Raw genomic sequence first — 57,671 nt, 5'->3', positions numbered from 1 at the left:
CGTGGGTCTTAGCCAGGATGTAGCGGTCGAGCACGTGCGTGGAACTCGTATCGAACTTGGCGTCCTGCTCGGCGTAGAGCTGCAGGAAGGTGTACGCATTCCAGATGGGGAGCAGCGCCTGGCGCACGCCTTCGCGGATGCCCTGCTCGGTGACGATGAGGTTGCCGCCGCGCAGAATGGGCGAGGACATCAGGAACCAGCGCATGGCATCGGAACCGTCGCGGTCAAAGACCTCGTTGACGTCCGGGTAGTTACCCTTGGACTTGGACATCTTAAGCCCGTCGTTGCCCAAGACGATACCGTGGGCCACGACCTTCTTGAACGCTGGGCGGTCAAAGAGCGCGGTGGACAGCACGTGCAGCAGGTAGAACCAGCCGCGGGTTTGCCCGGAGTACTCCACGATGAAGTCCGCCGGCGAGTGAGTTTCAAACCACTCCTTGTTTTCAAACGGGTAGTGCTTTTGCGCAAACGGCATGGAACCGGATTCGAACCAGCAGTCCAGCACGTCCGGCACGCGGCGCATGGTGGATTTACCGGTGGGATCGTCCGGGTTGGGGCGGGTCAGCTCATCAATGTGCGGGCGGTGCAGCGACTCCGGGCGCTTGCCGAAGTCCCTCTCCAGCTCATCCAAAGAGCCGTAGACGTCCATGCGCGGGTACTCGTCATTATCGGACATCCACACCGGGATGGGCGCGCCCCAGTAGCGGGTGCGCGAGATATTCCAGTCGCGGGCACCTTCCAGCCACTTGCCAAATTGGCCATCGCGGATGTGCCCTGGCAACCACTCGATCTCGTTGTGGTTGAGCTCCACCATGCGATCACGGAATTCGGTGACCTTCACAAACCAAGCGGGCAGCGCCATGTAGATAAGCGGCTCGCCCGAGCGCCAAGAGTGTGGGTAGGAGTGCTCGATGGTCACGTGGCGCACCACTCGCCCAGCGGCCTTGAGATCCTTGATGATGGATTTATTCGCATCGAAGACCAGCTGGCCCTCGTACGGCGGGACCTGGGAGGTGAACTTACCGTCCTCATCCACCGGGACCACCAACTCGATGTCATACTCGTTGGTGGTATTCATATCGTCTTCACCAAAGGCAGGTGACTGGTGGACAACACCCGTACCGTCTTCGGTGGTGACGTAGTCTGCCAATAGCACCTGGTAGGCATTACGCAAGTCTGGGAAGAAGCCGAAGATCGGCTCATACTTAAAGCCCTCGAGCTGCGCGCCAGTGAAGGTGTCTAGCACCTCGGCCTCACCTAGTTCCTTTTCCAGGGTGCCCAGCAGGTTTTCGGCCATGATGAACGTGCGGCCGGCGAACTCGCCGTCGGTGGCCTTAAACAGTGCGTAAGAGACCTCCGGGTGAACCGCCAGCGCCTCGTTGGACGGCAAGGTCCAGGGGGTGGTGGTCCAGGCGAGGAAGGAGGCATCGGCAAGCGCGGGGTAATCCGCCAACGTCTTTTCCGCCGCGGTGCCCTCGCGAGCGCCTGCGACCGGGAAGGTCACCGTCAATGTAGGGTCCTGGCGCATCTTATAGGAATCATCCAAGCGCGTTTCCTGGTTGGACAAGGAGGTGTGCTCCGCCCAGGAATACGGCAAAACGCGGAAACCCTTGTAGATCAGGCCCTTGTCATACAGCTCCTTGAAGGCCCACATGACCGATTCCATGAAGTTGATATCCATGGTCTTGTAGCCATTATCAAAGTCCACCCAGCGCGCCTGGCGGTTGACGTAATCTTCCCACTCATCGGTGTATTCCAGCACCGACTTAGCGCAGTACTCGTTGAACTTGTCCAGGCCCATGTCCTCGATCTGGGCTTTATCGGTGATCCCGAGCTGCTTTTCCGCTTCCAGCTCCGCGGGCAAGCCGTGGGTATCCCAGCCAAAGACGCGGGGGACGTAATTTCCGGCCATCGTGCGGTAACGCGGCACGATGTCCTTAACGTAACCGGTCAGCAGGTGGCCGTAGTGCGGCAGGCCATTGGCAAAGGGAGGGCCGTCATAAAAGATGTATTCGGGGCAGTCCTTGGTCTTTTCCAAAGAAGCCTGGAACGTATCGTCCTGCTTCCAGTACTTCTGGACTTCTTCTTCCATATCCGGGAAACGGCTCGAGCCGCCGGTCATATCGACCTTGGGGTAAATCTTTTTCACCATTATCTTCCTTCACGCTATAACTTGATGCAGGGACGGGCCAATGGCTCGCGGTACCACCCTGCTTGAGCTAAAAGCTCCGCTTCGTTTCGGTGAAGGAGATAACGGTCCCACCCGTTCAGTTCTACTGAGCCTTATGGCCGTTCTTCTGAATTGCTCCCCCGGTGATGGCCGGATCATCGCTTGTGCCCGCCAGTATAGCGCCACACGAACGCTGTGCACAAAAGTTATCCACAGGTAGAAATTTTCCTGTTGTACGCGGTTGCGCGCGGCCATAGATTATGAAGCATGACCGCGCTCGAGAATTACTTAGCAGCTATGACCCCGGGGATGGATATCGTCGCCGGGTGCGCTGGCCTGTCTGAGGACGATCTGCGGGCGCATGGTGCGCCGGAGCACACGGCACGGGAGCTTATCCTGCTCAAAGAGGCTTATTGCGGAAACACCAAATTCACCGGCCGGCGCCGGCGCGCCATGGACGGTGCCCGGCGCAATGGCCATTCCATTGTGGCGTTGTCCATCATCGAAAAGTATGCCCGCAAGATGCCCACGCTTTTCGATGCCTGGCTTCTCCGCGAGCAGCTCTGCACCACCAACGCAAGCACCGGGGACCTAGAAAAACTGGCAAAATCTAAGCTACCTGCGAAAAAGAAGAAGGTTAAGCCTGGGGTGCGCATCATTCGCCGCAAGAACGCGCCGTGGACCCTGGCCATCGATGCGCGTTCCTCGCTTATTGCGGATCTTCATGCCGCGCTAAAAGAGAGCGACAAGAAACCGCTAGAGGCGGTGGAACAGACCTTTTTCGGCGGCGGCTCCGCCGTAAAGACCACGGTGATGACCAACGTCCTGGTCAACCTGGATGACTACGTGCGCATCATCAACGGCGATGGCGAGGAAATCCAGCTCCAAATGACCAATGGCGCTACTCTTACCGGCGCCGAGTACCTCGAGCGCGCGCTGAAGGAACGCGGGCTGATTACCCTCATTAGTCCCTATGAGGGAGCGGTGAACCTGTACCGCACGGAGCGCTTCGCCAATGCGAAACAACGCCTGATGGCCGCGGCAGAAAACCCAATCTGCCCGTGGCCGCGGTGCAATAAGCCCGCTGACGAATGTCAGATTCATCATATGGAGCCGTGGTTGCACGGTGGATTGACCAACATAGGTAACTTATCCACAGCCTGCGCCTACCACAACGGGGTCAACGACGATGACCCCAATGCCCCACCACTGCGCGGACACCTCGTCCGCAGGAATGGGACCATCCGGTGGGAACCCCCGGATTAGACAGAAGTTATCCGGGACCTCGTGACGGCTTCCCGCCTGGAATTCCGGCTGGGGACCCGCCAGGGAAACCAAAGAGGAGTCCGAGGCCGGATCCGAGGAAACCGCGATCTTTTAATCCTCAGATGTTGCGAATGATCACGCGTGGTGCGTTTAGGGCGCCTGGAAACGGCGCTTGGCCCCCAGCCAGTTGAGGCGCAGGCGTGCGCCTACTTTGGCATGCCGTAAATGCATGGAGATTCTTTCTGGCCGCTCACTTCGACCGAATCAACCAAACCACACCGAAACTAAGCGGCCCTAGACAGATTTGAGCAATGAGGAGCCCTAGTTCTGCTTCCAGCCTTGGGACAAGTCTTCTTCAAGGGCATTATTATCCGCACGGTACTTGCGCGCCCAATCGATAATAAACAACACGATGCCGGAGCCCGCTGCGATAAAGACGAGGTACAACGCCCAATCGGCGGTATTTAAGACATACGTCACCAAAGCCACGAAGGCCACAAGGGCAAGGACAAGGGCAGCGACGAGCATGTCAGTTCCTCTCAGAGGGGTTAAAAGTAGCTATGGGAACAATCATAGCGAGGTGGATAAAACCACAATAGCGCCCACTCCCCTAGAGGCGTGGGCGCTATGGGTAACTATTTTGGCTTAGTTACTGCCAACCGGCTACTTAGTTCTTGCCGGCATCGCCGTTTGGTGCGGCGGTTCCGCGGGTCTCGAGCTCTTCCAGCTGGGACTCGAGGAGGGTCTTCAAGCGGGTGCGGTACTCGCGCTCGAAGGTGCGCAGCTCGGAGATGCGTGCCTCCAAAGCAGTCTGCTGCTGCTTGACCGTGTTCATCACTTCGGTGTGCTTCTTCTCGGCATCGGCCTGCAGCGATGCGGCCTTCTCCTCTGCCTGGCGAATCTGGGCCTCGGCACGGGAGGAAGCATCGGACTCGGTCTGCTGAGCCTTGGACTCTGCCTCAGAAACCAGCTTCTTGGAGCGGGTTTCTGCGTCCTGCACCTGAGTGTCGTACTTCTTCTGCGCCTCGGCAAGCTGTGCCTTGGAACGAGAGTCAGCATCGGAAAGCTGCTTTTCTGCAGCCGTGCGGGCCTCAGACAGCATGGACTCAGACTCGGCGCGAGCCTCAGAGGTCAGGCGGTCCGCCATCTCCTGGGCCAAGCCCAGCACGCGGGCTGCCTGCATGTGCGTATCAGGGGTAGCCAGGCCGTCTGCGCCCTGTGCTACACCAGTACCTGCAGCGGCCGCTGCGGCGTTGGAGGCAGCCGAGTTCGAGGAGCCAGCGGCGGAAGCGGACTTCTTCAGGCTCTCGTTCTCGCGCTGGGAAGACTCCAGCTCCTTCTTGGCCTGCTTGGCCTCGGTGCGAGCCTCCTCGGCTTCCTTCTTAGCCTTAGCAGCCTCATCGCGAGCCGCCTTGAGCTCGGCGGTATTAGCGGCGGCGGTGACGCCAGCTGCCGGGGCATCGGCACCGCTCTCCTTGGCCTTTGCGGCCTCGGCCTGGGCGGCCTTGACCTGCTCCTGGGCCTTCTTGGTTTCTTCCTTGGCGCGAGAGACCTCGGACTTGGAATCTGCCAACTTGGTTTCATACTCAGCGCGCAGCTTGGCCTCAATCTCCTTACGCAGAGCTTCTTCATCTGCGCCAGAGGTTGCGGCGGCTGCGGCACCAGCCCCTGCTCCGCCGGCCTTGGACCCGGAGCTAAGATCGCTCACCTGCGCCTGCAGGTCTTCATTTTCATCCTGCAATTGGGCAAGGGCATCCTCAACGAGGTCGAGGAACTGATCTACCTCATCCTCGTTGTAGCCACGCTTGCCAATCGGCGGCTTGCTGAACGCGACGTTGTGTACATCAGCTGGTGACAGTGGCATGACTTGTCTTCCCCTTCGAGTTGATACAACCCCGGAGGTTCCAGGGCCTTAGGAGCTGCGGTTCCAGTTTATCTAAACCTTCCCCACAAAGTTATATGTGGTTCATAATACGGGTTATCGCATTTTATTGTAACCGAAAGTCCACAATAATGGACGTAACGCTGACTCTCAATGTCTACCACCTCTCAATGTCTACCACAGGTTACGGGGTGATGCGGGGTTGTCCTACAAGAAAATGGCCCGCAGGAAAATTGTCAGGAACGAGAGGATAAAAAATAGCACCAAGACGGAAACGTCCAGCGCGATTCCACCCATCTGCAGCGGAGGAATAACCCGGCGCAGCGCTTTGACCGGTGGGTCCGTGATGGCGAAAAGGGGTTCAGCGATGATCATGAACCAGCGCGGGGGATTGAATTGCCGCGAGAAGGATTGGATCATCTCGATAATAATCCGGGCGATCAGTACCCATGTATAAACCTTCACCAGAAAGATGAGGATAATTCCAATGTCAGTCACGATTACTCAGCCTATCGAATAGTCCCCCGCACATGCGCATTGCGCGCCGTACGGGGGTTAATGGGATGTGCGTCGTTGTAGCTAGCCCGCGCTCCTAGCGCAGACCGGCGGCGCGCTCCAGTTCAGGTTTAGCGATATCGGCGGATTTCGGCACGACGGCGAATACCTTGCGCTGGGTGTCCATGCCCTTCGACAGGTTGAGCATGCGGCCTTCCAGGCCGAAGCAGAGGCCGGCTGCGAAGTCGATGAAGCGCTTAGCGGTGCCGCGCTCGGCATCGGTAAGTTCAAAGACCACTGCATCGCCATCGCGGAAGGGCTCGCCCACCTTGGCGGCATCGTTGAACGAGGTCAGGGAAATTGCCACGATAGTCGGGACGAACTTTTCCTCGACGGGCGCCGGCGCCGGATTCGACTCATAGGCCTGCGGGGCGCGGCGCGGGGCGTAGGCCGCAGAAGTGGCCGCTCCGTTGCCCGCGTAACGCGGCTCGTCGTTGTAGTAGGCGTCGTCTTCTTCGAAATCCATCGGACCAAGCCCGAAGAAATTCTTCGTCCTATCAATGAATGACATTTTTGGGTCTCCCTCTGACCTAAATTTGTTCAAGTTCAAGCGCGTAAATGTGAATGATGTGACTCATGTGATTTACGCTGTGAAATGCGCTTTTGCGATATTTTTAACCTACTGGGCGCTTTCCCATGATGCTGGTTCCGACACGCACAATATCGGTGCCCGCAGCAATCGCCGCATCCATATCCGCGCTCATCCCGGCCGAGAGTTTGAGCTGCCGGCCAAGGCGTTCGGAGCGGCGATCCACGTCTGCGCGCACTGTAGTAAATACCTCCTGCGCATCGGCATCAAGGGGAGGAACCACCATGAGCCCGGCGAATTCTAGGTGATCCGCCCCCTCGACCGCCTCGATCACCTCATCCAGTTCCTCGCGGATTACTCCCCCGCGCGAGGTATCGCCATCGGCGGAGACCTGAATAAATACCGGAAGGTTAGTGTCTCGCTCACCGCGCTCGTGCGCGAGGCCCACGCCGCGGTCCAGTGCCTTGGCCAGCTTCACCGAATCCACAGAATGCACGCTGGCGGCCCACCGCGCGACGTGGTTGGCCTTCTTGGTTTGAATCTGGCCAATCATGTGAAAACGCAGCTGGTCTAGCTCCTGCACCTTTGCCCGGGCTTCTTGCTCGCGGTTTTCCGCCACGTCCTCTACCCCGAGCTCCGCTAGAAGGGCAATATCCTCTGCGGGATGGAACTTGGTCACGACCAATAGCTGCGGTGCCGGTCGGTCATGCTCAGCTGCAATGGCGCTGATGTGTTCCCTCGTTGCGGCGAGATTATCTGCCAGTTCTTGTTTCCGGTTACTCATGATTAGCCTCCAACCAAATCACACCGGCCTGGCGGCCAGTGGTTCCTTCGCGGCGATAAGAAAAGAAATCCGTGTCCTCAATGGTGCAGCGCGGATCCGAATCGATATTAGTAATACCCAGGCCCATCAATTGACGGATAAGCCCCGCGCGCACGTCGATGCCCCACGTCCCCTTTTCGGTCCTACATTTCGAACCGGGAAGGCGCCGTTCGACATCGTTGGCCATATCTTCTGGCACCTCGTAGTTTTTCCCGGATGCGGCAGGGCCCATGACCACTTGGATTCGCTCCGGCTGAGCGCCGAGTTTCTGCATCTCGCGCACGGTATTGACCACGATGCCGTTGCGGGCGCCGAGCCGGCCGGCGTGGACGGCGGCGATGACGCCGGCGGGGACATCGACAAGCAGCACAGGCGTGCAATCCGCGACGAGGACGCCAAGGCCAAGCCGGCGTTGCGTGGTCACAATCGCATCCGTTGCCGGCACTGGGGACTCGTGCGGGCCATCGATGACGGTGACCGCATTGGTGTGAAGCTGTTCCATCCACACGATATTCTCGAGCCCGGTCACGCGCAGGAGGCGCTCGCGGTTGGCCGTGACGTTGGCTGGTTCGTCGCCGACGTGCCCGCCAAGATTGAAAGACTCATATGGATATGCAGACGCCCCGCCTGCACGGCTGGTAAAAACCATGCGGACGGGGCGGCTGGTGCGATGTTCCTCGTTTACTGGCATGCACACCAGCGTAGCGGTTTGCGCTTAGCGCATGAAGGACGGCACATCGAGATCGTCGTCGCCATCATCATCGCGGCGCTGACTTGGCCGAGACAGGCGGTAGTCTTCGCGACGCTCCTCGCGGAAGCGATCGGAGTTGGTGAACAGGCCGCCAGACTCGCTGCGGCGCTCCTCGGGGCGGCGTTCTTCCACGCGGCGGTCGTCGTAGCGGCGATCGTCTACGCGGCGCTCATCAGCGCGGCGATCCTCCACGCCACCCTGGCCGGCGCGCGGCTCATAGGAGTGGCGCGGTGCGTAGTCATCGGCGGCGGGCTGCGCGGGCGCCGGGGTGGCGGAGTTTCCGGACTCGCGGTCGCGGTTATCAAAGAGCGAGCCGGGCTTGCGCTGCTCGGAGGCGCGCTTACCCGATGCTGCCTGGGCGGCATTGGCCTCGGCGTCGAAACCGGTGGCGATGATGGTGATGCGGATTTCATCGCCCAAGGTGTCATCAATGATGGTGCCGAAGATGAGGTTGACGTCTTCATCGGCGCGTTCTTCGACCATGGAGGCCGCGGAATTGACCTCGTGCAGGCCCAGGTCGGAGCCGCCGGCGATGGAAAGCAGCACGCCCTTGGCGCCTTCCATCGTGGATTCCAATAGCGGCGAGTTGATGGCCTGCTCGGCGGCGGTCATGGCGCGGTTATCGCCCCGTGCGGAGCCGATGCCCATCAGCGCGGAACCGGCGTCAGACATGACGGAGCGAACGTCAGCAAAGTCGACGTTGATCATGCCCGGGATGGTGATCAGGTTGGTAATACCCTGGACACCATTGTGGAGGACCTCATCGGCCGCGCGGAAGGCTTCCACGATGGAAAGCTCTTCCCCACCGAGCTGCATCAGGCGGTCATTGGGGATAACGATGAGGGTATCGCAGACCTCGCGCAGCTCCTCGATGCCGGCCATGGCCTGGCGGGTACGGCGCGCACCCTCGAACTTGAAGGGGCGGGTGACAACACCCACGGTCAACGCGCCCATCTTCTTCGCGATGGAAGCCACAACAGGAGCGGCACCCGTACCGGTGCCGCCGCCCTCGCCGGCGGTAACGAAGACCATATCGGAGCCCTGCAGGGCGTCCTCGATTTCGGACTTGTGGTCTTCCGCAGAGGTCTTGCCCACCTCAGGGTTGGCGCCTGCGCCCAACCCGCGGGTGGCCTCGCGGCCGATGTCGAGCTTGGTATCGGCATCGGAGAAAATCAGCGCCTGGGAGTCGGTGTTGATGGCGACGAATTGGACGCCCTTCAGGCCTTCTTCGATCATGCGGTTCACGGCGTTGACGCCGCCACCGCCGACGCCGACGACCTTGATATCCGCGAGATTGTTGTTGGAAGAGATCATGTGAGCAGGTCTCACCTTTCGCTACTTTAAGTCTGCACGTGCATTAAACGAGGATTGTATGCGCTTCACGAGCGTGAATCGCGTTCCCCTCCATCTTTAACGACACACCTGTAATTTTCATGCTCATTTTACGCGTGTCGGGACTCTCAAGTACCACTTTAGGGTTGCTGGCCTGCGGTTTTGTCCGCCACTTCCGCACCACTGACACCACCCGAAAGAGAAATTAAAAGACCCTGCAGCGCATACGCTTGGGGCGCGGCGCGGCAGGGAATTTTTCGGGTCTATCTCAGCTTCCACCGAGGTATCTACCCTATCCGCGGGTAGTGACCAGTTCAGGGTTAGAGATATTCCATTCTTGGCCCTCCATCTTCAGCACGGTGGCGAAGGCGCGGGCCTTATCATCGTTATTTTTATCGCTGGCTCCCCAGAAAATGCGGCGATCATCTTTGGTGGTGAACTGCAAGGAATAGGAATCGGTGACTTCGAGGGTGGCGACTTGGTGGCGGACGTCATCAGGAAGCGCAGCAATGGCAGCCACCGCGCCTTGGGCCTCGGAGGAGCCACTGTCGATGTCCCCGGTAAGCTCCACCGCACCTTCAGGAGGCTCTGCGGAGGTAAACTCCTCCCCCTTGTCATCGATGAGGAAAGTGGTGTCGTCTCGCTTTACGAAGGCGACGGGCTTGTGTTCCTGCACGGATATCGTCAATGTCGATGGCAGGTCGCGCGAGACCGTCACCGAATCCGCCCAGTCCAGGCTCGCAACGCTACTGGCGGCCGCGTGCGCGTCCACCCGCAAAAGGTTTTCTCCCTCGGGGACTCCGGCGGCCTCCTGCACCTGGGCGGCATCGAGTTGGTGCACGCCTTCTACCTCAAAGTTTTTCACCTTAAAGATGGGCAGCGCCCACACCGCGATGCCCACCAGCAGCACGAGGGCGAGCAGGCCACCGACGATGCCGAAAATAAGCTTCTTCGACACCCGCACTAGTGGGCCCGCAATTCATCGAGAATTTCCGCGGCCACGAGGGTGATGGAACCGGCGCCGATGGTCAAGATGATATCGCCCGGCTGTGCGATGGAGACCACGTCCTTGGCTGCGGCGGAAAAGTCTGGCTCAAAGATAACCTCCATCTCTTCCGGCATCTTATTGGTGATAATGCGCGAGGTAATGCCTTCCACGGGTTGCTCGCGGGCGCCGTAGATATCGAGTACAACGGCGGCATCGGCAAGCGCAAGCGCCTGCGCAAACTCGGCGTCGAATTCCATGGTGCGCGAGTACAGGTGCGGCTGGAAACAGGCGATGACGCGCCCGCCATTGCCCTCGGCCGCAACCTTGGCGCGCGCGGCCCGCAGCACCGCGGCAACCTCGGTGGGATGGTGGGCATAATCATCGAAGACGCGGACGCTACCGCCCTGCCAGTCCACGCTGCCCCGGTACTCAAAGCGGCGGCGCACGCCGCTGAAATCCGCGAGCCCCTCCGCAATGGTGCTGGGATCGCCGCCCGATAACACGCCGGCGATAAGCGCAGCCATGGAGTTGAGCACCATGTGGTGGCCGGGGATCTGCAGCTGGTAGCTCACGGATTCCTCCACGCCGAGCAGGGAAAGCTGCACGGTACACGCCATGCCGGCGGCAGTGGTCTCTTCTGCGGTCAGCGTTGCGGCAAGCGGCACGGAGGTGGTACGCGCTTTCTCCGCGCCGCCATAGCCGATGACGTTGATGCCGCGGCTAAGTGCCTGCTCACCGATCTCGGCGGCATGCTCGTCCTCCGCGCACACGACGAGGTAACCGGTATCCGGGGTGACCAAGTCCGCGAAGTCCGCAAAGACCTTGAAATAGGCGTCCGCAGAGTGGAAATAGTCAAGGTGGTCCGGCTCTGCGTTTGTGATAACGGCGATATCGGGGCTATAGCGCAAGAGCGAGGCATCGGACTCATCGGCCTCGGCAACAAAGACCTCGCCGGTGCCACCGTGTGCATTGGTACCAGCGCGGTTGAGCTGGCCACCGATGGCAAAGGAGGGATCCAGCCCCGCGTGCTGTATGGCGCTCACGGCCATTGAGGTCGTCGAGGTCTTGCCGTGCGTGCCCGCCAGCAGCACCTGAGTATGTCCCTCCATCAGCGCGGCGAGCAGATCCGAGCGCCGTATGAGCGGAATATTATTCTCCCGCGCGGCGACGAGCTCCGGGTTATCCTGCGGAATCGCCGCGAAGGAGGTCACGACGGTGGTAGGCAGCTCGCCGGAAAGCTTGAGGTTTTCCGCAGCGTGGCCGATGGCTACCTTGGCGCCCATGGAGCGCAATACCTCCACCGGGGTGGAGTCCTTCACGTCGGAGCCAGTAACGACGGCGCCGCGAGCGGCCAAGATGCGGGCAAGCCCCGACATTCCGGAGCCGCCGATGCCGATGAGGTGGACGCGGCTAAGATCGTACTGTGCGGGATCGGTCATTTACTTGTCCTTCTTTCCTACCTGCAGTTCTGCGTCCTGCACGCGGGTGGCGATGCGGTCAGCGATGATATGCGCCGCATCCCCCGCCGTGGACTGGTCTGCGGCCCGCGACATGGATTCCAGGCGCTCTGGGGTATCGAGGATGGCGCGGACCTCTTCGATAAGGCGCTCGGACCCCAACTCGGCATCGGGAATCTGCACCGCAGCGCCGGCCTCTACCATTTCGCGCGAATTCAAGGCTTGCTCTCCATTGCCGTGCGGCAGCGGGATGTAGATGGCGGGAAGGCCCGCGGCGGTAACCTCAGCCACCGTCATCGCACCCGAACGGCACACCACAAGGTCCGCTGCGGCCAGCGCGCCGGCCATGTCATCGATATACGGCAGAGCGGCGTAGTTCGGGTACGGTTTAGGCGGATCGTTTTTCTTTCCATAGGCGTGCAGGAGCTGGAAGTCCTTGGTGAGGTCCTCCGCAGCGCCCGCCACAGCCCCGTTGATGCTGGCCGCGCCCTGAGAACCGCCAGTAATCAAGATGGTGGGCAGCTCCGCCAAATCCCACTTCGTGCGGGCATCCGCGGCGGTATTCCCGTCCTTATCCGCAGCAGCCGCGGCTAGGCTTGGGCGCACAGGGATGCCGATGACCTCGCCCTCCATGCCCGAATTGGCGTGGGCGTTCAGGCCGATGCCGCCGAGCTTGACTCCCAGCTTATTGGCCATGCCTGCTAGAGCATTGGTCTCGAGGACGTAGAAAGGAATGCCCAAAGTCTTCGCCGCGATATAGGCGGGCCCGGAAACGTAACCTCCGGTGCCGAAGACGACATCGGCCTCGACGTCCTTTAAGACCTTCCTCGCTTGGCGCACAGAGCGTGCAAGCTTGACTGGCAGCTTGGCTAGGTTGGTGCTCACCTTGCGGGGAATCGGCACGGGGGTAATCAGGCGCAGGTCCACGCCGCGGGCGGGAATAATATCGCTTTCCAGCCCCTTTTCTGTCCCTAATGCAGTAATCCGAGCGCCGTAGCGCTCGCGCAAAGCTTCACCGACGGCAAGGGCGGGCTCAATATGTCCTGCAGTGCCGCCACCTGCAAGGACGACGGAAAATGGCGTGGAATTCATAGCCTAAAGGCTACCAGCGCCTACCGCCTCGGGCGGTGCTCGGCGCGCGGATACCTCCGCCCACTTCCGGTCACCGGCCGGCCGTAGCGCTCATCGCGCACCCGCGGACGTGCCTCCTGCGGCTGGGCGTGTCGGCCCCGCGATTTCTGTTTCCGGGCTGCGGGCGGCTGCGGCTCACCGATGAAAAAGAGGCGATCAAACAGTGGCCGCCCAAAGTTCTGCATCGCAGAGATCTGCATCGGCTCGTGGCGTGCGACGTTGCACAAAATGCCCATTGAGCCAATCGTGATAATCGCGGCCGTGCCACCCGCAGAAATCATCGGCAGCTGGATACCGGTCACCGGCAGCAGGCCCACGACATAGGCGATATTGATAAACGCCTGGGTCACCACGCCGATAGTCAGCGTCGCAGCCAGCAGGGATTGATACTGATTCTGCGCGCGGGTCGCCGTGCGCAGCCCCACATAACCCAAGGCAGCGAAGAGGAAGATCACCAGCGCGCCGCCCCACAGGCCGAGCTCCTCGCCCACGATGGCGAAGATGAAGTCGTTCTTGGCTTCTGGCAGGTAGAACCACTTGGCGCGCGATTGGCCGAGGCCGACGCCCCAGAAGCCGCCATCGGCAAGCGAAAGAAAGCCCTGGTAAGACTGAAAGCCCGTACCCTGGGTATCGGAAATATTGCCAAAGAGGGCATCGAAATAGGTGTGGAAACGGTGGGAGCGGAAGCCGCCGATGAGGAAGACGGCGACCAAGCCCAGCGCACACAGGATGCCGATGATGATGGGCACGCGCCGGTTCACGCCGGCGAAAAAGAGCGTGAAGACCACAACCAGGGCAAAGGACAAGGCCATGCCCAAGTCGCCCTGCCCCACGATGAGCAGGAACATTAAACCAGCGATGAGCGAGTACATCATGAACGGGTCCGAGAGCTTGAGGGAATGATGTTCCTTATCCGCCAAGACCGAGGCACCGAACATGCCTACCGTGATGCGCGCGAGCTCGGACGGCTGCAGGGAAATCGGACCGACGTAGATCCACGACTGGGAACCCACCTCCTCGCGGCCGGTACCAACGCCCGGGATGAGCACCGCGATCAGCAACAAGATGGAAAGGGCCAAAAGCCACGGGATGAATTTGCGCAGCGTCTGCGGGGACACCTTCAGGCCGAGCCAGAACGCGCCCAAGCCGATGATGACCATGGCAGTTTGCCGCAGCGCTTGGTTCCACACGCCGCCATCTTCTGTCAGCGACGTGGCCATGGACGAGGAAAAGACCATGACCACGCCAATGCCGATGAGCGAGAAGATAATCAGGCGCAGCAGCTGATAATCCAGCCCGGCCTGCTGGCGGGCTTGTTCGCGCACGTCATTAATGCGTTCGCGCATGCTCTTTGCGCGGGGGCGCTGCGGGGAGGTGGCTGTCATGAAGTCTCCTAATTTTTAAAAAGGTCTAATCAGCGCGGGCGATATTCCGCGACGCTGCGGCAAAAAGGTCGCCGCGTTGGGCCATTCCGGTGTACATATCCAACGATGCCGCAGCCGGCGCCAAGAGGACGGTATCGCCGGCCTCGGCGTGTTGCGCGGCGGTCCGCACGGCCGCGTTCATCGCCGCCTGTGGGTCGGTGACCTCGATGAGCTCAACCGGGGTTTGCGGGGCGCGGCGCGCCAGTGCTTCCGCGATGATGCTCTTATCGATGCCCACCAGTACCGCCGCCTTCAACCGTGCGGCGTGGGTGGCGATGAGCTCATCCACGTCCGCGCCCTTGAGCTGCCCGCCGGCGACCCAGACAACGGAGTCGAATCCCTCTAGGGCGGCATCGGCCGCGTGTGGGTTGGTGGCCTTGGAATTATCGATATAAGAAATCCCGTCGTGCTCGTGCACCACGGCGCCGCGGTGGCCGGCCACCGCATAGGCGGCCAGGCCTTCCTGTATGGCGGCGGAGCTGGCGCCCGCCAACCGCGCCACGCTCGCGGCCGCCGCCGCGTCGAGGACTCCCGCAAGGCCGGCCGGCTCGATTCCCTCGGCGGAGGCGAGATCAATGGCGTCCTCGCCGTCCAGCCTGGAGACCAAGCGCCCGGCGCTCACCCCTACCTCGCCTGCGGCCGGTTCGCCGGCGGTAAAGCCGTATACGCCGTCGATTCCTTTGGCGTAGCGGCCCGCCGCGGCATCGTCCTTGCCCACCACGGCGCGGGTGCCGTGCAGGGCCTTGGCCTTGGCACAGGCATAAGCCTCGAAGGAACCGTGCCAATCCAGGTGGTCTTCGGCCACGTTGAGTAAGACACCAACATCGGGGCGTAGCTCGCTGGACCAGTGCAATTGGAAGGACGAAAGCTCGGCGCACAGCACGTCAACCCGCGGGGTGGCGGTCAGGGCATCAAAAAGGGAGACCCCAATATTGCCCACGGCTTGGGCGCGCAGCCCGCTGCGGGCGGTATCGGCCTGCATAATCTTGGTCAGCATCCCCGTGGTGGTGGTCTTTCCATTCGTGCCAGTGACGACAAGCCAGGTGCGCTTCGGGCCGAAAACCTCGGCGCGGTCGAGGCGGTAGGCCAACTCGACATCGCCAATGACCTCCACGCCGGCGGCCTGGAAGGAGTCTAAGAGGGCGGAATCGGGCCGCCACCCCGGCGAGGTCACCACCAGGTCATACTCACCCGGTGCTGGAGCGTCGGTTGATACCGTCGCTACGCCGAACTCTTCCTCCAAGGTCGATAGGGCCGCTGCGTTGGAATCGGCGACGGTGGTGTCTACGCCGAGGCTCGCGAGCATCGCCACGCACCCGCGGCCAGAAACGCCGGCTCCTGCTACAAGGACGCGCCCGCGCAGAAAAGGTGGTAGCTCAGCCATGATGAGTGCCTCAATCCTTAAATATCTAGTGCCAAAGATTTATTGCAGGTTTCCGAAGCTCACTGCAGAGAGCCAATCGCCGTAGAAGATGCAGATGCCCGCCATGGCGGCCATCGCGCTAAGCAGCCAGAAACGGGTGACAACCGCGGTTTCGGCCCAGCCGCCGTTTTCAAAGTGGTGGTGAATGGGAGCCATGCGGAAAAAGCGCTTGCCCGTCGTGCGGAAGACCACGATCTGGATGACTACGGAGACCGTCTCGATAACAAAGATGGCGCCGATGACGATCATCAGCAGCTCGGTGCGGGTGGTCACAGACAGGCCGGCGACGAGGCCACCGAGCGCGAGCGAACCGGTATCGCCCATGAAGATCTTCGCCGGTGCGGCATTCCACCACAGGAAGCCGAGGCAGCCGCCCAGGCCCGCGGCAGCGAGAACCGCAAGGTCCAAGGGATCGCGGACCTCGTAGCAGCCGGCGGCCGGGGAAATCGAGCACGAGTTGCGGAACTGCCAGAAGCTAATGAGCGTATAGGCGCCCATCACCATTGCCGTGGTACCTGCCGCCAGACCGTCGAGGCCATCGGTCAGGTTGACCGCATTCGACCACGCGGCGATGAGCAGGTACAAAAAGACCAAGAAGATGATCGTGCCAATAACGGCGCCGCCGACGGCGATATCGAAGGTGTCGAAATCGCGGACGAAGGAAAGGTTCGTCGAGGCGGGGGTCAGCCCATTGGCATCCGGGAATTGTAGGGCGAGGATGCCGAAGATGAGCGCGATGGCCAGCTGGCCTACCAGCTTGGCTGTTTTATTAAGTCCGAGGTTGCGCTTTTTAAACAGCTTGATGAAGTCATCGGCAAAACCCAGTCCGCCGAGTCCCATGGTCAAGAAGTAGACCAATAGCCCAGAGGGGCTAAATCCACCGTTGCCTGTCGCGCGGGCATAGATTCCCACGATGAGGTAGGCCACGGTGATGGCCAGCAGGATCGCCAGTCCGCCCATCGTCGGGGTTCCCCGCTTGCGCAGGTGGAGCTGCGGGCCGTCTTCGCGGATTTCTTGGCCTTTTCCGACGCCAGAAAAATACCGAACCAAAACTGGGGTGGTAAAAATCGCGACGAGGAAACTAACGACGCCCGCGATAATGATCTGAGTCATTGCTAGAGATCTTTCTCCTTGAGATAGGGACTAACGGCGATTGAGCTGTTCTGCCACGCGCCACAGGCGCTGGGCATTCGAGGATTTCACGAGGACGACGTCCTTGGCCGCGCGCGCGGACCAGTCCTCCACCCCAGCAGGGGCTACCCGCAAGATATTTTCCACGGCCGCGGTCGCGGCCTCGATATCGGGGCAAAGTTCAGTCTGGATGCCGTGCGCGTGCGCGGCATCCACCATGGCGACGGTATGGGCACCTTCTCCTACCGCGACGAGATGATCCACGTGGTACTTCGAGAGCACTGATCCTAGGATGCGGTGGGCTTCGACGGCCTCGCCGCCAAGCTCGCCCATCTCACCGAGCACCGCGATGGAGCGGGCATCGGGCCGGGCCGCGGAGGTATAGGCCAAGGCGGCAATCGCCGCGTGCATCGAATCCGGGTTGGCATTATAGGAATCATCGATGACGGTGACGCCATCGTGGCGGGTGCGCACGTCCATACGGTGCGCCGAGCTCGTCTGGTGGCCACTTAGCGCTCGGGCGACGAGCGCAGGTTCCACGCCCGATTCGATGGCCGCTGCGGCCGCGGCCAGGGCGTTGGAGACCTGGTGCTTGCCAAAGACCTGCAGTTTGATCTCCATCGGCGCAACGTCGGGGGCGTGGAAGGTAAAGGACGGGCGGGCGACATCGTCAAGCTCGATGTCTGTTGCGTAGTACTGCGCATCCGCGGCTTGTGGGCGATTGGCGGAATAAAATACCACCTTGGCCTGCGTGCGCGGTGCCATAGAAGCCACGAAGGGATCGTCCGCATTCAGCACCGCTACCCCGCCGTCTGCTGCGGAGGGCAGGGCTTCAATGAGCTCGCCCTTTGCTTGAGCGATATTTTCGCGCGAGCCAAACTCACCCAGGTGGGCGGTGCCTACGTTGAGCACCACGCCCACCGTAGGGGCCGTAATTTCGGTCAAGTGGCGAATATGGCCAATCCCGCGTGCGGACATCTCCGCCACGAGGAAGCGCGTATGCTCATCGCAGCGCAGGGCGGTATAGGGAAGGCCCACCTCGTTATTGAAGGAGCCGGGCGGGGCGACGGTTTCGCCCTCGGCGCGGAAGATGGTGGCCAGCAAATCCTTGGTAGAGGTCTTGCCCGCGGAGCCGGTAACGCCGACGATATCCAAGCCCTGCTCCGCGGCGAGGCGGGAGGTCACCTCGCGCGCGAGATCGGATAATGCGCCAATCACGGCAGCGGCGGAACCATCCTCGTCGTTGGCATAAATATCCGCATTCGCGGAATCACCGGTCACGCGGCCCTGCGGCTTGACGATGACCGCCGGTACCCCCACCGGCCGAGCGGCCAGCACGGCCACGGCGCCTTGTTCTATGGCTTTTTCTGCAAAATCATGGCCATCGACGCGGGCACCGGGCAGGGCTACGAACAAGCTGCCGCTGGTGACCTTGCGCGAGTCAAACTCCACGAAACCGGTCACGCGCTCATCGGGATCATCGACGCTATCCAGGCTACCGCCGGTTATCGCGGCGATATCTCCAATAGAAAGTGGAATCATTACTACTCCTTCGTATCCCTAAGAGTATCGCGATGCGCTGTTCCTGCCAGCTTTTCCTCAATGGCGCGCGCCATTTCCTCTCGGTCATCAAAGTGCAGCGTGCGCTCGCCGACGAGTTGGCCTACCTCGTGGCCCTTGCCGACGACGATGATGGCATCGCCCGGCTGCGCCCAATTCACCACTTCATCGATGGCGCGTGCCCGCGAGCCCTGCTCCCGAATATCGGCATCCGGCGCGGCCTGGCGAGCGCCTTCAATGACCGCCGCGCGGATAGCGGCTGGGTCCTCGGTGCGCGGGTTATCATCGGTCACCACCGTAAGATCCGCCCGGGTGGCCGCAGCCTCTCCCATAATCGGCCGCTTGGTGCTATCGCGATCACCGCCGGCGCCCACGACGACGCCCACGCGCCCGGAGGTGCCCTCCAATTGCAGGCGCAGGGTATCGAGCACCGCGGCAATGGCCGCGGGCTTGTGGGCATAATCCACCACGGCCACAAAGTCCTGCCCGCGGTCGATCCTTTCCATACGCCCCGGAACGGCGACGTTTTCCACGCCGGTCAAAAAGACCTGCGGGTCTTCGCCCACCGCAGTAGCCATCCCTAGGGCGAGCGCGGCATTGGCGATATTGAATTCGCCGGGCAGCGGTAGCCGGAAGGAATAGTCGGTGCCGTCTAGGTTGAGGTCAACCTCCTGTGCACCAGTCGCCTCGGTAGCCGTCTGCCGGGCGGAGATCGTGGCATCGCCTGTACGCGTTGCCACCGTCGTAACCGGAGAACCGGCGTCTTCTATCTTTCCGCGGAGGCGCTCGCCCCATTCATCGTCAACGCAGATGACCGCGCGCTGGGCGGCCTGCTCACCTAGGAACAGCCGGGACTTGGCCGAAAAGTATTCCTCCATCGTGGGATGGAAATCCAGGTGGTCCTGGCTTAGGTTGCTGAATCCAGCCACGGCAAAGTTGGTGCCGCGCACACGGCCGAGCTCCAAAGCGTGGGAGGAGACCTCCATGACCACGTGGGTGACCCCCTCGTCTTTCATGCGGGCGAAAAGCTCTTGCAGACGTGGGGCTTCCGGCGTGGTCAAGGAGGTGGGCACCGGCGTGCGATTGATGCGGGTGCCGGTGGTGCCGATAAGTCCGACGGAGTGGCCAGCCTGCAAGAGGCCAGCTTCCAGCAAGTAACTAGTCGTGGTCTTGCCGGAGGTGCCGGTAATACCGAAGACCGTGAGATCGCGGGTGGGGTGCCCATAAATTTCTGCCGCGATGGGACCTAGGACGGCGCGGATATCGTCCACGACGATAATCGGGCGGGCCTCGTTAGCCTGACGGAGGTGGTCGAGCCCGGCGGCATCGGTAAGCACCGCGCCTGCCTTGGTATCCCCGACGAACTGCGCACCGTGCACGCGCGTGCCGGGAAGGGCCGCAAATAACGCGCCCTCGGGAAGGCTAGCGGAATCCAAGCCGCACGCGCTGATCTCAACGGTGCCATCACCGATGACGCGTCCGTGCGAAAGCTGCGCAAGTTTTTCTAAGGAAACAGACATTTCAAGCTCCTATTGTTCCCGCAGGGTCATCCGCGGCGCTGGTGTCGAGGTGGGAATATTGTCGCGATTGAGCAGCCAGGAAGAGATATCCCGGAAGATGGGGGCTGCGGACTGGCCGCCGCCGCCATTGTCTTCCACGCCGGACTTGGGCTCATCGAGCATGACTGCGACGACGAAACGTGGGTCATCGGCAGGCGCAATGCCCGCGAAGGTAATCCAGTACGCGGAATTAGAATACGCCCCTGAATTCGGGTCCACCTTCTGCGCGGTACCGGTCTTGCCGGAGAGCTGGTAGCCATCCAATTGCGCATTCGCGGCCGTGCCGTTTTGCACGCCGGCATCGTCGTCTTGGAAGACGGCGCGGAACATATCCACCGCGGTCTTAGCGGTTTCCTTGTCCACTACCTGGGTCTTCTTCGGCTCGGGCAGCTTTTCCGTCTCGCCATCGGGATCTTTGATCTCGTCGATGATGCGCGGTTCGATGCGCTCGCCGCCGTTGGCCAATGCTTGGTACACGCTCGCCATCTGCAACGTCGTCCACGCCTGGCCCTGGCCAATAGGCAGATTGGCAAAGGTGCCGCCCGACCACTGCTCTTGATCTGGCACTGTGCCGGCGGATTCATTCGGCAGCTCAATGCCCGTGTTACCGCCCAAGCCAAACTTCTTCAGGTACTCCGCATATTTCTCCGGTCCGAGTTTATCCGCGATCATCAAGGTACCCACGTTGGAGGACTTACCAAAGATGCCGGTGGTGGTATACGGCTCGGTGCCGTGATTCCAGGCATCATTGACGGTCACGCCAGCCATATCGATGGAGCCCGGCACTTGGTGCACTTCATCCGGAGTGGTGATGCCCTCCTGCAACGCCGCTGCCGCCGTCACTATCTTGGCAACGGAACCGGGCTCATAGGGGTGGGAAATGCTGCGGTTCTCGAAGTCCTTGCCCTCTTTGAGCTGGTCTTCGATATTCTTATTCGGATCCACCGTATCGGTATTGGCCATGGCGAGCACCTGGCCCGTCGCGGCATCAAGCACTACTGCCTCGGCACCTTCCGCCTGCGAATTGGCCTTGGCCTTTTCCAGCTTTTGCTGGACGTACGTCTGCAAATCCAAATCCAGGGTGAGGGTGACATCACGGCCGTCAACGGCATCCACGACGTCGCGCAGCGTGCCGGGGATGACCTGCCCATCGGCCGAGACATCCTCCGTTGACTGCCCATCGATACCGGTCAGCTCGGTATCGCGGGCCGCCTCAAAGCCAAACTGGCCGTGGCCATCCATCGAGACCTTGCCCACGACGTTTTCTGCAATCGCTCCATTCGGGTACTGGCGGATATCCTGCCGGTCAGCCGCCACACCGTGGTACTTATTGGAAATCTCTACTGCAACATCCGGATCCACATTGCGAACCAAGACCTCGTACTGCGTATCGGCCTTGAGCTTGTTTTTAATATCGCCCGCATCCACCTTGGAGGCAGAGGCACCCGAATCCTCAATCATCTTCGGGATGCCCTCAGCCATCTCCTTCAGCTTGTCCTCCATTTGTTTGGTGAGGTACTCATCTTTTTTGCTGTCATCCATGTCCTCGAGTTTCCCCTCGGACGTGGCTTCCATTTTCGCCTGCTCTTTGAGCTCATCGCGCAGGCGCGTGGGAGAGACAGTCAAGGAACGAGACTTCATTGTATAGGCCAATCGCTGGCCATCCCGGTCTAGGACCTCTCCCCTGCGGGCCGGATCGATGTAGACGCGTTCGCGCTGGGTAACAGCCTTCGCCGCAAGGTCTGGGCCCCAGACCAATTGTACCCACGCAAGGCGGCCGCCCAAAGCGACGGTGGCGACGACAACGCAGGTCAAAATGATGCGCAGGCGCTGGCGCATGATCGCTTTTTGGGGCACAACAGAGCTAGCAGCGCGGCGCGGCCGCGGACGGTATCCACGGTTGCCACCATTATTCGGTGCAGTCACGGTGCTCAGTCACCTTCCCTTCGCCGCCACAGGTTGTTGCGTGTATCGATTGTGCCCTACAAGATGGGCAGTGCCCGCGCTACCACGCGCGAGCACAGAGAATTTCACCACTTATTCTGTCCGTTTAATCGTCCTGGCTGGTGTACGGCGCGCGGGCGGGAAGGTTGGGGCGAGTATCGCTAGCGTTATCGTTGTTATCGTCGTCATCGCTGCCGCGGTGCTCATCCCGCTCCTCGTCCGTGTCGTTGCCGCGGGCATTTTGCTGCTGCCCGCGCGGCACGGCGTTGAGGGAATCAGACATTCCCTCCGTATCCTTCGGGTCACTTGAGGCTTGGCCCGGGCGGATGGGTTCACCGTTGACATCGATAAGCTTTTCCGTATCCGGAGTGCCTTCGCGCTTGGCGACGATCTCGCCATCCCCGCCTACCTCAGTCACGCCGGGTTGCTTGGGCACGGCCATGCCCAATTCATCCGCGCGGCGGGCAATATCCGCAGAGGAGCTCAAGTTTTCTGCATCACGGTTCAGCGATTCAATCTGGTTATCCAACTGCGATTCCTGCACCGTCAGCTGCTGGATTTTAAACGTCTGTGAGGTGGACAAACCAGAAAGCCACATGGCCAGCACGACCCCGCCAATGAGCAAGGTAACGGCCAAGACGGCAACGCGGGCAAAAGCATTATTCTGCTTCGTCTGCTGTTGCAGCCGCCGTCCGCGGAAACTGACGACCTGCTTCGAACCAAGCCGGTTTGCTCCACGGTGTGGAACCCGGGTACGGCTAGGGGCCGTGCGGCGCGCCGTTTTACCGGCGGCCCTAGTGGAGGTGCGCTCGCGCACTGCGGTCGGCGCTCCCGTGTCGATTCCGGTGGTGAAGTCTCGGCTGGCGCCCATGCTGCGAGTGGCCTCTCTGTCGCGGCTATCCGTTAAGTGCTGGTTTCGGCGTGGGATGGTGCTCATTTCTTGCCTCCCGGGGGTAAAAATTCTGGCGTGCCTTCGAGCCGTTCTAGGGCGCGCACGCGCACCGACGCGGCGCGGGAATTTTCTTCTACTTCCGCCTGCGATGCCTTTTCGGCCCCACGGGTAACCGTGGCGAATTCCGGTGCGGTGCCCGGCAGGTCCATCGGCAAGCCGGCTGGCGTGGTGGACGTAGAAAGATCCTTGAATGCTGCCTTCACAAGGCGGTCTTCTAAGGACTGGTAGCTCATAAAGACCGCGCGCGCCCCAATAGAAAGCGCACTGGTAATCACGGGGAGCACATTTTCAATGGCCTCCAGCTCGCGGTTTACCTCTACCCGCAGCGCTTGGAACGTGCGCTTTGCCGGATGCCCGCCCGTGCGGCGCGTTGCCGCCGGAATGGTCGAGTAAAGAAGCTCAACCAAGCGGCCTGAGGTGCTAAATGGTTCCTTCTCGCGCTCCTTGAGTACTGCGGAGGCAATCTTGCCCGCGAAGCGCTCGTCGCCATAGGTCTTGAGAATCCGTGCTAAGTCTCCGTGCGAATACGTATTGAGTACGTCAGCGGCGGTAAGCCCGTGGCTGGGATCCATCCGCATATCCAGCGGCGCATCCGTCTTATAGGCAAAGCCGCGCTCTGCCTGATCCAGCTGCATGGAAGAAACGCCCAAATCAAAGAGGGCCCCCGCGATTCCGTGGGCGCGGGCAGCATCAAAGATTTCGCCCTCGCCCTGGGCGATGGCGGTGCCGAGCTCATCGAAGCGAGCATTGACCGCACAAAAACGCGGGCCGTAAGGCTCTAGCCTGGCCGAAGCATTGCGCAACGCCTGCTCATCGCGGTCCACACCGATAACGCGCGCCTGCGGAAAGGTCTGGAGGAAGTACTCGCTGTGGCCGCCGGCACCCAGGGTGGCATCGACAAGCACAGTCTGCGAACCCGCAGCCTCTACCCCGGGGCGCAGGAGCTCTGCCATGCGCTCGCGCATGACCGGCACATGGCCGTGGTTATCCGCCACATCGTAATTAAGGTCAGTTGTAGCCATGTCTCCCCGCGTCCCCCTTTCTTATTTCCGCTGTGCAGGACTTCCTATCGTGGAAAGCACGACGAGTGCATATAGGGCCCTGTCCGAGGCAGGTTTCTGATATCGGGGAAGTACACCAGAATCATCCGCCTCGGACAGAGTCCTTACACGCACTCGAGATGCGGGCTTTTACAGCAAGCCCGCAAGTACGTCATCGGCATCTGCTGCCGAATAAGCATCTTCAGTTTGCGATTGATACTCAGCCCACGCGGCTGCATCCCAAATTTCGAGGAAATCTACCGAGCCAACCACCACGCACTCTTTGGACAAACCCGCGTACTCACGGTGGCCTGCGGACAAGGTGATACGACCATGCCCGTCGGGCCGCTGTTCGTCCGCGCTTGCCGCCAAGTTACGAATGAAAGCGCGTGCTTCCGGATTGGTTCGAGAAACCGCCGCAGCCTTCCGTGCGCGTTCGGCGAACTCCTCGCGTGGGTACACGGCCAAAGAATGGTCTTGCCCCTTGGTGACCATCAGGCCACCTGCGAGTTCATCGCGAAATTTTGCAGGAAGCGTTAAGCGCCCTTTGTCATCAAGTTTCGGAGTGTAGGTTCCGAGAAACATCCCGGCGTCCACCTTCCTCACTCGACAACTCCGGATTCCCTCACGGCAGAAGTGAGTTTTTCAACCCCATTCCTCCGCTGCGCCCCACTCTACCCCACTTTCCCCCACATGCCCCACTTAAAACGCCATATTCTTAACAACTCAAAAAGTATATGCAGTTAAAGGGGTGTTTTTACGGTGGGCAGAATTCCCGCGGACCGCCTTGACAGCCCCGGAGATCCACCCCTTTAATCCCACCTACACCATCAAAGTTACTTCACCCCATAGACCACTTACAGCGCATTACCTGCTTATTGCACAGGTATTCACCCTCCAGTACCCACAATCCCCCACCGCACCGCAGTTTTGGTGAAAAGGTGGGACAAAGTGGGAAATTTTGGTGAGCCATAAAAAATCCCCAGCCACCCTTCCTGGTGACTGGGGAAATGAAGAGTCCGCGGTTAACTCTCCTCAAAGCGCCGACGGAAGTTTTCTTCCAGCTTGCTGCCTACTCCATTGCTGCGAGACGACGCTGCCTTCTTTGACCGTCCATTGGAAGACTTTTTCTTTCCCGCGCTAGCGGGTTGGTCACCACGAAGCATCCATACGCCAGCGGCGAACATAACAAGGAATCCTGCAATGGACAGCGCAATAAACCACAAACTTTGCTGCGCCAAAGCCACGCCGCCGACGAGCATGCACAGACCAACCACGATGAGCGCAATTCCACGCAGGGTAACTGCGCCGCCGGAACCGCCGATCGAGGTAGATTCAGACACAGAAGCGCCAAATTTAGGATCGTCCGCTAATAACGATTCCTCTATTTCACGGAGCGTGCGTTGCTCCTGTTCAGAAAGAGACACTATTCCTCCAACTAGGGACTGGGCTTCGGCCGATATATCTTCTACCAATACTAACGTCCAGAGTAACCAGTATGTTCCCCAAAAGGTAGTTATTCCCCTCAACAGTGATTATGCCGCAGTTATGCCGCAAAAGAACCCAGGATCGTCTCTGTTTCGCTCTCATCTAAAAATTGCGCTGCCTGCTGCATTAATCCGTAGACATACTCCTCGTCCGGAGTTGCATCCAAGCCAGATGCCACCCGGGCGCGAGTGCGAGAATAGGACTTAAAAGCCTCCGCCCACTGCTTTTCTTCGGCCCCAACTAGAGCCAAACGGTCCCACGCACTCGTTGGCAGGCGCCGGCGGCGAGAGACCACCGATACCGCTACCCGTGCGCCAGCCGTACGCAATGCAGACTGATAGGCCACCTCCAGCGCCTGATCAAAGCGGCCATCCGCCGCGTAGCTTCTCGCCTGATCTAATAGCTCGCGGGCCTGAAAAAGAAAGTGAGCCCGCTTCGCGCCCTGCTTGCCAGCGAAGCGACCGATAGAGCGGGACTGCGTTGCGGAAATAATCTGTGCCATTGTTTTTCTCCTGTACTGCGCAAATAACTAACCGTGTTCGATTGCCGTTTACTTTAAGTAGCCAACCGGACATCTAGCTTCTATTATAGTTCACCTGTTCGAATTAATCAAGAGTTTCACCAGCCATAACCCCACGTATATCGAACATTGTTCGAACTTTTTCCTTGTTCGACTGAATAACCCCACCCCACCCTCGTCCGCCGGTAGCCGCACGTATCTGGTGTGATAGATACTGTGAGTTTCGAAATCCGCCGCTTAACCCCGCAAGAGTTCTCAATGTTGTCTCCTCAGCTCGTGGAGATCTACATCGAGGCAATGGGCTATGACCCGGTCACGTTTTCGCGCAGTGTTGACCATTGGCGGACGGATTCCATGCGCCCAGGGTTTACAGCGCTTATCGCCACGCATGACAACGGCGTCGTGGGTGTGGCATATGGATTTTTGGGGTCCCCGGATAGCTGGTGGGATTCCGAACTGCGCCGCGCCCTGCGCCGCAATGGCGGCCCAACGGAGTCCGAATGGCGCATGCTGCGCAGCTACTTTGAGGTGGCTGAAGTACACGTGTTGCCGTCTTTTCAAGGACACGGTTTAGGTAGGCAGCTACTAAAAGGTTTGCTATGGAATATCCCTGCCCACTACGGCTTATTGTCAACGCCGGAAGCGCCACAGGAAGCCAACGGGGCTTTTCGCCTCTACCGCTCCGTGGGTTTCTTTGATGTCGTGCGCCACCATCGCTACCCCGCAGATCCCCGGCCTTTCGCCATTTTGGGAGTGAGCCTGCCACTATAAACCTGCGTTATTTCTTCTTGGCGCTAGGCGGTATCGTGTGGAGATGTGACTATGACGAATATTCCTGAGCTTGCGGATATCCCCGGCGCGGTGCGCGAAAAATTAGCCATCTTCTTGGACCAGCGCCGGGATCACGTGGCAGAGATTGGCGCCCCGGTCAGTTCCGCCATGAGCGTCTTGGAATCGTTCGTCCTCGACGGCGGAAAAAGGGTGCGCCCCATGTATGCGTGGGCGGGTTACCTCGCCGCAGGCCGCGGTTCGGAATCCCCTGAGGCCATGCTGCGCGCGGCGTCCTCGCTGGAGTTCATCCAAGCTTGCGCACTTATTCACGATGACATCATTGACGCGTCGAATACCCGGCGCGGGAAACCGACGGTGCATCGGGAAGCAGAGCGCCTCCACCGTGAATCCGATTTCTTAGGGGATCCGGAGTTCTTTGGCACGTCCGTCGCCATCTTGGTGGGTGATTTTGCGCTGGTCTATGCCGAGGATATGTTTCAGGATTCTGGGCTTAGCTCGGAGGCTTTGCAGCGTGCGCGCAAGCCCTGGCGGGGAATGCGCACCGAGGTTTTGGGTGGCCAATTGCTCGATATTTCCCTCGAGGCAGCCGGTTCCGAATCGGTAACGCTGAGCAATTCCGTCAATCGCTATAAAACCGCAGCTTATACCATCGAGCGGCCCCTGCATTTGGGCGCTGCCATCGCGGGTGCGAGCGAAGAGTTAATCTCGGCTTTCCGCGGTTATGGGCACGATATCGGCATTGCCTATCAGCTGCGCGATGACCAACTTGGGGTCTTTGGGGATCCTGCGATCACTGGCAAGCCCGCCGGCGACGATCTGCGGGAAGGCAAGCGCACGGAGCTTCTCGCCCTAGCGCTCCAGCGCGCCGATGAACGCGATCCCAGCGCCGCCGCTACCCTGCGGAAATTCATTGGCCGCACTTCGGATCCGCAGGACTTGCTGCGCCTATCCCAAATCATTGCGGATTCCGGCGCCCCCGATGAGATTGAGCGCCGCATTACCGCGTTGACGGAATCCGGGTTGGCTCATTTGCGTGCGGCGAACGTGGACCCGCAGATCACGGAAACGCTAGAGCACCTAGCAATTCAGGCAACGACGCGCCAAAAGTAGGGATTATTGTGGCCAAAACCTATTCCCTGCCAGTCCCCCGCGCGCTCCCGCTGGGCCTCGTGGCCTCGTGCGTGCTCCTTTTCTCGTCCTTTTCCGGCGGCTCGACTCGCAATCGCGGCGGCGTGCTCGAAGCGCTCAATATCGGCTTTTTGTCGTATGGTCACGGGCGCAACCTCGGGTTGGTGCTGTATTGGGTAGGCATTTTCCTCCTCGCCGCCGCCTGGGTGCTTGCCGGGCGCATGATTATTCGCCGGCAGCTTAAGAACCCGAGCCCGGAGGGAGGAGTGCGCGAGTTACAACGCATCCTTATCGCATGGGTGACCCCGCTGCTTTTCGCAGGCCCCGTGGCTTCGCGGGACGTGTATTCCTACCTCATGCAGGGCGCCATGGTCCGCGATGGGTTCGACCCGTATACCGAGGGCGCCGCCGTCAACCCGGGGCCTTTCCTGCTAGAAGTCTCACAAGATTGGCGCAATACCACCACCCCGTACGGGCCGCTGCACCTGTGGATTGGCAAGATCATCACCACTGTCGTGGGCGATAACGTCACCGCCGGGATCATCATCTATAAGCTGCTTTCCCTGTCAGGCTTTGTCCTCATTGCGTGGACGGTACCACGCATCGCCCGAAAGCTCGGCGCGGATCCGGCGGTCGCGCTGTGGATCGGCGTTGCCAACCCGCTCATCATCTTGCATCTTATCGGTGGCATGCACAATGAATCCCTCATGGTTGGCTTGGTGTCCTTGGGGCTTTTGGCCGCGCTGCACCAGCGCTTCCACGCCGCGCTGCTGTTAGTCGGCACGGCGGTGGCGATGAAGGCTACCGCGATCTTTGCCGCCCCCTTCATCGTTTGGCTCATGCTGCACCGCTACGCGCCCAAGGGTTCTACCGCGGTGCGCACGGCGGTGGTCTTCTTCTGCTCAGGTGTCATCGCGGCCGTGGAAATCATCGCCTCAGTGGCGCTTATTACCTGGGCCTCTGGCACCTCTTGGGGCTGGCTTTCCCAAGTAAGCGGAAACTCCAAGGTGATTAACCCCTTGGCGGGCCCGACATTGGCCGCGGACATCATCGTCCCAGCGGTCCACATTTTTGACCCTGACGCCTCTTATAACGCCATTTTGGGGGTTCTGCGCACGATCGCGATGGTATGCATGCTCATCGGATTGGTCATCGTATGGTGGCTAAGCCGGCATACGGCCCGCGATGCGATTATGGGCACCGCGGCGGCCTACCAGGTTGCCTTCGTCTTCAACTCAGTGACTCTGCCGTGGTACTACGCCTCCATCTTCACGCTTATGGGCACCTTCCGCCCGCCGCTGTGGCTGCTGAAGTTTACTTCTGGCGTAGCGCTATTTATTAGCTTGAGCTTTTCCGGCGACGGCAACCACCAGCTCTATAACTGGTTCTGGGTCATTGGCGTCATCGTATTGTCTTGGTCCGCAACGCAGTGGATGTTCGATGGCGTTGGTCCCAAAGGCCCTCAACGCCCTAGGCGCAGGGCTAAAAAGCAGACGCCTGTGCCCGCCGAATAACTTCGCGCGCAAGGTGTCCGTGCAGGGCATCGATAGGCCGGCCTGGCAAGGAGACATCTGCGGTAAAAAGGTGGCGCAGGATTTCTTCGTCGTCATAGCCGCCATCGGAAAGCACGGTAATAACGGCCGTGACATGCTTGGCGATGCTCCCCTTATCATTGAAAAATGCGAGCGGCACGCGCTTGCCTTCGGGTGAGTCCCAAACAATGAATTTGCGGTCCTGGAGCAGGTCATAAGCGCGCGTAATGGGAAGACCCAGCTTGTCTGCCACCTGCTGCATGCTGAGCAGCTCTTCGCCGGCCAATAAGGAATTCAGGGAATTTTCTGCATTAGTCACGCCACCTACTTTAACGCTGCCTAGGGGATCGGCCATACTGGGAGGTATGACTAGGTTGGAAATTGGTGACGTGTTGGAAGACCGTTACCGCATCGATCGCCCCATCGCCCGCGGCGGTATGTCTACCGTCTATCGCTGCGTGGATATGCGTTTGGGCCGCCAAGTGGCCGCAAAGGTCATGGATGAGCGTTATGACGATGACCCAGTTTTTATCAAGCGCTTTTCCCGCGAGGCCCGCGCGATGGCGCGATTGCAGCACCCCAACCTCGTGGCCATTCATGATTTTTCCGCCGATGGCGAGCCCATCTACCTCATCATGGAGCTTATCGATGGCGGCACCTTGCGCGAGCTGCTTGCCGAAGGCGGCCCGCTTACCGTCCCCGCCGCATTATCGACGCTGCGCAGCGTGCTCCAAGGATTGACCGAGGTGCACTCGACGGGGCTTATCCACCGCGATATTAAGCCGGATAACGTGCTCATTACCTCTCATCACCGGGTGAAATTGGGCGATTTCGGCTTGGTGCGTGCGAGGAATGCGCAGGCGACCTCGAATATGATCGTCGGCACCGTCTCGTATTTGGCGCCGGAACAGGTCACCGGTGAGGACATAACCCCCGCCACCGACGTGTACTCCGCAGGAATTGTACTTTTTGAACTCCTGACTGGAACCGTGCCCTTCTCCGGGGATACCCCGATCGCGCACGCTACCGCACGCCTATACGCGGATGTTCCCGCCCCATCCACACGGGGTGAGGACGTACCCAAGCTTGTTGATGCCCTCGTGGCCACCGCCACTGCCCGCGATCCCCGCGAGCGCTTTGCCGATGCCGGGGAATTTTTAGATGCCCTCGAGGATATTTGCCGGGAATTGGATCTGCCCACGGTCACCATCCCGGTCCCCCGCAATGCCGCTGCTGCGCGCACCGCGCAAACGCCCACTGACTATTCCGGCATCGGCGCCACGGATGTATTTGAGCCCACGCGGACCATCCCGCAGGGCGCCACCGAGCACTTGGACGGCGGGCCCACCGAGGTCATTCCTCCCGAGCCGGATCCGCAGCAGCCGGACTTTGAAACGCGCCTCGACGTACCCAAGGCGCCCGTGGACGATTACCCGGGGCCGGCCCCGGCGCCTGTCCCCGCCCCAGCGCCGGCTGCGGGCGTGGGCGCGGCAGCAGCGCAGCCCCCGGCGCAGGCGGCAGAAGAAGAACCCGCTGAGCGGCCACTAACCAATCGCCATCCAGCCTCACTGCTGGTCTTTCTCCTCGCAGTGGTGGTGGCAACCGGTGCGGTCGCTATCAGCGGGTGGTGGTTTGGTTCCTCCTATTACGAAGGAACCCCTTCCCTCTGGGTCTAGAGGGAACTAGTTCCGCAGCATCTCCGCGATGAGGAAGGAGAGCTCTAGGGACTGTTGCGTGTTCAGGCGCGGATCCACGGCGGATTCGTAGCGGCCCGGCAGATCCAGGTCGGTGATGTCCTCGGCGCCGCCGAGGCATTCCGTGACATCTTCGCCGGTGAACTCGAGGTGCACGCCGCCCGGGTGGGTGCCCAAATCGCGGTGTACCTCGAAGAAGCCCTGCACCTCGTCGACGATCTTGTCGAAGTGGCGGGTCTTGTACCCGTTGGACGAGGTAAAGGTATTGCCGTGCATGGGGTCGGACTGCCACACCACGGTGTGCCCGGAGTCTTCGACGGCCTTGATGATGGGTGGCAAAACACTGCGGACCTTGTCGTGCCCCATGCGGGAGATGATGGTCAAGCGGCCGGGCTCGCGGTTGGGATCCAGCTTTTCGGCATATTCCACGGCCTGCTCAGGCGTGGCACCAGGTCCGAGCTTGATGCCCACGGGGTTGCCGATCATGGCGGCAAAGTTGACGTGGAAGTCATCCAGGCCACGAGTGCGCTCACCAATCCACACTTGGTGCGCGGACAGGTCATAGAGCTTGGTGTCTCCATTATCGTCCTGGCCTAAGCGCAGCATGGAACGCTCGTAATCCTTCAGCAGCGCCTCGTGCGAACAGTAAATTTCCGCCGAGTGCAAGGTGGAGTCCTGCACGCCGCAGGCGTTCATGAACTTCAAGCCATTTTCGATCTCGCGGGCCAAGTCTTGGTAGCGGGCACCGGCGCGCGATTTACGGACGAACTCGCGGTTCCATTCGTGCAGGCGGTAGAGATCAGCGGTACCAGAGGAGGTCAGGGAGCGCACCAAGTTCATCGCCGCAGAAGAGTTAGCGTAGGCGCGGATCATGCGGGCCGGGTCGTGACGGCGATCCTCATCGGTGGGTTCCACGCCATTGACAATGTCCCCGCGGTAATTCAACAAGCCATTCGCGTCCGTATCAGAAGAACGCGGCTTCGCATACTGACCAGCAATGCGTCCTAACTTCACCACTGGAACGGAAGCGCCATAGGTCAAAACGACGGCCATCTGCAGCAAGGTCTTGACGTTGCCACGAATATGCGGTTCGGTATTCGATTCAAAGGTTTCGGCACAATCGCCGCCTTGCAGGAGGAAGGCGTTGCCTAGTGCGACATCGGCAAGCTGCCGCTTAAGCTTCTCAATCTCCGGGGCAACCACGATGGGCGGCACCGACTCGAGAATCTTGCGCACGTTATCGGCTTGGGTGGGATCCCAACTGGGCTGTTGCTTTGCGTCACGCTTGATGACGTCCTGGAAGACCTCCTCAATGCCCTCTGGCAAAGGTGGAAGATCAGGCAGAACACTTTGCGGAATATCTACTGTCCAACTCACTCTTCCATTTAACCATCTGCTGCCTGTCGATTGGTAGTTAAATGCTAGAAATTGATTCTATTGCCCTTGGACAAGGGCAAGACCTCGGTGCAGGCGCGGAATTTGGCGAGGTTATGGCGGGCATCGACAAGCGCATCGTGATTGCCCCTAGGCACGGCCGGCAAGCTGGGGCGGCCGGCGAACTCCCATAGCTGCTTCAGCTCGCGGGTATAGCGCGGCAGCCGCTTGGGCAAGCTCGCCATATCTCCCCACAACTGCGCCAAAACCACGTGGTCATACGCACCGACCCAAGCCCACAATTCAATAGGCGTAGAACTGCGCGTGAGAAACTCCAGGATTTCCGTGCGAATGGTGCGCGCCGGCTTCCATGCGGAATCCTGGGGGCTGGGCAGCTTGGCCAACACGTTTTCCTTAACCCATGAATTGGCCTTTGACGGGTCAAAATCCGTCGATACGGCATAATATTCACTTCCGTTTTCACCGACGATGCCGATGGAGACCAATTCAATGGTCTTGCCATCCTCGATAAATTCGGTGTCATAGAAGTAACGCACGTCTCCCAAGCCTAGCGCTGCAGCGATGGGCGCGGGAAATTGGCCCCGCGATCGCGCCACTGTAAAGTTTTGCGGGTGAGCAGAACCGATAATAAAGCCCTGTGGACCACCGCCCTCCCCTTAATCCTGTCCGCGCTTGCGGCGCTGTGGTGGATTATCGATATTCCTGCCTTATTCTCCGGCGATTTTCGCGCCTTTTACCACATTGACCTCGATGTTTACCGCGAAGGTGGTGCCGGCTTCGGCAGCGATCTTTATGACCGCGACTATTTCGTAGGCACCGACCGCAACTTTTCCCTGCCATTTACCTACCCACCATTTGCGGCCCTGCTCTTCGCCCCGCTGCAGTGGATCCCCCTTACCACTGCCGCCGTGATGATCACGATCCTCTCCGCAGTCGCATTGTGGGTCTGCATTGCGCTGGTATTGCGCTCCCTCAACTGCCAGGAATGGACGGCCTGGGCGCTTTTTGCCGCCATGCTGGCCGAGCCGATTACACAGACTTTTAGCTTCGGCCAGATCAACATCCTGCTAACCGCACTCGTGGTCATCGATTTGCTTTGGGTGAAAAAGGCTCGCGGCGTTCTGACCGGCATCGCCATTGCCATCAAGCTAACCCCCGCCGTCTTTTTGGCCGTATTCTTCGTCCGCCGCGAATGGAAGGCCTTCTTTACTACCCTGGGTTCCTTCGTGGCCGCCGGCCTCATAGCCTTTGTTGCCAATCCACATAGCTCGATTGAGTATTGGACCTCCACCTTGCGCGATTCCGAGCGCATCGGCGGCCTAGCCTATAGCGCCAACCAGTCCCTGCGCGGGCTGTTTACCCGCTTAAGCCCCGATAACGCAGAAACTCTGTGGCTCATTGGCGTGATCGTCGTCATCGCAATTGTGTGGTTTGCCATGGAGCGCCTTTCCCACGGCAATCAAGTCGTGCTCATGCTGCTGGCGGCATCCGTTTCGCTACTGTGCTCCCCCGTATCGTGGTCGCACCACTTCACCTGGCTGGTATTAGCAGGCGTCTACTTGGTTGCGAGCCGCCGCTGGTTCCTCGCCGCGCTCACTTGGCTATCGCTATTTGCCCGCGGACACTGGCAAGTTCCGCATACCGAGGACCAGGAACTAGATTGGACGTGGTGGCAGCACATCGTTGGCAATGACTACGTCATTATTACCGTGTTGTTGGTTGTTTGTTCGCTACCATTGGCTCTACGGCGGGGCGGCGCCGATCGATCCGCGGCGGAACCAGTGTCCAGCCAAGGATAGGGACCTTCCCCAGTGCCCACAGCGCCAGCGAAGAAATGGCCGTAAAGATAAAGCACATACCGATCCAGAACCACGTGTTTTCCAGCGGCCACGCTCCAGCCAAGGACACGACATAATCGTGATGCGCCATGTAGTACCCATAGCCTACGGTCAAGCCAATAGGGTGCGACAGATAAATAGGTAGCGTGTGCCGTCCGACGAACTTCACGCCTTCTGCAATCCACGGAATATGGCTAATGAGCACGGCCCCAATAATGCCCGCAGGCACCTCCAGAGTCTGTTCCACGAGGCGCACTAATAGGTTGATATCTCCCCAACCCAAAAAGTCCGCGCCCAGCAGGGGCCAGTTAAAAGCAACATCAGCATCGTTGCCGTCCCACACATGGCGCAGGGCCAGGCCTGCACAATAAGCGCCGATGGCAGAGGCATAAGCTCCAACACTACGCATGCTCCACGAGCCGTGGAACACCTCTTCTGCAGCAGTGGCGAAACGCGTGATTGGCTCGCGAAGATAGGCGGCGCCTACAAAGATGGGAAGGAACATAATGGCTTTGCCAATAAACTGAAATTGTTCCTGCCACGGAATAAAAAGCACGGGAGTAAAGCTCAGTCCAATTCCTGCCCACGCCGGTAAGGCACGCACACACCACAAAAATATATTGAACAAAATGAGCGCGTGGATAAACCATGCCATCGTATGACCAAGCAAAAGATTTTGCACCATCTCGGTCATACCCATGGAGGAGTCACCGAAAACCCACTGGTATTCCAGCTGTTTGGTCATATGCTCCACGGACATCCACACCAAATAAGGGATGAGGAAAAACCAGAGCCGGCGGGTAAATAACTCCGCGAAACTATAACGAAAGACTTTATAAGAGAAGTAGCCGGAGACCAGAAAGAACAGAGGAAGGCGCAGGGGGTCGAGAAAGGTATTGAGAGTTGCTAGCCACGTTTGTTCGGCCTCTGGCACCTTCAGCGTGATGTGCAGGAGCACCACGCCGATGATAGAAATTCCTTTTGCGGTATCCGGCCACGCTAAGCGGGCCTGAGGAATTGCAATTACCTCCCTTTAATCTCCGCACCGGCGGGGTACCCGTGGCCGGCCTTTAATGATTCCTTTACATCAGCCGCATAGACATCCACATAGGGATTGCCGGAGAGCTCGGCTAATGTCCCCATGACCATGTCCGTGAACGCGCGAATGGTCTCGTGCTGCTGCGGATCCATGCCGTGTTCGCGCGCCCAATCGTGCGGGTAAATGGGGTCTCCCACGCGCACTCCCACCTTGGCGGGACGGACAATCCACGAGCCGATCGGGTTAGCCTTGCGGGAATTGATCATGGCGATGGGATACACCGGCTGATTGGTCTCCATGGCAATACGCCCCATCCCGGTACGCCCCTTGTACACACGTCCATCAGGGGACCGCGTGCCCTCTGGGTAGATACCAAAGAGATCACCGCGCCCCAAAATTTTCCGCGCGGTCTCGAGCATGGCCTGGCTGGCTGATTCATGATCCCGCTCGATGGGAACTTGCCCGACGGAGCTAAAGAACCATTTCTGCATGCCGCCCACGAGCCCGGGGGTGGTGAAATACTCCGACTTGGCCAAAAAAGTAATTTGGCGCGGGCACAGCAGGGGGAAGAAGAAGGAATCCATCACCGCTTGATGGTTAGACACCAAAATCGCGGGTCCCTCAGCAGGGATTTTTTCCATCCCTTCTGACCAAGGGCGGTTCCATACACGCAGGGCGGGACCGAAAAAGATGTGCTTAAACGCCCAGTACCATTTGTTTTTCATCTCCAGCTCGTCCTTCGCTCATTCTAGTGGCCGCGGCGGGCCAGGTCAGCTACGCCAATCATACCTGCTGCCGAGCCCAATTCCGCGGTTGCAACGCGAGCAAGGGGACGATGCCCAGCACCGACGATATCCCGGCTCATGGCCGCGGTGGCTTCCTCTAAGTACATATCTGCGTCTTGGGACACCCCGCCGCCAATTACAATGAGCTCTGGATCGAGCACATCAGCCACGATGGATAGGCCTTGACCCAACCACTGCCCAAAGTTCTCCATTACCGCAATACCGAGTGGGTCTCCCCCACGCGCCGCGCGTGCAACCTGCTCACCGGTGGGATACGGCGGCAAGGAGGTCTCATAGTCTGACCGCAGTTCGCGCGCGGTATCCGGCAGGGCCGTGCCAGAGGCATAGCGCTCCAAGCAGCCCCGTTTGCCACACGAGCACTGCCTGCCATTCGGCACCACAACGATATGGCCAAATTCCGGAGCCGTTCCAAACGCGCCGCGATAGATGGTGTCTTGGGTCATCAAGGTAGCGCCGATGCCGGTGCCGACCGCAAAAAATACCCAATCCTTCGCGCCACGCCCCGCGCCAAAACGCCATTCTCCCCAAGCTGCGGAATTGGCATCATGCTCCAGCCGGACGTGCAGCCCCAAGCGCTCCGCGAGATTTTTCCGGACGGGCGCATTCCGCCACGGTAGGTGCGGGGCGAAGCGGACGGTCTCACACTCTGGATCCAAAAATCCTGCAACGGCAAGGCCCACCGCGCCCACGGGATATTCGGCGCGCAGCTCCTCGACGATTGCCACCAAGTCATCATCAAGTTGGCGCGGGTCCCCCGAGGTTGGCATAGTGCGACTCGCGAGGATTTCCCCGTCTCGAGTAATTACTCCACCGCGCACATTGGTGCCACCGACATCGAAGCCGATAGTAAGATCGGCGGAGTTGTTTTCAAGCATGGATATCAGAATATACCGACAACCGGGCCAGGGTCACATCAAGCCATAAGCTTTCTCAGCCGTTGCCCCATGATCTCCCAGCTCCAGTGCTTTTCGACGTGCCTGCGACCCGCCTGCCCCATACGAGTACGCATTTCTGGCGAGCGCAAGAGCGCTTTCAAAGCATCCACGAGCTCATCAACGGACGCGCCCTTGACGACGATCCCCGTCTCCTCCGTAACAGTCTCCGGTGCTCCCCCAGAATCACCTGCAACAACCGGGACCCCGCATGCTTGTGCCTCTAAGTAGACAATTCCCAGGCCCTCCACGTCCAAGCCTCTGCCGCGGGTGCGAGCTGGCATGGCAAAAATATCCGCAGCATGAAGCGCGGTTTCAATGCTGGGGGCCGGCTGAATCACCGCATCGGGGCAATACATCTCCGCCAATTCTTGTAAAGCATCGTGATAACGCCCGCGCCCAATCAACATCAGCTGCGCATCGGGAAATTCTTCTCTGACCTGCGGCATTGCCCGCAATAATTGGTCTTGGCCCTTGCGCGGGACTAACCGGGAAATGCAGACGATGGTAGGCCCGCTCACCCCGAACTCCGCCTTCGCTGCTGCGCGCTGGGCAGGGGTTACGGGAGAAAGCGTTCCAAGGCTGACCCCAGAAGGCAAATGAGCCCACTCTGGGTGTGGGCCAAAAGGCCCGCGCAGGCGCCGCAGAGTGTAACTCGAGATATATGTAATGACGTCGGCGTTATTTCCTATCAACCGCAGGCACTGCCGGGCCAGCGGGACCATAGACCAGCCCACCTCGTGGCCATGCGTCGTTGCCACCACGCGGCGCGCCCCTGCTTGGCGCGCGGCCTTGCCCATGAGCGCCAGCGGTGCTGCCGCACCAAACCACACAATGTCAATGGATTCTTGCCGGATAATCTCCTGCATGCGGCGTGTGGTTGCCGGGGTGGGCAGCATCACGCGGTGTGGCCACCGAATGACTTTATAGGCGACCGAGGCGTCATAGTCCTCGGGCGGCTCTTGGGTTGAAGCGAATACTACGACATCGTCTGGGTCGAGCGCTTCTAGGTAGTCCCGCAGGTAGGACTGAATTCCTCCGACTTTGGGAGGAAAGTCATTCGTTACCAGCAGTATGCGGGCCACTTAGAATCGTGCAGTCCCCGAAATAGGCATCGAGTTAAGCGGTACGACCTGCACCGGCACGCCGTAGGTCGAGGCGTGTACTACCTGGCCGTTGCCAATGTACATACCAACGTGGGTAACTCCTGGGTAGTAGCCCACGATATCGCCAGGCTGCAGCTGGTCAACCGGCACGGACGTACCACCGGAAATTTGTGCCTGCGAGGTGCGCGGAATGGTCTTTCCAATCTGCTGGTATGCCCAATACATCAGGCCAGAGCAGTCGAACTGGTTCGGGCCGGCAGAACCCCAGCCGTAGGGCGAGCCCAACTTGGACAGAGCCGCAGAGCTAGCGCCATCGGCGATCTCTCCCAAGTCGAAATCCGGCTTATCCGTGCCACCGAATTGTCCTTCCCAGGCCTCCCGCTGCTCATCGCTCAGCGCATCCACCTGAGCTTCGATGTCGGCCTGCTGCTCCTCCAACGCATCCTTTTGCTTTACCAGCTCATCGCGCTGCTTTTCGAGGTCCTTCTTTTCCTCGCGCACCTTTTTCGCAGCGTCAGCGGCTTCTTGCTGAACCGCTTCAGCCGTTGAGGCGGCATCCGCCTTGGCATCGAGGGTGCGTTGCGCCTTGCGTGAAAGCGCGCCCAAGTACCCCATGCGCTCTACGGCGTCTGCTGGGTCTTCTGCGGCCAGAGCACCTGAGACAGCAGAACGGGAGTCTCCCCGGTAACGAGACTGTGCCAAATCGTCCACGCGGCCTTGCTGCGTAGAGACATCTCCCTGCGCGTCGTGTACGCGTTCTTGGGCCTCAGCAGCGTCTTGCTCCGCCTGAGCGACCTCTTCTTCCTTAGCCGCGAGCTTATCTTCTAGCTCTTTGACTTCCTCATTCTTGGCCGAGACCTTACGAGCGACCTCTCCGACGCGATCCACCAGATCGTCTACGTTTTCAGAGGTAGATTCTTGGTTCGGTTCCGCCTCTTGCGCGATAACTTGCGGGATGCCAGAAAAAGAAGTGACGGCGAGGACTGCGGTTAATGCAGCAGCTGGGAGCACACGTTTAGACACGAGAAGACCTTCAACTCAAAATTTTCAAAAATCGAATTTACTATAGCGGGTTTTAGCCACCGTTGCACAACAAAACCCTCCCCCTTTTTGCGCAAAGGGAAGGGCATGTCATCTCACTGCCAATTAGAAACGCACAGCGTTGTTAATCGGCATGTAGTTCAAGTCGCGCTCCTGCACAGGGGTGCCGGAGTTAAGCGCGTCGATGATGGTGCCGTTGCCGGTGTAGATACCGACGTGGGAAGCGCCACCGTAGTAGGAAATGATGTCACCAGGCTGGAGCTGGTCCAAGGAAACAGGGGTACCGCCAGCGGCCTGAGCCTGGGAGGTACGCGGAATCTGAACGCCAGCCTGGGAGTATGCCCAGCTGGTCAAGCCGGAGCAGTCGAAAGCGTTAGGGCCAGCAGCGCCGTAAACGTACGGCGAGCCGAGGACGGAGCGTGCAGCTTCCAGAGCCTTCTGACCAACGGTAGACGGCGCCGGAGCAGCCTGCTGCTCTGCAGCAGCGACGAAGTTGTCGCCACCCTGGTTGGAAACCTGGCCCAAGGAGGGGACGTACTTGTCAATGTTTGGGACCTGGTCAATGTTCGGGACGTTTTCCAGACCGGCAACCTCGAAACGGTAGTCGGTATTAGGAACAACGACCTCGGCAGCCTGAGCGACGCCTGGGGCGGCGACAGCTGCGGTTGCAGCGATGGCTGCAGTAGATGCGATACGACGGGTATTTACAGTGCCCTGACGACGGTGCTTTGCCACGAGAAAAACTCCAAATCTTCCTACGCGTCTACTTTCCATATCGAAAAGCTCTGACCCTGGGGCCTAGTGTTCATTGGAGGACCGTTCCTTTAGGCCTTCCTCCACTCGGCCCCTCACTAGGAGGAGCCAGATGCGACGCTTTAAATTTTCATTTCGTATTGAGCACCTTTTCGGGCGGTAACTCAATGTCTCGAATAGGTTACGAAATCATCACAATCAATGTCCATTCGCAATCCGAGATCCGGCTTCGTTACACGTTCGTTACCTTATTTTGACCAAGCCGAGACAAAGGCCTCATAACGAACATTCAATAAAGCTATTATTGAGTTTTAACGGCTATACACTGCAGAAATGGCCAAAATTCACACACGTCAGGCCTGGCAAGACGGAATTTGAAGCTAAAGTTAAAAGCGCCGAAAATTCTATATGTGACATTCGTCACCTGCTCTTAGGTGTGACCCCTTCAGTGTCACTAGCCTAATTCTTTAACAGTGCCTCCTCATTCAACAAACTACTTAACCGCAGCCGGCAACTGGCTCACTTTGCCTGGGATATGCGGAGCATAAACTAAGCTCCAGTCCCCCTCCCGCGACTCAAGACAGGGTGCTGCCTGTCTATGCCCCGCCCTTCAACGGGCAACATCGGAGCATCCCCCTTACGTAGCAAGGTTCTGCGGAAAGTGGTTTTCTTAAGCTCACTTAGAAATATGTCTCCCCGCCCCACCGTTCCGCATGGGTTCTCCTACTATCCCCAAAATTTTGCAGTTGTATCTTCGCCTAGAACGAACTACCTGACATCAATCCCAGCAAAATTCCCTGTCAACCCCCGTACATGTATGCAGCGAAGGCGACAGTCACGTTAGGTGCGCTAATAACACCTGCGCGACGGAAGTAATGGATGCACGCGGCCCCAAGTGCTCCGTCCTACAACCACATTGGTCGCCGTAAACGATGCATCAGCTATCCCACAAGGCGGAAGTGCCCAGGGCCTAGGTTTGTTAAGCTGAAAATTAGCTGTCCCCGTACTGAAATTCAGCTGAAATTTTACAAATACTACATTACCGTGACTGGAGAGTCACGGATTGCTACACAAATTACTTACAAGAATGGAGAAGAGAATGCGTAAATCGCTTACTCTAGGAGGCGTCTTACTGGCCACTTCACTTGCAATTACTGGCTGCGGGTCCTTTGGAGGGCCAGAAAAGGCTCTAAAGAATGCCGCCGACGAGCAAATGGAAGTTCACACAAGCCTGTTGGAAGCTGCTCAGCAACACCAATCTGGCGACAGCAAAAAGGCCGAAGAATCGGCACACGACTGGGTAGACCAAGCTAATGAATTCCAGACAGATTATCTCTGTAAAGGGCAGCGGAACACAGTATCCCCAGATGAAGTTGTTGCAACAGTCCAAAGCATGAATCCCTCAGATGTTCCAAGTGAAGACGAGCTCGAAGAGCTAAGGGACAAGAAGGACGATGCGGTCAAAGATCTAGAAGAGTCTGAGTCCTCGTCCGACGATGAAGCCTATGTGACTTCAGATAACGAAGAATTTGCAGACTATTTCAATACCAGTGAAATTCAGTTGAAGAAGGAAGATGGAGACTGGAAAGTTTGCGACAGTTCTTTCCAGCTCTTCTAAACGGTACTCCGGAGAATCAGTTGTTGCTTGTTGCCTTCTCATAAAGCAATATTTGGACTACGAGATTGATGTAGCCCATTGATCGTTGGGGTTACTCTCATCGACTCGCTAACAAAGTAGAAAAGGCCCCCGTTGTATCGGATATAGGCCAGCACTACTCCCCAACAAAAGCATCGGATTCAGACGCCAATCGCACCGATGCTTTTGAATACTGCCTGACGAATCCAGTTGGCTCGCCAGGCAGTTCTTTAGTTTGCTCTCGAGATCATCAACCATGCGCATTAGGCGCGAAGTACCCAGCTTTTACGCAAGCTTTCGCGGGGAAACGTCTGCAGGCCTTCAGCAAGAGCTGAGACTATATATTTTCATTACTGAGATCGCTTAACCGGCGAACTTCTCGCAGCCTCCTTAGAAATCAGTGCGCGAAGTTACCTCTTCCAATCCATACGCACCAGCCTCCTGAAGAAGGGCCTGCGGTAAAGAACTAAGACAGCAGGACCGCCCACATCAAACAATAGATTCAAAACAAATAAGCCCGCTGGCCGCCTAATTTCTGGCGACAGCGGGCTTATCTAGTGAGCGTGTATCGAGCTACCCCAAGGGAAGATTAGATGCGGCCGTTTTCCTCGTCATCACGACGATTAGCCTCATTGAGGCGGCGGAACATCTCCGCTTCCTCTTCGTGGTTCTCCTCGTGAATCTCGTGAACGCGACGCATGAGTTCCGGATCATCCGGGCTGAAGGTGCCCTGAATCTCGGAGTCCGCGTAACCAAGGTGGTTAAGTTGCTTTGGCACCTGAGCGCCTGCGTACTCAAGCGGTACTGCATGGCCGTCCTCGTCAACCGGGCCAAGCGGCTGGTGGACTTCAATAAAGGCACCATTAGGCAGCTGCTTGATAACACCAGTAGCGATACCGTGTTCGAGCACCTCACGGTCAGAACGCTGCAGACCAACACAGATGCGGTAGGTCATGAAGTAGGCAATCGGCGGCAAGATAATCAAGCCGATACGTCCCACCCAAGTCATCGCATTCAGCGAAATCTGGAAGAAGTGCGCAACGTGGTCGTTACCACCGGACAAGGTGACCAACAAGAAGAACACGATTGCTGCAGCACCAATTGCGGAACGGGTAGGAACGTCACGCGGACGCTGCAGAAGGTTGTGGTGCGCATCGTCACCAGTGAACTTCTTCTCCAAGAACGGGTAGGTGATTAGCAGTACGACCATCAGGCCACACAACAACGCGACCCAGAAAGCGGAAGGAATCGTGTAATTGCCCAAGTACAGCTCCCAAGCCGGCATGACACGAGCCACACCGTCTGTCCAGAGCATGTAGATATCGGGCTGGGAACCTGCAGACACCTGGGAGGGGTTGTACGGACCCAGCAACCAGATAGCGTTGATGGTTAGCAAACCGGACATCAGAGCCAGCACACCAGCGACCATCATGCCCATACCAATTGCCTTAGTTGCAAAGACCGGCATAATGCGGACACCGACAACGTTGTTTTCTGCGCGACCCGGTCCAGGGAACTGGGTGTGCTTCTGGAACCAGACCATGATCAAGTGGGCTGCGATAAGGCCCAAGATGATGCCTGGGATGACCAGAACGTGGAGGATGTAGAAGCGGTCCAGCATCAAGTCGGACGGGAAGTCGCCGTTGAAGATGGCCCAGTGCAACCAGGTGCCGATAATCGGCAGCCCCAAGATGATGGCGGACATAATGCGCAGACCGACACCGGAAAGCAGGTCATCCGGCAGGGAGTAACCGAGGAAGCCCTCGATCATGCCCAGCAGGATAAGGGTGCAACCAATAATCCAGTTGGCTTCGCGCGGACGACGGAAAGCACCGGTGAAGAAGATACGCAGCATGTGCGCAACCATCGACATCATGAACAGCAGTGCTGCCCAGTGGTGCATCTGGCGAACGAAGAGTCCGCCACGTACCTCGAAGGAAATATCAAGGGCCGTTGCGTAGGCGCGCGACATCTCAACGCCGTTCAGCGGTGCGTAGGTGCCGTCGTAGATGACCTTCGTAATGGAAGGGTCAAAGAATAGCGCCAGGTATGTACCGGTTAGTAGAAGAATGATGAAGCTGTACAGCGCCATCTCACCGAGCATGAAGGACCAGTGGGTCGGAAAGACCTTGTTCAGCTGCGTCCTTAGCACGCCGGCGGCGCTGTAGCGCTCGTCCATGTTGTTGCCCATTTGGGCGAGTTTATTGCTCATTATGACTTACGCTCCCAGAATGCCGGACCGACAGGCTCAATGAAGTTGCCTTCTGCAACAAGGTAGCCCTCATCGTCCACCGTGATGGGCAGCTGTGGCAGAGCACGGGCGGCCGGGCCGAAGACCGGCTTACCGTAGTGCAATGCGTCGAACTGCGACTGGTGGCAGGGGCACAGGATTCGGTTGGTCTGTGCCTCGTACAACGACGTTGGGCAACCAATGTGAGTACAAATCTTGGAGTAGGCGTAGTAATCGCCGTGGTGGAAGTTTTCCTGCCCCTCACGCTCGATCGCCTTCTGCGCATCGGAGTGGCGCAGACGAATCAACATCACAGCGTTGCGGTTGCCGTGGATGGAGTGCATGTGGTGCTCGTATACGTCGCGCTTAGCGTCGTACTGGTCACCATCGTTGACGTCTTCTTCCGCGAGCGGGAAGACGGTTTCCATACCGCCGGCAGCCAAGTCCTCGGGGCGAACGCGCACTAGGCGGGTAACGCCTTCGGTGGTGTAGTGTTCGCCGGACTCGCCGGAGTGCTTCTCAGCGATGGTGCCGGTGTCACGAGCGAGGTAAAGCTTTACGCCTTTCTCGTGCATCGTCCAGCCGGAGGTCCACAGCGTGCCGTCACCGGCGTAGTTCACCTCGTGGCGAACCTTCCATGGATTGCGGATTGCGCCGGCAAGCGGGGCGATAACAGTCAAGCCGAAGAGAACGCCTGCACCACCGAGCAGACCTTGGATGGTCTTGCGGCGGCCGAGAGTGGAGGTCTTCCAAGAATCGTTCAAGAGAGCGGTAAGAGTACGGCGGTCAACTTCTTCGGAAGGACCATCGTGGCGACGCTGCACGGAGATTTCTTCCGGCAGGATCTTCTTCACGTACTGAACGATGGCAAAGCCGAGTCCGAAAATGGACAATGCAGCGGTAATACCAAGCAGCGGGGTGTAGAGAGTGTGCCAGACGAGGCCGTCCTCCCCTAGCTGCTTGTACTGCCAAGGCCAGAAGAGGTAGACGCCCAAGAAAGCCAATCCGCCGATAACGGAGAGTGCCAGCCAAATGGCGACATTGCGACCCGCACGCTTTTCCGCGGGGTCACCTTCAACCGGGAAACGCTCCTTGCGGAACGCTACGGTGACATCATCGAGCTCGGTACCAAGTGCAGCAAGTTCATCATTGCTCATCTTATCGAGCTCTGCGTCAGTGTAATTCTTTTTCACATTGCTCATGAGCGCGATCCAATCCACATAGCAGCGGCGCACAGTGCGCTGATACCAATAATCCACATTGCCAGGCCTTCAGCCACTGGGCCGAGACCGCCAAGGTCCCAACCGGCAGGAGACGGAGTCTCTTCTGCAGACTTCAAGTAGGCGATGATGTCCTTCTTTTCATCTGCAGTCAGCTGACGGTCAGAGAACTTTGGCATGTTCTGCGGACCAGTCAACATTGCCTGGTAGATTTCCTGCTCGTTAGCAGGTGCCAGCTCCGGGGCGTACTTACCGGAGGACAGCGCGCCACCCTGACCGGTGAAGTTGTGGCAGGATGCGCAGTTCATGCGGAAAAGCTCAGAGCCCTTGGCAACGTCTTCGGCCTGAATCTGGCCGTTGTAGTTGGCGCCGCGAAGGGATTCTTGGGCGATGCTTCCATCGTCGTTGTAGACAATGTCTGCGCCGCCGCCGTTAGCAGCAACATAAGCGGCCAGCGCCAAGGTCTGCTGTTCGGTGTAACGAGGAGCCTTGCGCTCTGCCTGTGCGTCGTTGGACATCATCGGCATACGGCCGGAGTGAACCTGGAAGTACACAGAGCCGGCGCCGATACCTACGAGAGAGGGGCCACGGCCTTCGATGCCTTGCAGATTGGCACCGTGGCAAGTGATACAAGCGGTGTCGTAGATGTCCTTACCCTCTTGCACGAGGGCTTGATCATCTTTTTCCGCCGTAGCGACCTGAGCGTCAGGCGTCAAGGCAGAGGCCAAGACGCCAGCGCCGGTCAAACCGATGGCCAAAGCAAAGCCACCTGCAAGGGTGCGCTTCGCCTTGCGGCGACGGCGGGTCTTCTTAGCCGAGGCAGTGGTCTGCTCCACTGCCGCGGACTGCGAATTGTTATCCATCATTTTCCTTTAGATAACTCGAACACGGGAGGACTGTTTTGGGGAGAGGGTCGCCGACACTACTGAATCAAGTAGATAACGGTGAACACACCGATCCACACAACGTCAACGAAGTGCCAGTAGTAGGACACTGCCATCGCGGCGGTAGCCTGTGCCGGCGTGAATTTAGACTTAGCGATACGCGCCAGGATGATTGCAAAGGAAATCAAACCGGCGGTTACGTGCGCAGCGTGGAAGCCGGTGATGATGTAGAACACCGAACCAAAGACGCTGGACTGTACCGTCACGCCTGCGTGAATCAACTCAGCCCACTCAAACGCCATGATGCCCAGGAAGACAACACCCAATACCAGCGTGATGGTGTACCAGAGTCGAAGCTTGTAAACGTCACCCCTTTCTGCGGCAAACACGCCGAACTGCGAGGTCACGGAGGAAGAAATCAACACTGCAGTAATGAGAAAGCCCATTGGCAGGTTGATATGGGCAGTGTGCTCTGCCCAATCGCCTTCCTGGCCGTTCGCTCGCGAGGTGAACCACATCGCGAACAGTCCGGCAAAGAACATCAATTCCTGAGACAGGAACACGATGGTGCCCACGCTGACCATATTGGGTCGGTTCAGCGAGGCAACACGTGGTGCTGTCATACCTTGGTTAGAAACTACGCTCGTCACAGTGGTAATTATGGCTGTTCTGGACGCTAAAGTCACTTCAATTCCCCCCCGCTTCCTCTATTCGGTTTTCACTAAATTGCCAGCTACCGATAAGGAATATCTTGAGGCCTATCAAGATTAATAACGCGGGAACTTTTTGCATTCTTTTACGACGGGACATCAACGCAGGTGACGCCCTTAAACTTCATCTATGGCCACGATGCCCACCGTTTCAACTACCTCGCTCACGTTGATTCGACCCTCTTCCGCAACCGGTTTCAGCAAATTTCTTAGAGAGATAAATCACACGGCGGTTTCCGGGGAAAATCGCTCTTTTGCAACTTTCGGTTGACCCCCGCAGAAATTGCGGTTTACGTGCTACGATGCGCTTTTGCTGCCCACTTAAAGCCTGGGCGCAGCCCCTCTCCCCCTCCCATAAAGAAATTGTGGAACCTCGGGAACTTTTCTATTTGATTTACGACGCGGATCGCCAAAGCCCTCCTCACCACGGCGTGGTGAGGAGGGCTGAGAAGTTTTGGCAGTGGTTGCGACTAGCTAAGTACTAGTGCTTTTCCTTAGGCAGGCCATACTGCAGGGACAGGCCGGCGCAAGCTGCAATCAAGCAGACAGCGCCCAAGGCGATGAGCCAGTAGTAAAGGAAGATGACGCCTAGGCCCAAGAAACCGATGGAACCAGCCATGGCCAGTGGCCAGATGGAGCTCGGCGAGAAGAAGCCCAAGATACCAGCGGAGTCTTCGGTCTCTGCTTCTTCCCAGTCTTCCGGTAGAACGTCGCTGCGGTTATCGGTGAAGTGAAGGTAGCCGCCCAGCATAAGGCAGAGCACGACGGAGAGGAACATACCCACGATGCCAACCCACTCGGCGCCGTAGAGGTAACCATCATCCTTCACGAGGGTGACGCCAAAGATATAAACAATCAGCGAGACGAAAAGGTAAGTCGCGATTGAGTAAAAGACTTTCGATGTTGCACGCATTGTGTAATGTCCTTATCTCTTATGCCGCGGTCTTGACGGAGTTGTCACCATCGGCGGTGTCACGCTCGCCGGAGAACGGGTGGGTGGTAACTGCGTACGGATCCTGGCCAATTTCCTTCAACGCCTCAGCGTTGGTGGCATTCGGGTTCTTCTCACGGAAGTCCATGTAAGCATTGAAGTCCTCTGGGGACACAACGCGAATCTCGAAGTTCATCATGGAGTGGTAGGTACCGCACATCTCAGCACAGCGGCCAACAAAGGCGCCTTGCTTATCAATCGATTCGATCTGGAAGCTGCGCTCCTGGGCGTTGGCCTCAGGGTGTGCGTACACGTCGCGCTTGAACAAGAACTCCGGTACCCAGAACGCGTGAGAAACGTCAGCGGAAGCCAGACGGAACTCGATGGCGGTATCGGAAGGAAGCACCAGAACCGGAACCTCTTCGGTGGAGCCTACGGTCTCAATCTTGTTGTAGTTGAGGTAGGAAAGGTCGCCCTTGGACTTACCGTGAATTGGGTTGGGGTTGTCCACACCCTCAGGGTCATGGGCGGTCTTTTCCGCTTCAGCCTGACGCGCTTCGTCCGCACCGTTGTAGTTCTCACCATTGACGTGGTTCTCGGCGTAGCCGAACTTCCAGTTCCACTGGAATGCCGTGACGTCAACGGTAACCTTTGGATCCTTATCCAATGCGGTGACCTTCTGCTGGGTCTGCACCGTGAAGAAGAACAAGGTCATAATGATCAAGATCGGAACGATGGTCAGCACCATCTCCAATGGCACGTTGTACTGCGTTTGGCGCGGGAATTCACCCTTGCCATCTCGCTTGGCCTTCTTCGCGCTCCAGCGGAAGATTGCAGTAAGGAAGAGGCCCCACATAACGAAGCCGACAATCCAAGCTGCTACCCAGACCCAGATCCAGAAGTTGTACATTGCCTCAGCCTCAGGGGTCACACCCTTTGGCCAACCGAATCCCAGGAGGTTCTCTACAGCAGTTGGCGCCTGAACGTCACAACCAGCCAGGGCGAGACCGCCTAGGGCAAGTGCGCCAGCTACGCCCGCCTTACGGGCGAAGGTGCGCTTATTACGCTGTCCCACGTGTGTTCTGCCTTTCTGTCCACACAAACTTCTCGAATACTCACAGAGCACCCTTACCCAATCAGAATAATGGATAAATGCTTGGTTCCCAGCCTTTTTGAAGCTTTAAAGGAGACCCAGGGCGCTCAATTTATATCCACGATTCAGTAGGTTACCGCCCCACCTGCACAATGTTCCAACCGCACCCCCTGTCTGCGCCTTCACCATGTGCCTTAACTCACAGGGTGCTGTTCCAGCCATCATCCGAAAGTTCGCACCCTTACGGGGAAGCTTAATTTAAGCTTTTCTACAGCTTCTTCCAAACCGTGGCGCTTTCTGGTTTCCACCCCGCGCACCGTAAAGTAGGACAACGAGCACTAGTCGCTTAATTAAAAGGAGCTATCTTTACATGTGCGGACTTCTTGGCATGCTCGCGGCCACCGGTAACGTGGACAAATATGTCGACGCGCTGGAGCGGTCACTTCCTTGCATGCACCACCGCGGACCGGACGCAGCCGGCACTTGGCATGATGGCGACGCCGCCTTCGGCTTTAACCGCCTGTCCATTATCGACTTGGAACATTCCCACCAGCCCCTGCGCTGGGGCCCGGAGGACGAGCCTGAACGATATGCCCTTACGTTTAACGGCGAGATCTACAACTACGTTGAGCTCCGCGAAGAACTTAAGGCTTTGGGCTACACCTTCTATACGGAAGGCGACGGCGAGCCCATTGCGGTGGGCTACCACCACTGGGGCAAGGACGTCGTTGAGCACCTCCGTGGCATGTTTGGCATCGTCATTTGGGATACCAAGACCAAGACAATGTTTGCCGCGCGCGACCAGTTCGGCATCAAGCCGCTTTACTTTGCCACCACGGACGCTGGCACGGTCTTCGCCTCCGAGATGAAGTGCATCCTAGACATGGCTGAGGACATTGGTCTAGATCTCAGCCTTGACCGACGCGCCATTGAGCACTACGTAGACCTACAATACGTACCGGAACCGGAATCGTTGCACGCCAATATCCGCCGCGTGGAATCCGGCTGTACGGTCACCTTGAAGCCGGGCGAGGACGTCGTATCCGAGCGCTACTTCAAGCCACGTTTCCCGGTCCAGCAGGTGCCTGAAGGCGAAAAGCAGCAGCTTTTTGACCGCATTGCAGAAGCGCTGGAGGATTCCGTCGCCAAGCACATGCGTGCCGATGTCACCGTTGGTTCCTTCCTCTCTGGCGGCATCGACTCCACCGCCATCGCTACCCTGGCCAAGCGACACAACCCAGATCTGCTGACCTTCACCACTGGTTTCGAGCGCGAAGGCTATTCCGAGGTGGACGTGGCCGCAGAATCGGCGGCAGCCATCGGCGTAGAGCACATCGTGAAGATCGTCTCGCCGGAAGAATACGCCGAGTCGATCCCAAAGATTATGTGGTACCTGGATAACCCGGTCGCCGATCCTTCCCTCGTGCCGCTGTACTTCGTGGCCCAAGAGGCCCGCAAGCACGTCAAGGTGGTCCTGTCCGGTGAGGGTGCCGATGAGCTTTTCGGCGGCTACACCATCTATAAGGAGCCACTGTCGCTCGCGCCATTCGAGAAAATCCCTTCTCCGCTGCGCCAGGGATTGGGCAAGCTTTCCCGCGTGCTGCCGGAAGGCATGAAGGGCAAGTCCTTGCTCAACCGCGGCTCCATGACCATGGAGGAGCGCTACTACGGCAACGCACGCTCCTTTAACTTTGAGCAGATGCAGCGCGTTATCCCATGGGCCAAGCGCGAGTGGGATCACCGCGAGGTCACCGCGCCCATCTATGCGCAGTCGGAAGACTTTGACCCAGTAGCCCGCATGCAGCACCTTGACCTATTTACCTGGATGCGCGGTGACATCCTAGTCAAGGCTGATAAGATCAACATGGCCAACTCCTTGGAGCTGCGCGTGCCATTCCTAGATAAGGAAGTATTCAAGGTCGCAGAATCCATCCCGCATAACCTGAAAATCTCCCACGGCACCACCAAGTATGCGCTGCGCAAGGCCATGGAACAGATCGTCCCCGCGCACGTGCTCAACCGCAAGAAGCTGGGCTTTCCGGTTCCCATGCGCCACTGGCTCGCCGGCGACGAGCTCTACGGCTGGGCGCAAGACACCATCAACGATTCCCAGACCGAGGACATCTTCAACAAGAAGGAAGTTCTGGAGATGCTCAAGGAGCACCGCGATGGCGTCTCCGATCACTCCCGCCGCCTGTGGACGGTGCTTTCCTTTATGATCTGGCACGGCATCTTTGTGGAAAAGCGCATCGACCCGCAGATTGAACAGCGCGACTACCCGGTCAAGCTTTAACCTGGGCTGGGTAAAGTTCCACACCGAGCTTTAAAGACATAAAAAGAGGGTGAGCGCCGAGAAGCACTCACCCTCTTTCTTTATCCTTCTGTTTAGTTGAAGGAATCGCCACACGCGCAGGAGCCGGTGGCATTCGGGTTATCGATGGTAAATCCCTGGGACTCGATGGTGTCAGCGAAGTCGATCTTGGCACCGGTAAGGTACGGCACGGACATCTTGTCCACGACGAGCTTGATTCCACCCACCTCGTCGACCTTGTCGCCATCAAGGCTGCGGTCATCGAAGTAGAGCTGGTAGCGCAGGCCAGCGCAGCCGCCGGGCTGCACTGCGATGCGCAGGGAGAGATCGTCGCGGCCTTCCTGATCAAGCAGGCCCTTTGCCTTTGCGGCTGCGGCCTCGGTCAGAATGACGCCGGTTTCGGAAACTGGAGCGGTCATCACTTCTCCTCAAATGTGTCTTGGTTGCGTAGCCACTACCCTACCCGCATCTACGAGGAGGGAAAAGGTAGCCCATAGTAATAACAACGCCGTGGGCGGGCCTATTCCCCTCTTGGGGCCGAAACCTTGTAGTCTGATCAGCGTGAAACTTCCGTGGCAAAAAGATGACAAGACCTCCCCTGAACCCGCTCCCGCGCAGGAAGAAGTTCAGGAAGAAACCCACCGCAAGGGGTATACCCCTCCGAAAGGTCGTCCCACGCCAAAGCGCCAGGAACAAGAAATCGCGCGCGGCGTAAAGCGCGATCCACATGGGGTATCCGATGCGCAGCGCTATAAGCGCCGCAAGGAACTCAAAAAGTCCATGAGCAAGGACGAGTGGAAAGAATATAAAAAGCAAGAGCGCAAGGAGCGCAACCAGCGCAACCGCGAAAGCCAAGAGCGCATGGCTGAAGGCGATCCGCGCTTCCTCCCAGCCCGCGACCAGGGTGAAGAGCGCGCCTACGTGCGAGATTGGATCGATGCCCGCCGTACGCTTTCGGAATGGGTAATGCCGATGGCGCTTGCCCTTATCGTCGTGGTCTTTGTGACCTATGCGGCTCCAAGCATCGCCGGCCTCATCAATGCGATTGCGATGGTGGTTATCCTCATCTTCGCCATCGACGGCATCTGGCTGGGCCGCCGTGCTAATAATGCTGTCCGCAAGAAGTTCCCCGGAACCACCGCCACCGGCTTTGGCCTGGGATTCTACGCATTTTCCCGCGCCAGCCAGCCCCGCAAGTGGCGCATTCCTCGCCCGCGCGTAGAGCGCGGGGCCGACGTTTAAGGAAACACGCTGATGGCTGATTCCTCGCAGCTTTATCCCTACGGCCGGCTAAGCGATGCCGCACAGTGGCTAGCCGCCTGCCAGGATCGCTCCCCCGCCTCCGAGCCACAGCGGGTGCGGGCCATCATCTTCACCGAGGATGGTGAGGAGATCCCACAGGCCACGGAGACCGCCGCACGGCGGGTTGAGGCCAGCATTAAATCCGTCACGGTGACGGATTGCTCCTCGGCCTATGACCTAGGCGTGCAGGCGGCGGATGCGGAAATCGATGGTGGTGCGGATCTGCTTATTCCGGGCGGCATCGACAGCACGCAGGTTGCCGCGGCCGTCATGGGTGTCTTGGCGCAGGAGGAACCGGTGGTGGTCGTCGGCAAGCAGCCGAGCGTCGAGGCTTGGAAGGCCGAGGTTGCGGCCATTCGCGATTCCATGTTTCGGATGCGCGATCTGACTGGGCGGGAGCTCATTAAGGCCTGCGGCTCCCCCGTATTGGCCGCGCTGGTGGGCTTTATGTCCCAGGCGGCTAGGCGGCGCACGCCCCTGCTTGTCGATGCCCCCTTAACCGCCACCGCCACCGTATGCGCCGCCGCAGACACGCGGATCCACGACTGGATCCTTGCCACCAATATCACGCCGCAGCCAGCTCACGGGTTGGCCTTAAAGAAGCTGCGGCTGAAGCCCCTATTGGATCTGCAAATGGAGCCAGTACCGGCGCTCGGCGCCTTGTCTGCCCTACCCCTTTTATTGTTGGGCGTAGAAATTACCGCGGACGCCGCGCAGGCAGAGGCCTAACTGCGCGGCGCAGGTCCTCCTCGCGCAGCGTTTCACCGTGGCGTGCTAGACCAAATTGTGCAACCAGCCGTGGGCATCCTCCACAGCACCGCGCTGGATACCGGTCAGGCGCTCGCGCAAAGCCATGGAGACCTCGCCGGCCTCGTTATTGTTAACGCTGAAATCGGTATCCTCACCAAGGATGCGCCCCACAGGCGTGATGACGGCGGCGGTACCGCAGGCAAAGGCCTCGGCCATCTTCCCTGATTCCACATCTCGCTGCCATTCTTCGGCGGTAATGCGCCGCTCGGTAACCTTGTACCCCATGTCTTCAGCGACCTGCAGCAGGGATTGGCGGGTAATACCGGGAAGCAGGGAACCGGATAGCGCCGGGGTGACGATCTCGGCGTCGTCGCCGGTGCCGTAGACGAACATGAGGTTCATCCCGCCCATCTCTTCGATATACCGGCGTTCGATGGCATCCAGCCACACCACCTGGTCACAACCCTTTTCTTCGGCCTGGGCCTGCGCCAACAAGGAGCCAGCGTAATTGCCGGCGAATTTCGCGGCACCGGTTCCGCCCGGCGCGGAGCGGACATAATCGGTAGATAACCACACCGAAACAGGCTTAATGCCGCCGCTAAAATACGCACCGGCGGGCGAGGCCAAGAGAATGAAACGATACGCATTAGCCGGGTGAACGCCCAGCGATACCTCGGTAGAAATCATAAAGGGGCGCAGGTAGAGCGATGCTTCCCCGCCGGCCTCTGGAACCCAGCTCTTATCGATGTCCACCAGTTGGCGCAGCGCCTCGATGAACTCTTCTTGCGGTAGCTCGGGCATCGCCAAGCGCTGCGCCGAATTAATAAAGCGTTGCGCGTTTTGATCGGGGCGGAAGGTCACGATGGAGTCATCGGGCTGGCGGTAGGCCTTAATGCCCTCGAATACGGCCTGGCCGTAGTGGAAGACGTTGCTCGCCGGGTCCATCGTAAGCGGACCGTAGGGACGGACCTGTGCATCATGCCAGCCCTTGTCCGTGGACCAATCAATGGTAACCATGTGGTCCGTAAAGTACTGGCCGAAGCCTGGATTGGCCAGGATTTTATCTAAATCTGCTGCCGCCGTTGGCTGATTCGTACGGGTAATCGTGTAATCAAGCATGCCCACAATCTACTCCTTTTATCTATAGCCGGGTAGGAATATGTTCACTTTAGCGCGGTATTATGGGCGAAAGTTTCATTAGTACCAATTAAAAAGGAGGATATTATGTCTCAGCACGCTGTACCCGCACGTGGGGAATTTCCGGAACTTACGCTAGAAAAGAAGGCTCCGAAGAACACGCAGGCCCTACTTATCGCGGCATTCGAAGGCGAAGATGGCATTGAGCTTCCAGGAACCTCGCTGCTCAAGTCAGCCGAGCTGCGGGAAGCGTACGAGTCTCTCATTGCCGTGGGGGCAACCGGTAAGGCCAACGAGGTCACCCGCATACCCGCCCCCAAGAAGGCGGAGGCAGATTCCGTCATTGCCGTCGGCCTCGGCGATGCAGAGGACCTCGATGCAGAAACCTTGCGCCGCGCCGCCGGCAGCGCCGCACGCTCGATTTCCAAGCTGGAAGAGGTAGCCACGTCCCTGGGGGATTTTGGAATCGCGCCCACTGTAGAAGGCCTCATCTTGGGCGGCTACAAGTTCAAGGGGCTGCGCTCTAAGCCCGGCAAGGATTCCGAGCAGCCCGCCGCTTTTACCGTGGTGGCAGAAAAGTCCGCGCGCGAGGAGCTCGAGGCAGCGAAGATCACCGCAGAATCCGTGCTCATTGCCCGCGATCTGGTCAATACCCCGTCGAACCTGCTGTACCCAGAGTCTTATGCAGACTTCCTCTCCGCCCAGGCTGAAGAGGTAGGCCTCGATGTAGAAATCTTGGATGAAAAGGCATTGAAGAAGCAGGGTTTTGGCGGCATCACTGCGGTTGGTCGCGGTTCCGCTCGCCCGCCGCGCTTGGTGCGCCTGAGCTGGAGCCCAAAGAAGGCAAAGAAGCACGTGGCGCTCGTGGGCAAGGGCATCACCTTCGATACCGGCGGCATTTCCTTGAAGCCAGGCTCTGGCATGTGGGACATGATTTCCGATATGGGCGGTTCCGCTGCTATGGCCGCCTCCATCATCGCCGCGGCAAAGCTCAACCTGCCAGTGAAGATCACCGCTACCCTGCCGCTGGCGGAAAACATGCCAGGCGATAATGCTACCCGCCCGGGCGATGTCATCACCCACTACGGCGGCATTACCTCTGAGGTACTCAACACCGATGCAGAGGGCCGCTTGGTGCTTGCCGATGCCATCGCGCGCGCCAGCGAGGATAAGCCCGACTTCCTCATCGAAACCGCCACGCTGACCGGCGCCCAGATGGTCGCCTTGGGCGGGCGCACCGCCGGCGTCATGGGTTCGGAGGACTTCCGCGACCGCATGGCCAGCATCGGCCGCGAGGTAGGCGAAAACGCATGGGCCATGCCGCTATTGGAAGAGCACGATGAATCCGTGAAATCCGCCAGCGCAGATATCCGCAATATCAACGCCAAGCGCGAAGGCGGCATGGAATACGCCGGTACTTATCTGAAGCACTTCGTAGGCGAGGGCATCGAATGGGCACATATCGATGTCGCTGGGCCTTCCTTCAATACCACCGGTGCCTATGGCTACACGCCAAAGATGGGTACGGGCGTTCCTACCCGCACCGTCATCGCTGCCCTGCGCGAGATTGCTGAATCAAAGTAATACCCCGCGCCGCCGACTGGGCATAAAATAGCGGAGTTATGAACACTGCTTTAATCATCGTTGATGTCCAACACGATTTTTGCCCAGGCGGCGCGCTCGGCACCGATCGCGGCAACGAGGTTGCGGAGAAGATCGCTTCTTTGCAGACCGAGTATGACACCGTCGTTGCCACGCAGGACTGGCACATCGATCCGGGTTCCCACTTTGCGGAGGACCCGGATTTTGTCGATTCTTGGCCGGTGCACTGCGTTGCTGATTCCTATGGGGCCCAGATGCACGAGGCCATCGGGCCTGCGCAAGCATATTTCCGCAAGGGCGAATACACCGCGGCATACTCCGGTTTCGAGGGCGCAGCGAACGGCGTTTTGCTCGCAGATTGGCTGCGCGAGCACGCGATCGACGCAGTAGACATCGTCGGCATTGCCACGGATCACTGCGTGCAAGCAACCGCAGCGGATGCTTTAAAGGAAGGTTTTTCCGTCCGCGTCTTAAGCGAGTACTGCTCCCCTGTGGATCCGGACCGCGGGGATGCCGCCCTGGCAAAGCTAGGAAAGGCCGGCGCCACCATTATCTAGGCCAATTAACTTAAGTCTTGCCCCGAATCAGGGTTCTCCCCGCGTTCAAAGCGGGCGCGGCGAAGGCGCTGTTCTTCCCTTTTACGCAAGATACGTTGGCGTTCCATGCGCTCGCGCATGCGTTGGGGGTACCCGGTTTCTTCGACATCAAAAACGTCGCATTGCAATAGTTTTCCTACCGCGTCAATCCCCTTCGGCCCGCCGATGCGCCGGCGAATAAACTCACCATTTTCATCCACCACGACCACGGACATTTCATTGACCACGGTCTCAGGCTCGATAAATGCCTCGACAAATGCCTTATCGGCCGCCCACATTTTGAGCTCTTGTTCATCTTCTGGGCGAATAGTTTCTCCCGGACCGCGGGGCGGTCGCAGTGGCGATCGGGACTTATTGCGGCGGAAGAGGTTGAACATAACCCACTAGTTTACCCGCATGGAGGGTATTACTAACCCCACTACTGCACGATGACGGGCATCACGCTGTAAGATTGTGCGGTAGCGATAGAATACTTCCAACTTTTCGAGGAGTCTTAAAACTCATGGCGAACTCCGTTGAGATGCCCGAGCTGGGCGAGTCCGTAACCGAAGGCACCATTACCCAGTGGCTTAAGTCCGTCGGCGACACCGTCGAGGTGGACGAGCCTTTGCTCGAGGTCTCCACCGACAAGGTCGACACCGAAATCCCTTCTCCCGTGGCCGGCACCATCCTAGAAATCAAGGCCGAAGAAGACGACACCATCGAGGTCGGCGAGGTGATCGCGCTCATCGGTGATGAAGACGAGGCTGGCTCCTCTTCCGATGATTCTGATGACTCCGATGACGATAAGTCTGAGGACAAGGAAGAATCCAAGTCCGAGGAGAAGGAAGAAAAGGACGAGAAGAAGTCTGGCTCTAGCTCCCAGGCTTCTGGTGAGACCACCGATGTGGAGATGCCTGAACTCGGCGAATCCGTCACCGAAGGCACCATTACCCAGTGGCTCAAGTCCGTCGGCGACACCGTCGAGGTAGACGAACCACTGCTCGAGGTCTCCACCGACAAGGTCGACACCGAAATCCCTTCCCCCGTCGCCGGCACCATCCTAGAAATCAAGGCCGAAGAAGACGACACCATCGAGGTCGGCGAAGCCATCGCCCGCGTCGGCGACGAAAACGCCGCACCATCCTCCGACGACTCCGACTCCGACGACGACAAGTCCGAAGACAAGGAAGAGTCCAAGTCTGACTCCTCTGCCAAGTCCTCCGGCGAAGCCACCGATGTGGAGATGCCTGAACTCGGCGAATCCGTCACCGAAGGCACCATTACCCAGTGGCTCAAGTCCGTCGGC

At 58.8% G+C, this 57,671-nt stretch carries 53 protein-coding genes (1 of these 53 running past the window's edge); 13 read left to right on the top strand and 40 right to left on the bottom strand.

Annotation, left to right across the window (positions count from 1 at the left end; all coding sequences use genetic code 11):
* Positions 1 to 2,152, bottom strand: partial view of an isoleucine--tRNA ligase gene (gene ileS / locus ABRP93_RS06335; RefSeq protein WP_349887308.1) — the 5' portion only. It extends 1,013 nt beyond the left edge of the window; 2,152 of the gene's 3,165 nt are visible here — the first part of the coding sequence; it begins with the start codon at positions 2,150 to 2,152; its stop codon lies beyond the left edge, outside the window.
* A gap of 285 nt (positions 2,153 to 2,437) precedes the next feature.
* Between ileS and ABRP93_RS06330 the strand changes: the two genes are divergently transcribed.
* The gene (locus tag ABRP93_RS06330) at positions 2,438 to 3,436 is read left to right on the top strand and encodes an HNH endonuclease signature motif containing protein (protein WP_349867379.1); all 999 of its coding nucleotides are present in this window, start codon (positions 2,438 to 2,440) and stop codon (positions 3,434 to 3,436) included.
* Positions 3,437 to 3,757: 321 nt separating this feature from the next.
* Here ABRP93_RS06330 and ABRP93_RS06325 read toward each other — a convergent pair whose 3' ends face one another.
* The 21 genes from ABRP93_RS06325 to ABRP93_RS06225 form a co-directional block, all read right to left on the bottom strand.
* The gene (locus ABRP93_RS06325; protein ID WP_284609075.1) at positions 3,758 to 3,964 is read right to left on the bottom strand and encodes a zinc-binding dehydrogenase; all 207 of its coding nucleotides are present in this window, start codon (positions 3,962 to 3,964) and stop codon (positions 3,758 to 3,760) included.
* Between the two features lie 139 nt (positions 3,965 to 4,103).
* Positions 4,104 to 5,300 (bottom strand): DivIVA domain-containing protein, encoded by a 1,197-nt coding sequence (locus ABRP93_RS06320; RefSeq protein ID WP_349887307.1) that lies wholly within the window; start codon positions 5,298 to 5,300, stop codon positions 4,104 to 4,106.
* A gap of 225 nt (positions 5,301 to 5,525) precedes the next feature.
* Positions 5,526 to 5,816 carry a YggT family protein gene (locus ABRP93_RS06315; RefSeq protein ID WP_349887305.1) on the bottom strand — a complete coding sequence of 97 codons (291 nt, stop codon included), beginning with the start codon at positions 5,814 to 5,816 and terminating at the stop codon, positions 5,526 to 5,528.
* A gap of 94 nt (positions 5,817 to 5,910) precedes the next feature.
* Entirely contained in the window at positions 5,911 to 6,384 is a 474-nt protein-coding gene (locus tag ABRP93_RS06310) for a cell division protein SepF (protein WP_349852679.1), read from the bottom strand.
* Between the two features lie 103 nt (positions 6,385 to 6,487).
* Positions 6,488 to 7,186: a YggS family pyridoxal phosphate-dependent enzyme gene (locus tag ABRP93_RS06305; protein WP_349887304.1), complete on the bottom strand. Its 699-nt coding sequence runs from the start codon at positions 7,184 to 7,186 to the stop codon at positions 6,488 to 6,490.
* Positions 7,179 to 7,916, bottom strand: coding sequence for a peptidoglycan editing factor PgeF (gene pgeF / locus ABRP93_RS06300; RefSeq protein WP_349887303.1), 738 nt, complete (start codon positions 7,914 to 7,916; stop codon positions 7,179 to 7,181). Before pgeF ends, ABRP93_RS06305 begins: the two co-directional genes overlap by 8 nt.
* Positions 7,917 to 7,940: 24 nt before the next feature.
* Positions 7,941 to 9,290 (bottom strand): cell division protein FtsZ, encoded by a 1,350-nt coding sequence (gene ftsZ / locus ABRP93_RS06295; protein ID WP_349863489.1) that lies wholly within the window; start codon positions 9,288 to 9,290, stop codon positions 7,941 to 7,943.
* A 310-nt stretch (positions 9,291 to 9,600) separates the two neighbouring features.
* Positions 9,601 to 10,272 (bottom strand): cell division protein FtsQ/DivIB, encoded by a 672-nt coding sequence (locus ABRP93_RS06290; RefSeq protein WP_349863491.1) that lies wholly within the window; start codon positions 10,270 to 10,272, stop codon positions 9,601 to 9,603.
* A complete protein-coding gene (gene murC / locus ABRP93_RS06285) occupies positions 10,272 to 11,735 on the bottom strand; it encodes a UDP-N-acetylmuramate--L-alanine ligase (protein ID WP_349887302.1) in 1,464 nt (487 codons plus the stop codon). Before murC ends, ABRP93_RS06290 begins: the two co-directional genes overlap by 1 nt.
* Positions 11,736 to 12,845 (bottom strand): undecaprenyldiphospho-muramoylpentapeptide beta-N-acetylglucosaminyltransferase, encoded by a 1,110-nt coding sequence (gene murG, locus ABRP93_RS06280; protein ID WP_349887301.1) that lies wholly within the window; start codon positions 12,843 to 12,845, stop codon positions 11,736 to 11,738. It abuts the gene before it with no gap.
* Positions 12,846 to 12,865: 20 nt separating this feature from the next.
* Complete coding sequence (locus ABRP93_RS06275; protein WP_023023073.1) at positions 12,866 to 14,269, bottom strand: FtsW/RodA/SpoVE family cell cycle protein; 1,404 nt, start codon at positions 14,267 to 14,269, stop codon at positions 12,866 to 12,868.
* A 25-nt stretch (positions 14,270 to 14,294) separates the two neighbouring features.
* Positions 14,295 to 15,692, bottom strand: a complete 1,398-nt coding sequence (gene murD, locus ABRP93_RS06270) for a UDP-N-acetylmuramoyl-L-alanine--D-glutamate ligase (protein ID WP_349887300.1) — start codon at positions 15,690 to 15,692, stop codon at positions 14,295 to 14,297.
* A gap of 39 nt (positions 15,693 to 15,731) precedes the next feature.
* Positions 15,732 to 16,844: a phospho-N-acetylmuramoyl-pentapeptide-transferase gene (gene mraY, locus ABRP93_RS06265; RefSeq protein ID WP_023023075.1), complete on the bottom strand. Its 1,113-nt coding sequence runs from the start codon at positions 16,842 to 16,844 to the stop codon at positions 15,732 to 15,734.
* A 30-nt stretch (positions 16,845 to 16,874) separates the two neighbouring features.
* Complete coding sequence (locus ABRP93_RS06260) at positions 16,875 to 18,404, bottom strand: UDP-N-acetylmuramoyl-tripeptide--D-alanyl-D-alanine ligase (protein WP_023023077.1); 1,530 nt, start codon at positions 18,402 to 18,404, stop codon at positions 16,875 to 16,877.
* A 2-nt stretch (positions 18,405 to 18,406) separates the two neighbouring features.
* Positions 18,407 to 19,942, bottom strand: coding sequence for a UDP-N-acetylmuramoyl-L-alanyl-D-glutamate--2,6-diaminopimelate ligase (locus tag ABRP93_RS06255; RefSeq protein WP_349887299.1), 1,536 nt, complete (start codon positions 19,940 to 19,942; stop codon positions 18,407 to 18,409).
* A 9-nt stretch (positions 19,943 to 19,951) separates the two neighbouring features.
* Positions 19,952 to 21,820, bottom strand: coding sequence for a peptidoglycan D,D-transpeptidase FtsI family protein (locus ABRP93_RS06250; protein WP_349887311.1), 1,869 nt, complete (start codon positions 21,818 to 21,820; stop codon positions 19,952 to 19,954).
* A 211-nt stretch (positions 21,821 to 22,031) separates the two neighbouring features.
* The gene (gene ftsL, locus ABRP93_RS06245; RefSeq protein WP_023023083.1) at positions 22,032 to 22,862 is read right to left on the bottom strand and encodes a cell division protein FtsL; all 831 of its coding nucleotides are present in this window, start codon (positions 22,860 to 22,862) and stop codon (positions 22,032 to 22,034) included.
* Entirely contained in the window at positions 22,859 to 23,899 is a 1,041-nt protein-coding gene (rsmH, locus tag ABRP93_RS06240) for a 16S rRNA (cytosine(1402)-N(4))-methyltransferase RsmH (RefSeq protein ID WP_349887298.1), read from the bottom strand. Before rsmH ends, ftsL begins: the two co-directional genes overlap by 4 nt.
* A gap of 168 nt (positions 23,900 to 24,067) precedes the next feature.
* Entirely contained in the window at positions 24,068 to 24,502 is a 435-nt protein-coding gene (gene mraZ / locus ABRP93_RS06235) for a division/cell wall cluster transcriptional repressor MraZ (RefSeq protein WP_034654127.1), read from the bottom strand.
* 440 nt (positions 24,503 to 24,942) lie between these two features.
* Positions 24,943 to 25,344, bottom strand: coding sequence for a DUF3040 domain-containing protein (locus ABRP93_RS06230; protein WP_023023090.1), 402 nt, complete (start codon positions 25,342 to 25,344; stop codon positions 24,943 to 24,945).
* A 119-nt stretch (positions 25,345 to 25,463) separates the two neighbouring features.
* Positions 25,464 to 25,907, bottom strand: coding sequence for an SAV_6107 family HEPN domain-containing protein (locus ABRP93_RS06225; protein WP_023023092.1), 444 nt, complete (start codon positions 25,905 to 25,907; stop codon positions 25,464 to 25,466).
* A 234-nt stretch (positions 25,908 to 26,141) separates the two neighbouring features.
* Here ABRP93_RS06225 and ABRP93_RS06220 point away from each other — a divergent pair, with 234 nt between their 5' ends.
* Genes ABRP93_RS06220 through ABRP93_RS06210 form a run of 3 tightly spaced genes read left to right on the top strand, consistent with a single transcriptional unit; the run spans position 26,142 to position 29,359 of the window.
* The gene (locus ABRP93_RS06220) at positions 26,142 to 26,696 is read left to right on the top strand and encodes a GNAT family N-acetyltransferase (protein ID WP_034659110.1); all 555 of its coding nucleotides are present in this window, start codon (positions 26,142 to 26,144) and stop codon (positions 26,694 to 26,696) included.
* Positions 26,697 to 26,747: 51 nt separating this feature from the next.
* Positions 26,748 to 27,827: a polyprenyl synthetase family protein gene (locus tag ABRP93_RS06215; RefSeq protein ID WP_023023096.1), complete on the top strand. Its 1,080-nt coding sequence runs from the start codon at positions 26,748 to 26,750 to the stop codon at positions 27,825 to 27,827.
* Between the two features lie 8 nt (positions 27,828 to 27,835).
* Positions 27,836 to 29,359, top strand: coding sequence for an alpha-(1->6)-mannopyranosyltransferase A (locus ABRP93_RS06210; RefSeq protein WP_023023098.1), 1,524 nt, complete (start codon positions 27,836 to 27,838; stop codon positions 29,357 to 29,359).
* Here the strand turns inward: ABRP93_RS06210 and ABRP93_RS06205 are convergent.
* Positions 29,328 to 29,732: an Rv2175c family DNA-binding protein gene (locus ABRP93_RS06205; protein ID WP_023023100.1), complete on the bottom strand. Its 405-nt coding sequence runs from the start codon at positions 29,730 to 29,732 to the stop codon at positions 29,328 to 29,330. The two genes, ABRP93_RS06210 and ABRP93_RS06205, sit on opposite strands and share 32 nt — an antisense overlap.
* A gap of 10 nt (positions 29,733 to 29,742) precedes the next feature.
* Here ABRP93_RS06205 and ABRP93_RS06200 point away from each other — a divergent pair, with 10 nt between their 5' ends.
* Complete coding sequence (locus tag ABRP93_RS06200) at positions 29,743 to 31,053, top strand: serine/threonine-protein kinase (protein ID WP_023023102.1); 1,311 nt, start codon at positions 29,743 to 29,745, stop codon at positions 31,051 to 31,053.
* A 6-nt stretch (positions 31,054 to 31,059) separates the two neighbouring features.
* Here ABRP93_RS06200 and ABRP93_RS06195 read toward each other — a convergent pair whose 3' ends face one another.
* Positions 31,060 to 32,448, bottom strand: a complete 1,389-nt coding sequence (locus ABRP93_RS06195; protein ID WP_023023104.1) for a class II 3-deoxy-7-phosphoheptulonate synthase — start codon at positions 32,446 to 32,448, stop codon at positions 31,060 to 31,062.
* Positions 32,449 to 32,492: 44 nt separating this feature from the next.
* Positions 32,493 to 33,002, bottom strand: a complete 510-nt coding sequence (locus ABRP93_RS06190; protein ID WP_023023106.1) for a polyadenylate-specific 3'-exoribonuclease AS — start codon at positions 33,000 to 33,002, stop codon at positions 32,493 to 32,495.
* Positions 33,003 to 33,077: 75 nt separating this feature from the next.
* Here ABRP93_RS06190 and ABRP93_RS06185 point away from each other — a divergent pair, with 75 nt between their 5' ends.
* A complete protein-coding gene (locus ABRP93_RS06185) occupies positions 33,078 to 34,265 on the top strand; it encodes a glycosyltransferase 87 family protein (RefSeq protein WP_349887297.1) in 1,188 nt (395 codons plus the stop codon).
* Here the strand turns inward: ABRP93_RS06185 and ABRP93_RS06180 are convergent.
* From ABRP93_RS06180 to ABRP93_RS06155, 6 genes are all read right to left on the bottom strand, one after another.
* Complete coding sequence (locus ABRP93_RS06180) at positions 34,171 to 35,265, bottom strand: acyltransferase family protein (protein ID WP_023023110.1); 1,095 nt, start codon at positions 35,263 to 35,265, stop codon at positions 34,171 to 34,173. The two genes, ABRP93_RS06185 and ABRP93_RS06180, sit on opposite strands and share 95 nt — an antisense overlap.
* A gap of 62 nt (positions 35,266 to 35,327) precedes the next feature.
* A complete protein-coding gene (locus ABRP93_RS06175; RefSeq protein ID WP_023023112.1) occupies positions 35,328 to 36,068 on the bottom strand; it encodes a lysophospholipid acyltransferase family protein in 741 nt (246 codons plus the stop codon).
* Positions 36,069 to 36,091: 23 nt separating this feature from the next.
* On the bottom strand, positions 36,092 to 37,024 hold the full coding sequence (locus ABRP93_RS06170; RefSeq protein WP_023023114.1) for an ROK family protein: 933 nt from the start codon (positions 37,022 to 37,024) through the stop codon (positions 36,092 to 36,094).
* A 38-nt stretch (positions 37,025 to 37,062) separates the two neighbouring features.
* On the bottom strand, positions 37,063 to 38,166 hold the full coding sequence (locus ABRP93_RS06165) for a glycosyltransferase family 4 protein (RefSeq protein WP_023023116.1): 1,104 nt from the start codon (positions 38,164 to 38,166) through the stop codon (positions 37,063 to 37,065).
* Positions 38,167 to 39,210 (bottom strand): C40 family peptidase, encoded by a 1,044-nt coding sequence (locus tag ABRP93_RS06160; RefSeq protein ID WP_349887295.1) that lies wholly within the window; start codon positions 39,208 to 39,210, stop codon positions 38,167 to 38,169.
* A 123-nt stretch (positions 39,211 to 39,333) separates the two neighbouring features.
* Positions 39,334 to 39,963, bottom strand: coding sequence for a C40 family peptidase (locus tag ABRP93_RS06155; protein ID WP_023023120.1), 630 nt, complete (start codon positions 39,961 to 39,963; stop codon positions 39,334 to 39,336).
* Between the two features lie 1,117 nt (positions 39,964 to 41,080).
* Between ABRP93_RS06155 and ABRP93_RS06150 the strand changes: the two genes are divergently transcribed.
* Positions 41,081 to 41,599, top strand: coding sequence for a hypothetical protein (locus tag ABRP93_RS06150; protein WP_349852659.1), 519 nt, complete (start codon positions 41,081 to 41,083; stop codon positions 41,597 to 41,599).
* A 607-nt stretch (positions 41,600 to 42,206) separates the two neighbouring features.
* Here the strand turns inward: ABRP93_RS06150 and qcrB are convergent.
* The 6 genes from qcrB to ctaC form a co-directional block, all read right to left on the bottom strand.
* Complete coding sequence (gene qcrB / locus ABRP93_RS06145; protein ID WP_023023124.1) at positions 42,207 to 43,829, bottom strand: cytochrome bc1 complex cytochrome b subunit; 1,623 nt, start codon at positions 43,827 to 43,829, stop codon at positions 42,207 to 42,209.
* Positions 43,829 to 45,049 carry a cytochrome bc1 complex Rieske iron-sulfur subunit gene (gene qcrA / locus ABRP93_RS06140; protein ID WP_034659105.1) on the bottom strand — a complete coding sequence of 407 codons (1,221 nt, stop codon included), beginning with the start codon at positions 45,047 to 45,049 and terminating at the stop codon, positions 43,829 to 43,831. Before qcrA ends, qcrB begins: the two co-directional genes overlap by 1 nt.
* Entirely contained in the window at positions 45,046 to 45,933 is an 888-nt protein-coding gene (gene qcrC / locus ABRP93_RS06135; RefSeq protein ID WP_005283937.1) for a cytochrome bc1 complex diheme cytochrome c subunit, read from the bottom strand. The genes qcrA and qcrC overlap by 4 nt, the downstream gene beginning before the upstream one ends.
* Before the next feature lie 56 nt (positions 45,934 to 45,989).
* Complete coding sequence (ctaE, locus tag ABRP93_RS06130; protein ID WP_369707792.1) at positions 45,990 to 46,601, bottom strand: aa3-type cytochrome oxidase subunit III; 612 nt, start codon at positions 46,599 to 46,601, stop codon at positions 45,990 to 45,992.
* A 541-nt stretch (positions 46,602 to 47,142) separates the two neighbouring features.
* A complete protein-coding gene (gene ctaF / locus ABRP93_RS06125; RefSeq protein ID WP_023023132.1) occupies positions 47,143 to 47,574 on the bottom strand; it encodes an aa3-type cytochrome oxidase subunit IV in 432 nt (143 codons plus the stop codon).
* Positions 47,575 to 47,593: 19 nt separating this feature from the next.
* Positions 47,594 to 48,667, bottom strand: a complete 1,074-nt coding sequence (gene ctaC / locus ABRP93_RS06120; RefSeq protein WP_023023134.1) for an aa3-type cytochrome oxidase subunit II — start codon at positions 48,665 to 48,667, stop codon at positions 47,594 to 47,596.
* A gap of 388 nt (positions 48,668 to 49,055) precedes the next feature.
* Between ctaC and asnB the strand changes: the two genes are divergently transcribed.
* Positions 49,056 to 50,978, top strand: a complete 1,923-nt coding sequence (gene asnB, locus ABRP93_RS06115; RefSeq protein ID WP_349852657.1) for an asparagine synthase (glutamine-hydrolyzing) — start codon at positions 49,056 to 49,058, stop codon at positions 50,976 to 50,978.
* A 92-nt stretch (positions 50,979 to 51,070) separates the two neighbouring features.
* On the opposite strand, the gene ABRP93_RS06110 is transcribed toward asnB, so the two are convergent.
* Positions 51,071 to 51,415: a HesB/IscA family protein gene (locus ABRP93_RS06110; protein ID WP_005283948.1), complete on the bottom strand. Its 345-nt coding sequence runs from the start codon at positions 51,413 to 51,415 to the stop codon at positions 51,071 to 51,073.
* A 142-nt stretch (positions 51,416 to 51,557) separates the two neighbouring features.
* Between ABRP93_RS06110 and ABRP93_RS06105 the strand changes: the two genes are divergently transcribed.
* Both ABRP93_RS06105 and ABRP93_RS06100 read left to right on the top strand, forming a co-directional pair.
* The gene (locus tag ABRP93_RS06105; protein WP_034659101.1) at positions 51,558 to 52,238 is read left to right on the top strand and encodes a DUF3043 domain-containing protein; all 681 of its coding nucleotides are present in this window, start codon (positions 51,558 to 51,560) and stop codon (positions 52,236 to 52,238) included.
* Between the two features lie 12 nt (positions 52,239 to 52,250).
* Positions 52,251 to 53,027 (top strand): nicotinate-nucleotide--dimethylbenzimidazole phosphoribosyltransferase, encoded by a 777-nt coding sequence (locus tag ABRP93_RS06100; protein ID WP_023027915.1) that lies wholly within the window; start codon positions 52,251 to 52,253, stop codon positions 53,025 to 53,027.
* A 45-nt stretch (positions 53,028 to 53,072) separates the two neighbouring features.
* Here the strand turns inward: ABRP93_RS06100 and ABRP93_RS06095 are convergent, their stop codons facing one another.
* The gene (locus ABRP93_RS06095) at positions 53,073 to 54,167 is read right to left on the bottom strand and encodes a branched-chain amino acid aminotransferase (RefSeq protein WP_034659188.1); all 1,095 of its coding nucleotides are present in this window, start codon (positions 54,165 to 54,167) and stop codon (positions 53,073 to 53,075) included.
* A 105-nt stretch (positions 54,168 to 54,272) separates the two neighbouring features.
* Between ABRP93_RS06095 and ABRP93_RS06090 the strand changes: the two genes are divergently transcribed.
* Both ABRP93_RS06090 and ABRP93_RS06085 read left to right on the top strand, forming a co-directional pair.
* The gene (locus ABRP93_RS06090; RefSeq protein WP_023023143.1) at positions 54,273 to 55,769 is read left to right on the top strand and encodes a leucyl aminopeptidase; all 1,497 of its coding nucleotides are present in this window, start codon (positions 54,273 to 54,275) and stop codon (positions 55,767 to 55,769) included.
* A gap of 38 nt (positions 55,770 to 55,807) precedes the next feature.
* On the top strand, positions 55,808 to 56,344 hold the full coding sequence (locus tag ABRP93_RS06085; protein ID WP_023023145.1) for an isochorismatase family protein: 537 nt from the start codon (positions 55,808 to 55,810) through the stop codon (positions 56,342 to 56,344).
* Positions 56,345 to 56,349: 5 nt separating this feature from the next.
* Here ABRP93_RS06085 and ABRP93_RS06080 read toward each other — a convergent pair whose 3' ends face one another.
* The gene (locus ABRP93_RS06080) at positions 56,350 to 56,760 is read right to left on the bottom strand and encodes a hypothetical protein (protein WP_023027914.1); all 411 of its coding nucleotides are present in this window, start codon (positions 56,758 to 56,760) and stop codon (positions 56,350 to 56,352) included.
* Between the two features lie 125 nt (positions 56,761 to 56,885).
* Here ABRP93_RS06080 and ABRP93_RS06075 point away from each other — a divergent pair.
* On the top strand, positions 56,886 to 57,671 hold a 786-nt coding region (locus ABRP93_RS06075), incomplete at its 3' end, for a biotin/lipoyl-containing protein (RefSeq protein WP_349887293.1).

Origin of the sequence: Corynebacterium sp. KPL2850, from assembly GCF_040225855.1 — a bacterium.
In the GTDB taxonomy this organism is placed as follows: Bacteria; Actinomycetota; Actinomycetes; order Mycobacteriales; family Mycobacteriaceae; genus Corynebacterium.
Note: the sequence above shows the minus strand (reverse complement) of the source record. Positions and strands in the feature narration are given on the sequence as shown.

What these genes read in the sequence shown, in the direction of transcription:
- ABRP93_RS06215 (WP_023023096.1), top strand. Translation starts at nt 26,748, where the DNA reads ATGACGAATATTCCTGAGCTTGCGGATATCCCCGGCGCGGTGCGCGAA.
- murC (WP_349887302.1), bottom strand. Translation starts at nt 11,735, where the DNA reads ATGACCGATCCCGCACAGTACGATCTTAGCCGCGTCCACCTCATCGGC.
- ABRP93_RS06330 (WP_349867379.1), top strand. Translation starts at nt 2,438, where the DNA reads ATGACCGCGCTCGAGAATTACTTAGCAGCTATGACCCCGGGGATGGAT.
- ABRP93_RS06275 (WP_023023073.1), bottom strand. Translation starts at nt 14,269, where the DNA reads ATGACAGCCACCTCCCCGCAGCGCCCCCGCGCAAAGAGCATGCGCGAA.
- ABRP93_RS06225 (WP_023023092.1), bottom strand. Translation starts at nt 25,907, where the DNA reads ATGGCACAGATTATTTCCGCAACGCAGTCCCGCTCTATCGGTCGCTTC.
- ABRP93_RS06325 (WP_284609075.1), bottom strand. Translation starts at nt 3,964, where the DNA reads ATGCTCGTCGCTGCCCTTGTCCTTGCCCTTGTGGCCTTCGTGGCTTTG.
- ABRP93_RS06095 (WP_034659188.1), bottom strand. Translation starts at nt 54,167, where the DNA reads ATGCTTGATTACACGATTACCCGTACGAATCAGCCAACGGCGGCAGCA.
- ABRP93_RS06250 (WP_349887311.1), bottom strand. Translation starts at nt 21,820, where the DNA reads ATGCGCCAGCGCCTGCGCATCATTTTGACCTGCGTTGTCGTCGCCACC.
- ABRP93_RS06170 (WP_023023114.1), bottom strand. Translation starts at nt 37,024, where the DNA reads ATGCTTGAAAACAACTCCGCCGATCTTACTATCGGCTTCGATGTCGGT.
- ABRP93_RS06320 (WP_349887307.1), bottom strand. Translation starts at nt 5,300, where the DNA reads ATGCCACTGTCACCAGCTGATGTACACAACGTCGCGTTCAGCAAGCCG.
- ABRP93_RS06255 (WP_349887299.1), bottom strand. Translation starts at nt 19,942, where the DNA reads ATGTCTGTTTCCTTAGAAAAACTTGCGCAGCTTTCGCACGGACGCGTC.
- rsmH (WP_349887298.1), bottom strand. Translation starts at nt 23,899, where the DNA reads ATGGCTACAACTGACCTTAATTACGATGTGGCGGATAACCACGGCCAT.
- qcrA (WP_034659105.1), bottom strand. Translation starts at nt 45,049, where the DNA reads ATGAGCAATGTGAAAAAGAATTACACTGACGCAGAGCTCGATAAGATG.
- ABRP93_RS06150 (WP_349852659.1), top strand. Translation starts at nt 41,081, where the DNA reads ATGCGTAAATCGCTTACTCTAGGAGGCGTCTTACTGGCCACTTCACTT.
- ABRP93_RS06205 (WP_023023100.1), bottom strand. Translation starts at nt 29,732, where the DNA reads ATGGCCGATCCCCTAGGCAGCGTTAAAGTAGGTGGCGTGACTAATGCA.
- ABRP93_RS06175 (WP_023023112.1), bottom strand. Translation starts at nt 36,068, where the DNA reads ATGAAAAACAAATGGTACTGGGCGTTTAAGCACATCTTTTTCGGTCCC.
- murD (WP_349887300.1), bottom strand. Translation starts at nt 15,692, where the DNA reads ATGGCTGAGCTACCACCTTTTCTGCGCGGGCGCGTCCTTGTAGCAGGA.
- ABRP93_RS06100 (WP_023027915.1), top strand. Translation starts at nt 52,251, where the DNA reads ATGGCTGATTCCTCGCAGCTTTATCCCTACGGCCGGCTAAGCGATGCC.
- ABRP93_RS06090 (WP_023023143.1), top strand. Translation starts at nt 54,273, where the DNA reads ATGTCTCAGCACGCTGTACCCGCACGTGGGGAATTTCCGGAACTTACG.
- ftsL (WP_023023083.1), bottom strand. Translation starts at nt 22,862, where the DNA reads ATGAGCACCATCCCACGCCGAAACCAGCACTTAACGGATAGCCGCGAC.
- mraY (WP_023023075.1), bottom strand. Translation starts at nt 16,844, where the DNA reads ATGACTCAGATCATTATCGCGGGCGTCGTTAGTTTCCTCGTCGCGATT.
- murG (WP_349887301.1), bottom strand. Translation starts at nt 12,845, where the DNA reads ATGAATTCCACGCCATTTTCCGTCGTCCTTGCAGGTGGCGGCACTGCA.
- ABRP93_RS06260 (WP_023023077.1), bottom strand. Translation starts at nt 18,404, where the DNA reads ATGATTCCACTTTCTATTGGAGATATCGCCGCGATAACCGGCGGTAGC.
- ABRP93_RS06310 (WP_349852679.1), bottom strand. Translation starts at nt 6,384, where the DNA reads ATGTCATTCATTGATAGGACGAAGAATTTCTTCGGGCTTGGTCCGATG.
- qcrB (WP_023023124.1), bottom strand. Translation starts at nt 43,829, where the DNA reads ATGAGCAATAAACTCGCCCAAATGGGCAACAACATGGACGAGCGCTAC.
- ABRP93_RS06110 (WP_005283948.1), bottom strand. Translation starts at nt 51,415, where the DNA reads ATGACCGCTCCAGTTTCCGAAACCGGCGTCATTCTGACCGAGGCCGCA.
- ABRP93_RS06200 (WP_023023102.1), top strand. Translation starts at nt 29,743, where the DNA reads ATGACTAGGTTGGAAATTGGTGACGTGTTGGAAGACCGTTACCGCATC.
- pgeF (WP_349887303.1), bottom strand. Translation starts at nt 7,916, where the DNA reads ATGCCAGTAAACGAGGAACATCGCACCAGCCGCCCCGTCCGCATGGTT.
- qcrC (WP_005283937.1), bottom strand. Translation starts at nt 45,933, where the DNA reads ATGATGGATAACAATTCGCAGTCCGCGGCAGTGGAGCAGACCACTGCC.
- asnB (WP_349852657.1), top strand. Translation starts at nt 49,056, where the DNA reads ATGTGCGGACTTCTTGGCATGCTCGCGGCCACCGGTAACGTGGACAAA.
- mraZ (WP_034654127.1), bottom strand. Translation starts at nt 24,502, where the DNA reads ATGTTTCTCGGAACCTACACTCCGAAACTTGATGACAAAGGGCGCTTA.
- ctaF (WP_023023132.1), bottom strand. Translation starts at nt 47,574, where the DNA reads ATGCGTGCAACATCGAAAGTCTTTTACTCAATCGCGACTTACCTTTTC.
- ABRP93_RS06085 (WP_023023145.1), top strand. Translation starts at nt 55,808, where the DNA reads ATGAACACTGCTTTAATCATCGTTGATGTCCAACACGATTTTTGCCCA.
- ABRP93_RS06305 (WP_349887304.1), bottom strand. Translation starts at nt 7,186, where the DNA reads ATGAGTAACCGGAAACAAGAACTGGCAGATAATCTCGCCGCAACGAGG.
- ftsZ (WP_349863489.1), bottom strand. Translation starts at nt 9,290, where the DNA reads ATGATCTCTTCCAACAACAATCTCGCGGATATCAAGGTCGTCGGCGTC.
- ABRP93_RS06080 (WP_023027914.1), bottom strand. Translation starts at nt 56,760, where the DNA reads ATGTTCAACCTCTTCCGCCGCAATAAGTCCCGATCGCCACTGCGACCG.